This window comes from Chryseobacterium sp. ISL-6 (assembly GCF_018613715.1).
GTDB classification, from domain to species: domain Bacteria; phylum Bacteroidota; class Bacteroidia; order Flavobacteriales; family Weeksellaceae; genus Chryseobacterium; species Chryseobacterium paludis.
Map to the genome: position 1 here is coordinate 345,516 of NZ_JAGGPT010000007.1, position 57,671 is coordinate 403,186.

The following is a 57,671-nucleotide window of genomic DNA, read 5'->3' on the forward strand; positions in this document are numbered from 1 at the left end:
AAAATATTACACTGGAGTGATCCCGACAGCAAATATTTATTTTAAAGTTCCTTCAAGTTGGACAAACGGAAGTTGCGCAATGATCGATATGGTAAATCCTAATTCAGTTAACGGTTTTGTCATTGATAATATCTGGCCTGGATTTCCAATGATCAACACAGGATGCGAAGGCTGGTATAAGCTCATAAGAAATTTCGAAAATGCCAATGTAAGTTTCAATAATTGCACTCCATTTTCAAATATCCCTACCAGTATCAGCACCAATGTAATTCCAGTGGGAAGTACGATATATTACGATTTTACCAATGGCGAAATTAGCAATCCTCCTTCGTGTCTCTTTTTAAATACCGATGAAACCAAAGAAAAGAATATTACGCTGGTAAAAGTTTACCCAAATCCGGTTTTTGATGTTTTAAAAATCAACAGCATTAAAGATTTTAAAGACTATGAAATTATAGATACCAGTGGAAAAGTGATATCTAAACATCAGATTTCTACCAACGAAATCTCTATCAGTCATTTAACCTCAGGAAATTATTTTATAAAATTAAAAGATCAGCAAGGAAATGTCATTTTCTTAAAATTCATCAAAAAATAAAATAAAAATCCGTCAGTTAAAAACTAACGGATTTTATTCTGATATGGCTATATTCTATGGCTTAATCACCATCTGAGAACATAGAGTTTGCCAGAGAGGTAATAAGAGAAAGGGCAATACTGAAAATAAGTGCCCACCAGAAACCGTCTACTACCATACTGTCTATGAAATAATCAGCAAGCAGGATGATTAATGCATTAATTACCAAAGCAAACAATCCTAACGTAATGATTGTTAATGGAAGTCCCAAAAGACTTAAAACTGGTTTTACGATCAGGTTTAAAAGACCTAAAACAATGGCGAAAATAATCGCAGTTGAAAAACCTTCAAAATGTACTCCCGGTAAAATTTTTGTTAAAAGGAACGCAACGATTGCAGTTACCAGTAATCGGATAATTAAGTTCATATGATTATTTTTAATAGTTCCTAAATACTTATCAAAACTCATTCCATATAGTTCTCTCAGGACTATTGATAAAAGCTTTTGTAATTAAAATTAAAAAATATATGCTCTAATATTTCTGTTTTCAATGATATAGGGAAAACATCTATTTTTTAAAAATGGGTATTTCCCCTTTTATTTTATAGGATTGAAATCTGGAACTTTACTTCAATGAAATACTAAAAACACTGAACCAACAAAAATTATTAACCCAATCATTTAAAATTTCACATCATGGAAGCTCCAGAACCAACCAATCTTGCCAAAGGCACACGAGTGAGTGCAGGCGAAGCCAGTCTTTGGCATATTCACGAAGAACATATAAAATATGGCTCTATTCAGGAAACAAGAGTTAATTTACGTGGCAGGACTCTTATAAAAATAATGGAAAAGCTAGCTGAAAACGCTGGAATTAATGGTCCTTATATTCGGTCTCAAAGACAGATTGAAACTTATCAGGAATGTATCGATTATATTAATGAACATTATGATTAATCAATTTTTAAAATGATGAAATTGCCTAAGGAATACTTAGGCAATTTGTTTAAATCAACACCTACACGCTTATATTAGCAAAAGTTTATTTTCCAGAAAGTATAAAGGCTCTATAGATCAGTTCAGTATTCATTACAATCGTTTGTTCCGGGGATGATTAGGAGTGTTATAATTTAGCACACAAAATAAATATTCCTTTTTCATATCTACAGAGTATGCGGTTTACAAAAAAGAAAACCTCGAGGACGAATGGGATATGGGGCATGTTTAATCCTGTTGGAAATAATGCTTACCTGTGGTTCTCTGTTCAGGCTTATTCTTTCTAGGATTCCAGATTATTTAAGTCTCATCATAGTAACCAATGAAGTGGCTACATGACTTTCAGAATTCTCACTCTCATCAATTGCATAGATTTCTGTTCTTATAACACTTATCTTACCTCCACCTTTTACTACATAAGATTTTGAAACCAATGCATCACCCATCGCCGGTCGTAAATAATTAACTTTAAGCTCTATTGTTACCACGTAGCAATCTTCTTTATAATTACTCACTGCAGCATAGCCAGAAGAGACATCTACTAAAGAAGCAATCATTGCTCCATTGAACATTCCCGCTTTCCTGGTCATCATTTCCATCTTCGGAATTTTAATGGACACAAAATCAGTTTCCACTTCAAGAAGTTCTGCTTTATAGAATTTTAATGTTTCGGAACGGTTGAAACTATCTGTTATAAGTTGCCTTTTTTCTGGTGTCATGGATTGAAATATGATTCTGACAAAGGTAAGGAAAGGATTGAACTTTTAATTGTATTTTCAACCACAAAAGGCATAAAAGCTTATAAACACCTAAGTTATTTTAAATTTAATATGCTGTATAAGAAATACACTCAAGTTGTAAAAATCAAAGATTTTTTGTTAATGTCCAATCCATTTTTATCAAAGATAAAAATCCTTGCGCCCTAAAAAACATACGCACAATAAAAAAATTGTGTCCTGGCGTTTAACGAAAAATTTTATTTTGAGGTTTCTTCACCTTCGGTTCTCAATGACTAGGCATCGTAGTAGTGTGTTAATTTAATTGTACCGTGAAGTCATCAGATAATGAAAGAACGCCTTCTGTTATGGTATTAGGATGACTGCTGAAACCTTTTAATTTTGAAGTTTTTCCTTTTAAAATAAGATCGAGAAGTTGTTTTTCAGACAGTTTTTTTCCAAAAAGTTCAAATGGTATTTTAAACCCACAGTTCTTAAAATTAGAACAGCCCACAGCTGTATTTCCTTTAAACAGATTATGTTCTTTACATTTCGGGCATTTTGTTTCCTCCCAGGATTGAAGTTCTTTTTTTACAGCAGGCTCTCTTTTCTTTTTTTCCACCACTACCTCTTCTTCCTGTAAGGTGATCACCTTTCCTTTTCCGTCGACCACTTTTTTTGTCAATTCGGAAACCATCTGAATCAACTCTTCTTTAAAATGATTGGCTTCATATTCCCCGCTTTCAATTTTACGAAGTTTTAATTCCCATTCTCCCGTTAACTCCGGGCTTTTAAGAAGCTCATCCTCGATAGTATCAATCAATTGAATTCCCGTTTGGGTAGCATACAGATTTTTTCTTTTCTTTTCAATATATTTTCTTTTGAAAAGAGTTTCTATAATATTCGCTCGTGTTGAAGGTCTTCCGATACCATTATTTTTCAACAATTCGCGAAGTTCTTCATCTTCGACTTGTTTTCCGGCAGTTTCCATAGCTCTTAGAAGCGTTGCTTCCGTATAAGGTTTTGGCGGCGAAGTCTTTCCCTGATGGATCATAGGATCGTGGGGGCCTGTTTCTCCAACAGTGAATTCAGGAATGGTCTGCTCTTCCTCTTTATCTTTTTCTTTATCAGTAGGTTCTTCTTTTGCATCTTTAGCATACACGGCTCTCCAGCCAGGTTCAAGAATCTGCCTTCCACTTGTTTTAAAAGGAATTGTTCCCACTTTTCCCTCTACCAAAGTGTTTGAAATTTTACATTCAGGATAAAAAACAGAAATAAAGCGTTTAGCAATAAGATCATAAACTAATTTTTCCTCTCTGCTTAAATTTTGTGAAGGTGGAACTTCAGTTGGAATGATCGCATGGTGATCGGTCACTTTTGCATCATCAAAAACTGCTTTAGATTTTGGAATCGGCTGCTCTAATAATGGAGAAATAAGCTCCTGATAAAAATACATTTTCTTAAGAATACCTTCTATTTTCGGATAAAGGCTTTCCGATAAGTAGGTAGTATCCACACGAGGATACGTCACATGTTTTTTCTCGTAAAGACTTTGAATATATTTTAGGGTGCTATCTGCAGAATACCCATATTTTTTATTGGCTTCCACTTGGAGTCCTGTCAAATCGAAAAGTCGTGGATTCTTCTCTTTTCCTTCTTTAATCTCAAAAGAAACGATCTCAAAAGGATTAACTTTAAGATACTCCAGACCTTTTTCAGCACGGTCTAACGTTTTTAATCTATCGATCGCCGCATTGAAAATAACATCACGGTATTTGGTTTTTAGTTCCCAGTATTCTTCGGTGTTAAAACTGTCGATTTCTTTCTGACGCTGAACCAACATTGCCAAAGTTGGTGTCTGCACTCTTCCTATGGAAAGAACAACTTTATTATTGCCAAATTTCTTGGTAAAAAGTCGGGTTGCATTGATTCCCAATAACCAATCCCCTATTGCTCTTGCATTTCCTGCTAAATAAAGATTCTTATAGTCATCAGCAGGTTTTAATTTTTCAAAACCTTCTTTAATAGCTTCTTCGGTAAGCGACGAAATCCATAAACGTTGAATGGGCTTATTGCATTTAGCCTTCTGTAATACCCAACGCTGGATTAATTCTCCTTCCTGCCCGGCATCACCGCAGTTAATCACCTCATCACATTCTTCAACCAGCCTTTCTATTACTTTAAACTGATTTTCAACCCCCTTATTGGGGATTAGTTTTATCCCAAATTGACTAGGGATAATGGGTAATAAAAACAGATTCCAGGATTTGAATTGTGGTCCATAATCGTGGGGCTCCTTAAGGGTACAAAGATGTCCGAATGTCCATGTTACACAATAGCCGTTTCCTTCCATATAGCCTTGTTTAGGTGTGGTAGCACCTAATACTTTGGCAATATCTCTGGCAACACTGGGTTTCTCGGCAATACAAAGCTTCATGAATATTCGGGATTATTGAAAGGGCTGCAAAATTCGGGATTTTTTTTGGATTTTCCGGAAAAAGTTATGAGCGGAGTTTATTGAAAAGCAAGTAAGCCTTGACAAATAAAGATTCATAATCATTTTATCATAAGGATAATGTACCTGATCAATTTGTATCTAAATATTGTCAATTAAATTTTGTAGTTTTGGTTAAGAAGTTTTTTATGGATCTTTTACAAGATAAAAATGACAGCTTCACTCACAGTGAGATTGGTAAACAGGCATTTTGGTATGACTTCATTGTCTCCTTAAAATATCGCTGGCATAGGCGCATAGCTTTGCTTCTTCTTTTTGGACTTCTATTCCTAACTTCAAAAGAGAAAGAATATATTGGATCCTTAGATATCTATTTAAATATAGCCTTTGTCCTTTATCTTTTAATTTTAATTTACCTGAATGTCTATGTTCTGATCCCAAAACTATTAACCAAAAGTAAAATATTCCTATACATTCTCAGTCTCATTGCACTGGCTGTTTTTACTTTCACTTTAGTGATGATTTTTGATCAGGTATTTTATGAATATAGGATTACAAAGAATGGGAAAACAACCTTCTCTTTTGTGAGTCTTCTTCATTTTACTCTTTCCTTTAATATTATACTTGCCTCTACTACAGCCATAAAACTCTTTCAAAATTGGCTGAGGACCCGGGAGAATTTTTATAAAATGCGGGAAATTAATTTTCAAAATGAACTGGCTCTTCTAAAGAATCAGATTTCTCCCCACTTCTTATTTAATACCCTAAATAACGCCAATATCTTAATTGAAGATGATCCAAAGCTGGCCTCATCATTAATTTTAAATCTTTCTGAGTTACTTCGGTATCAGATTTATGACTGTTCCGAAGAATCTATTATTCTAAGTTCGGATATCCACTTTTTTGAAAACTTCCTTTTTATAGAATCTTCGCGAAGAGATGACTTTGAGTATGAAATTTTGGTAACCGGAGAAAAACATGATATTTTAATTCCCCCATTACTTTTTATTCCCTTTATAGAAAATGCTGTAAAACACAACAACAGTTATCAAAAGGCATTTATAAAAGTTCATTTTCATTTAGAAAACAATATTTTGCATTTTACCTGTGTGAACTCTAAAAGATCTGATGAATCAACTGTATATAAAGGAGGAATAGGACTTACTAATATCAAAAAAAGACTTGATCTACTTTATCCTGGTAAGCATCAACTTATTATTGACAATAAACCTTCATCATTTTTTGTAGATTTAATTTTAGAACTATGAACTGTATAATTATCGACGATGAACCTATTGCAAGGCAGGGAATGTCAAAATTCATTAATAAAGTCCCTGAGCTCATCCTTAAAGGTATCTTTAAAAATACTGATGAAGCTAAATCATTTTTGGATGCTCACGATGTTAATCTCATTTTCTTAGATATACAAATGCCCGGTATTAATGGAGTTGAATTTGCCAAAACACTTTCTAAAAACACTCTGGTGATCTTTACCACAGCACATATTAAGTATGCTTTAGATAGTTATGAAGTAGATGCTATTGATTATCTGGTAAAGCCAATCCGTGAAGAACGTTTTTTTAAAGCTGTAAATAAAGCTTTGGAGTATAATTATTTTTTATCAGACTCTTATGAAAAGGGGCAATACAAAGCTTCCGGAGAAAATAGTATCCTGATACGGGCAGACCGACGGGATTACAAAATTCTTTTTGGTGATATTCTTTATATCGAAGGGATGAAAGACTATGTAATTATAAATCTTAGTTCAGGAAAACTTATTACCGCGATGAATCTTAAGACAGCACTTTCTAAAATTCCAGAAAATTTATTTGTGCGGATCAGTAAATCCTATATCGTTAATGTTTCACATATTACAGCAGTAGCCAACCATGCTGTATTTATTAACGATATAGAATTACCTCTTGGAATAAGCTATAGAAAATATTTTATGGAATTTTATAAGGGAAAATCCTGATTTTTACAGCTCAATTCATAAGTGATCAGAATATGATATATTCTTTTTGTTTTTCCCGATATTCTTTTTGATATTGTTTCACCGTTTTTCCTGTACCATCGTGTCTCCATCCCGGTGGATAAAAGAGATATTTTACCCGATTCTTAAAAGAAATTCCAGGCTGAGTAATATCTTTTCCTATTCTTCTCCATTCATAAAAAAGGACGGTTCGGGGATCTTTAGATTTTATTTTCGGATATATTCCATACTTTACAGGTACTTCAGGATCTTCTTTTTCAAATGTTCCAAAAATCTTATCCCAGATGATCAACCCCATTCCCATATTACGATCCAGATATTTGATATTACACGCATGGTGAACGCGATGATGAGAAGGTGTAACCAAAATATATTCTAAAAACCCCATACTCTTAATCGTCTGGGTATGAATAAACGTACCATAGATCTGGATTAAAGAATAAGCCAGCATCACATGCCATGGATTGAATCCTAAAAATGCTAAGGGAGAAAAAAACATATACCTGTACAAAGGCTGAAATACCGGACTTCTAAAACCTGTAGTAATATTAAAATAATCCGAGTTATGATGTGTTATATGTACCGCCCAAAAGACACGGGAATGATGGTCTACATAATGATGGACATAATACGCAAAATCCTGGGCAAGAAACACTGCAATCCAGTACCATATTCCAAATTCCCAATCGAAAATCCGATGCTCATAAAAGAATAGCATAACAAACATTGAAAAGCCTTTCATTATGATATCCAACCCATAGTTTAACAGAGCAAAAAAGACATTAGTAGCGACGTCTTTGGTTTCGTAAAGCTTTTCTTTATTGAAATGGCTATAACCCATTTCAATAAAAATAACTACAATAAAGACAGGAACGGTCCATTGCCAAATAACTTCCTGTCCATGGTCTCCAAAAGTTTTATTAAAATCAAACATTTTTTTCTGCGAAGCTATAGAGTATGAACATTGGAAGTTTTTTTTTTAGATGAAAGTCACTTTTTTTTATACATCTAATATACTTACAATCACCTTAATAATTGATACAAAAAAAAATAAAAATGTACTATTTTTATTTTTTTTTGCAGGTCATTCTCCTTTTTAATCTTTCAACCATACATCATTATATTGCTCAGGATGACGTTTGAACTGAGCAAAAACATAAGGACATAAAGGAACTATTTTAAGATCATTTTCTCGTGCATAAGAAACAAGTCTTTCCAGTAGTATTTTCGCAAAACCTTTTCCTTCGTGCTCAGGATTTACTTCTGTATGATAAACAGTTAATTTTTGTCCAATCACCGAAATATCCATTTTCCCCACTTTTTGATCATCAGAAAATAACTGAACTTCTCCTCTATTGTGCGTATTGATAACAACTTCTGTTCTTTCCATTTTTATTTTTTTTAAACTAATTTTTAATAAAATAAAGATATCATGTTTAACAACAACAATAAATATCCTATGATAATTTCTACCTCCTTCTTTTTACCAGTTTTTCAAAGCCTTATCTATCTTATACAATAACAAATCCCTTTTAAACTTAAAGTTTAAAAGGGATTATCTTTTGAATTTCTAATACATTATATTAGAATCAAGATTACAATTGTGGAGTATTGATTACGATAAGTTCCAAATCTCCTTCTTTTAAAAGTGTTCCGTTACCTACTCGCATTGAGTCTACTTTGAAACTTGAATAATAGATATTTGGTAATTTAAACCAAAGATAAATATGAGAATCTGTACCAACATATTGACCAGCTATAATAGCTGTGCTTGCAGCCACATAAGTCTTATTGTTCATCAATGCTCCGGAGGGCTGGTAACAATATCCTACCCAGGTTACATCAATAATGTCACCATTCTGATAATTATACCCGGATGCCCGGATGTGAAACATCTTACTATCCGTATTTGTTCTATAAGGCATTTTCACATGGAAAATCTTATCGGTATTGTACTCGGTAGTAAAAAACTTAAGAATTCCTTCTCTTGTACTTCCTACATCTTCTGATCTTACAAATTCAGGATTATCGAGATGTACATAGCTGTCAAGAAGATCTCCAAACTGCTCTTCTGTAGGCCTTCTACCTGCCTGAAAATATTCTTTTAATCGTGTAATTATTTTTTTTGCCATGATGACTAATTGATTAGAGTTTTTAATTGTTCTATTTCTTTATTTTGAGAAATCATGTAAAGCGTAAGTTCTTCAATTTTTTGAAGTAGCTTCATCTGAAAGTCCCCAATTTTAACACCATCTTTGATCATTGTTTCACCGGATGGAATTTCCGGCAGATGTTTATTTTCTTTAATATAAGATTCCAATTCTTGTAAATCAGGCATGTGGTAATCAGTTCTGATTGGAGAATAATTATCATAATACTTCTGAAAAACATAATCTGCTGGAACATTCATATCAACAATAACATCTTCAACATGAATTTTTCCTTTTACAGTAAGTTTCTGATCAGGATTCATTGTTCCTATTCCTACATTTCCAGCATCTCTATTTAGGATGACATCATTTCCAAGTGGATTAATATGAAGTGGGGTTGATGCATGACTCTGTATCCAAGTATATTGTCCACTACATCCGAATCTCAAATTTACCTGAGATACATCTCCTAGTATTAAAGTTCCTTCCTGATCCGGATCACTCAATTCTGAAACAACATTCATTTTTCCATAAGGATTCATTGTTCCTATTCCTATATTCCCCTTAGGATGTACACATAGTCTTACAGCAGCATTGGTAACAAAATTAATTGCTCCAAAAGTATCACTCAACCCATTATTTACAATATTAAAATCACTATAGGTACCATATCTGAACCCTGAACCGGTATATCCAGAATTGACTTCCAAATCAGCACTTGAATGATATTTGATGGTTAACTTATTACTTCCACCTGCAGCTTCATTTCTATCAAATAAACCTGAAATGTAATTATTGTCGCCCTGTCCAACTGGAGCTTTCACATGGAGCTTTGTTTCAGGCAATGATGTTCCTATTCCCAAATTATCATTATAATGGATATAATGTGTTCTCTGCCCTATAAGAGTATTAGTGTAGATATTAGAAAGTTTCACCTCACTAAAATCCTGCGTATCGAAAGGGCAATGATAAGTAATTCTGATATCATATATATTCCCTGAATGATGAGTGTGATAAATAGTTATTTTATATTGATTAATATTAGCATCCCAGACTATATCTCCAATATAAATATGATTAATAATAGGACCTCCCGCCTCCACTATTCTTGAGGTAGGCGTATACCACACTGCATTATCCGGATTAGATCCCACCTGAAACAGTTTTTTGATATTTCCGACCGTATTCGTGTACATCCATGTTCCCACAATTTCTATTTCAAGAGACCCTGACATTCCTCTGTTTCCCAAAAGAATATCCACAGCCTGATCAAATACATCGTTAGGAAAGTCAACATCTAGTCTTTTTTTTATGTAATTCTTAGGAAACAGTTGTGAATCTTCCAAATTGGCAAAGCTATCCATTACGTCACCAAATTGTGCTTCTGTAGGTCTCTTCCCTGATTTAAAATATTCTTTTAATTCTGTTATTGTCTTTTTTGCCATGATTAATCTGTTTTTAAAACATCAATCTCCTTTTTAATTGAGATCATGTATAATGTTAATTCTTCTATTTTCTGCAGTAGTTTGATTTGGAAGTCTCCTACTGAAAGTCCATTATCCATCATCTCTTTTGCAGAAGGAATTTCTGGGAGGTGACTTTTTTCGGAGATGAATTTTTCAAGATCACCAATCTCCCTTAAATTATAATCGGATGCAAAGACATGATCCGCAGTAGGTGTCGCAGTAATCACTACATCCTTTGCTTCAATTTTACCATATAGAGCCATATTACCTGCATCTGATAAAAACAATCTTGGTCCAGATGATCCATCTGTAGAATAATTCCAGAACTGCAATCCATTACCATAACCTCCTGTCATATTGTAGATTGCCCATTTATTAGCCGTACCAAATGCTGTTTTGGTTGGATTTTGTAAGAGAAGAGCACCTCCTTCATTACTACTAACTTGTGATGCTATAACTCCCTGCACATCTAGTTTCTGCTGTGGATTATCAGTACCGATTCCGACATTTCCATTCGGGATTATTCTCATAAGTTCTGACATCGCAACAGGAGAATCCTGGGCAACCTTTTGATAACTGGAAGACAAAAATCGAATACCATCGTTACCAGCAGTTACAGCGGTCTTATAGCTAGGATAAGATCCACTACTTGACAGCCAGCCAAAAGCTGTTGTATTATCTGCTTTTGCACCATAACTCATATAGGTTTCCGCATTACTTCTTAATGATCCCCAATTATTGACGGAACCATCTTCATAACGGATAGAAAACGCATTGACTCCTGTTGTGCCATCAGTATTGCCCACCAAAATATTTCCCCAGACATCTAGTTTAGATCTTGGATTACCTGTTCCAATTCCTACATTTCCATCTGTGTTAACCTTCAATCCTATTTTAGCACTTTCAGATGAAAAAAGATTTCCAACCCATAAATCCCATTCATTTGTCATGGGTTGGCGGTCTACATTCTCAGTAGTATTTCCTCGGTTGTCTAAAACATTCCATGCCTGATTTTTATTAATAGATCTGACTTTAACAACTAACTGCATTTTTTGTTCTGAAACACCTAGTGTCTTCAGGGCTCTGATTCGAAATTTTGATAGCCCTCCATTAACATCTACGGTAAAGCATACATTTGTACTTCTATCAACATAATTATTCTTATTTACAGCCCCACACTCTCTCCAAATATTTTGATTATAATGTGAAGTTGCTGCAATATGAGTAGCCGCTGAAGCAATATTTCCTCTGGTATATGCAATAGATATTTCATAAAACCCTGATGCATTAGCAGCTACAGATTCAAATCCGACAAATTCTATATAATCTCCAATTTGATAGTTCTCAGGGAATTCAAGCTTAACATTATACTCAGATATTTTTAAATTTCGAATGCTCTCATCATCCAAATGCACATAGCTATCGATCAAATCCCCAAACTGGCTTTCTGTTGGTCTCTTTCCTACTTTAAAATATTCTTTTAAGGCTGCTATTGTTTTTTTTGCCATAATTTTGTTTTTTCATGATCAGTCCCTCCTCCCACATGGTTGGGAGGAACTGACTCATTTTTATTAATTATAATTAAGGGTTAGTTAGGGCTAACGATAAATGTTTGCTCGATGATCATTCCATCAGTTCCATCGGAAGAAATTCCACCAATGTTTGTTGAAGAATCCGGACTGTACAGGGTAATAATTCTGTCATCCTTACTAAACATACCTGAGGTATTTTCCGCAACAACTTTAAAATGGTAGTAAATAGGATTCCCGTCTGCATCTTTTACTGTAAGCGGATCCAATCCTATTTTTTCTAATCGCAAGAAAATCGTATGATCATTAATATCAAATATTTCTTTAGGAATCCAGGCATCAGTATTTGTCTGGGGATCGTTTTCAAAAAGAAATAACTGCACTTTTGAAGTATCATTTGGAACAATATTCATTCTTGCCACTTCTTTCCAATTCCCTTGATTACTCATTTGATAAAGGTGATATCTACCTTTATAGCATTGTTCATTCCAGCTCAGCAGACCTGAAGTAACCACATTTCCGGTAATCGGATTAGATTCAAATTTCAATTCCGGTGATTCTGGTAAAACATTTTCTGTAATAGTTGTAATCATCAATTTTGAGGCTTCAGAAGGTGCATATTCTGTTACAATTACATCAGATTGATTGTTTCCATTATAATTTGCTTCTGCATATTCTACTTCAGCTTCTACCGTTACACGATAGTACAACGGATCACTGAACGGAACTTGAGGTAAATCTGAAAAACCATCTTCTAAAACCCATGTCTCATGATCCAACATTCCTGCCGCTTCAAGGTCAAGTTCTTTAACCAGCTCCATTGTTCTTACAGAGACAGCATCCTGCATATTAAGAGCACGGTATAGTTTTGCTTTCTTAATATTGTAGATTTTGTTGTACGAATTGATTGTCACTTCCATTTTTGGTAAAACATTCTGTTCTTTATTTTCCAGAACAGGGATCACACTTTTAATTTCAGGAGTTCGCAATGGGAATGAATTAACCATTCTTACCGGGCCAACAGCAGGACTTAATTCTCCCTGAACCAATTGAGCGTTGGTTTCCTTTACAGCATAGAAATAAACACTTGTAGAGGCACCATCTAATGTGAAATCGACAAATAGTGTTTTATTGGTTCCCAAAACTTTCATCATTGGAGCCATATCGAACTCTGGACTGGTGGGATTCAGGAAAGTTCCATTTTTATCTCTAATTGACTGAGCTTTTGGAATGGGTTGATAAGTTCCTCCTTTAATATGCTGATACAGAATTGGAATCTCTGTAAGAGGAACAAATGAATTCTGAATCGTTTCCCTTACAAAATCATAGAATGTTAATTTCCCAAATCTTCCATTTGCATCCGGATGAATAATTTCATGCAGCATATCCTGAATATGATGATACTCCAAGGGGCTAATACTATCGTTATAGTAGCCGTTATGCTGAACAATGAATTCGTTGATACTTCTAAACAATGCTTTATTATTAGGAATAGGAAAACCATATCCATTATACTCTCTGAACTTGCTTGTTGAAGGATCAAGTGTCGCATTCGCCAGTTCCAATAATCTGGCATTGAAAAATTCATCATTATTATGGATGCGTATATCTTCTATAGAGTCCGCTGTTGGAGTAGCATTATACCCTTCTGTATATTCATACAACGAACTTAATAGAATATCATCATTGCTGCGAAGATACATTACACTAAATGGCCTGTGTCCAAAACTAGTTGTAAACGCATATGATGAACGTCCAAAATAATCTGGTCTTGTAGCATATTTTGCACCCAATGGTTGCTCTGGAGTTTTAGGAGCTTCAATTCTTCTTCCAAACATCATGGTAGGAATGGAAATTCTCGATTTATAATCATTGTAGGTGAGATCAATGCTCCGAGCCCCGAAAATACTGTACTTTTCCAATACATCAGGATCCTGAGGAATTACAAAATCTTTCGTCAGTCGGCATGGTGCATTATAATAAAGGTATGCTCTGTATCCTGGATAGAAATTTACCTCTTCTGTTCTTGAAAAATTATCCGGCTGTAAAGGATCAGTTGCAAAAGATTCATCCAAAGCAAATAATCTTAAATCTCCGGTTCCTATATTATCAATACGAATTACTTTAAGTGTTCTCAGTTCCTTTCCCTGCTGACCGGCGACGGAAACACGTACACTTCCTCTATACCATTGTACACTGTCCGCATTGGCAATCATTGAATGTTGAGGATGGTGACTCAATGTATATCCCGGGAAATTAAGTTCATATAATCCTGAAAAAGGGGCACCATTAGTCTCTGCTCTTTTGATATTGGCATGTTTTTTTATTCCTCTGAATTTTCTGAAATAGGTGTTATAGGTTATATCTGGAGCTACTCCTGATTCGACTGTAATTTCTTCAGTATAAATAGGCCAATTGTCTCCAATTTTAATTTTCAGAGGGTGTGGATTTGATGTTCCCCAGGTTGTCGTATTTTGCATATTTTCCACAACCATAAAGGATTCATCTACATTGGGTACTACAAAATTAGCAGGATCAAAAACCACTGGTGTATTTTGTCCAAAAGCATTTCCAACCTGTTTTTTATAAATATGAAAGATCGGAAAGTCGGGATCGCTACCTGAAACGATATTATCAATAATATAATCGTCAGCTCCTACTTTAAAAATACCACCAATATAATTTTGAAACTCTCCGACAGGAATCGTAGGGTTTAAAACCTGTGCAGGACTTGTAGCCGTAGCTGTACTGCTTAATTGTAACCCTTTTGTTTTAACTACAGAAACCAATGGATTTCCAGAAAGATCCGTTATCGTATCTACTACTCCAAACACCTGGTTAGGGATTTCAGGGCGATAAAATACTTCTATCTGATCAGCAAATAATTCTTCATTATCAGGTAGCGGATTAAAGGTAGACAGATCTACACCATTTATAGCTTTTTGATAAGAAATCATATCTTGTGATGCATCATATTCCATGGTAAGTCTCACCAAAGTTTTATCATTGGCCAAATTCTGTGCATACATATCTTGCTCATTCTGAGAAGTAAGCAATAATGGCAGCTCTTCCTGAATTAAAAAAGCATTAACACTGGAAGGCGGCAATAAAGTATTTGCAGGTCTTATCTTTGACTCCACTTGCCATACTTTCTCTGATAATTTTGATCTTGAGAACCAATTGACCCCGTAGGAACCATATACATGTTTTCCTGATCTTGTTTCTTTATGTACATAAGCTGGATTTCCAAAATCCGGAAGCCCAATAGCTACAGTTTCATTATATGATTCGTTACCATCTGAAAATACATTTCTAAAATTAGGATCGTTTGGTAATTCAGGAAGCCTCCATTCTGTTTCATCACTTGATCTATATTCGATACCCACATGAACAGGATAGGTAAACTTAGACATATCAAATTCCTGATTGGTATAATAAAATGGACTGTCAGCAGGTTCATCCGGAGTCATTTCTTCCGTCATTAAGCTTAAATATCTTCCCGTACCATCATGGGTATATCCATCAGAATCAGTAAGACCGCTCATTGTAGTTCCTGCAGTAGGATCGGCTGATACCATTCCTGGAACCGGTTCTTTTAAAATAACCGGTAAACACAAACGTTGATCATCCAATGATGTAGGTAATGTAATCGAAATATGATTAAGCTCATTAGCGCCCTGCCCGTTGCCTAAATCTGCAAGCGTAACATAATAAGCGGCATAGATATATTGATCGTTATTATAAATCTGATCGCTCATATCCAGGCATCCCAAGCCTAACATTCTTGCAGTATGATAATCAAGCCCCGCCATTTGAAGATTATTAAAGTGAGAAAACTCCAAAGGGTTAGGATCACTCTGATCATCATTCAGGTAGTAATAATCAAGAGCTAAAGGGTTAGCAGCATTATTACTTAGTTCCAGATATCTCTTAACAGAATGTTTAATCGTATTTTCAGGATCATCCAATTCATTCCATCTTCTCTGATAATTTTTGATATTTACAAATTCATTATCATTATATCTTGGCCAGACAGCATGTATAGGATGATGATCCGGATCCGGATCCAGTCTGTATTTTAGTACTTCATCATCATCCAAGGAAAGTCCAAACTTTCCAATTTCTTCCCAATTACTCTTAAAGACCACATCTTCATAAAATTCAAAATCAACTTTTGTAATAATTGTATTGGTAGGTAAAAATCGAACACTTCTTCCATTTTCAGCAAATATTTTTTCCGAAAAATCGACAATATTCTTTCTGAATGTAACATTCTTTGGTAATCCCAATAGGTCAGTTTCTACAGAGAGAATTTCTGTTTTTGCTTTCCCATCTGATTGTGGAGTAAGTTGCGTAGAGAAAAATAATTTTTCTCTACATTCAACTTCAATGATATTACTTCCATACTGTTCCAAAAACTCTTGTGGATTTGAAAATGGATCGACTGTATTTCTTACTTCGTGATATTTACTGATATTTCGGAAATACACATAAAACATTCCCACTTCACGACCCCCATACAACCATAGACCTTCTGAGTCAACGACTGTTGTGGGAGAGTCTGTAAGGTAAAGACTTCTGACTTGAGGATTGTAAGACGTTCTGAATATTCTTACGAAATCATCCTCTTTATTAAAACCTTTTGGAACACCTGAATAGTTACCTCCTTTTGGCAGGTGTTCTGCAGCTGGACCTTTCAGTGTCCATCTTAAATGAATTCCCGGAGTACTGTCTTCTCCCTTGGATCCGGCAGCTTGCACATATAGACAATTCGATTGTAAAAGAACATTAGTAGTAGGAAGTGATCCTGCAGCCCTATTTGTATTATTATTTATATTGAAAGACATGTTTATTCGTTTATTTTAATATTTTTAGCAACAATTGTTTTGGAAATGTCATATTTATCCCCGTTCCAAACTTTATAAATGAATTGGAAATTCATTTCATTTTCTACAATAGAATTCCCCGTATTCATGATAAGAGCCTGGGCGTAATCTTTTGAATAGATCATACTGTAATTACTATCTGGAAGAAGTTTTCCTGAACTATTCGGTTTTACGACTTCAATCATTCCTTGGTTTTTCGGATCATTAAGATCTACTGTTGATCCTTTTACCCTATTAATATTTTCAATTGGAATCTTAGGATGATTGAACGGCTCTGGATTTCTCACAAGAATGGCAATAACTTTTCCTGTTGCCGGATCAATAATTTTATTAAATTCAGTAGTAGGAGCATCTTCCTGTGGAGTAACCCCAAACAATCCCTGAACAATCCTGTCAAACGGATGTTGATATTGCATTGCAATTGCCTGACTTAAAGGATTCGTACATACATTTTTCGGATCGGTATTAATGATATCCCAGGCAGCATTAATCTTATCTGCAGTCAAAGATTTTTCAATACTGTAAACAGCTGGTTTCTTTTTATCAAGCCCATTTTCATCCTTATAATCAATAAGATAACTGCTTACCTGCGCTTCAAAATCCTTATATCGAGAAGTCTGGAAAACAAACTTGTGAACTTCTTTAGCATAATCCTGCTTAATTTGTTCTGTTATATTAGCAAGATCAATTGTGTCGGTTCCCCAATAGAAATTCAGAACCTGAGCTGTATAAAGTTTTTGAGGCTTTAATTTCTTAGGAGTTGCAATTCGGTAGGTAGATTTTGGCTTAACCATTGTTATAATTCCTGTACAGTTAACTCCACTGTTTAGCAAATTAAAATACTGATTCATCACAGGAGGAATTGCTGGGTTATCATCATTTGCCCATTCTTCAAACGTTTGAGGAATATCAACCGGTGAAGTGACAATATCCTGATAAGTAGCATCTAAAATCGGCGGATTTATGATCGAAATTCCTTCTACAGGATCTTTGATAATGATTTTCATAGCACCACCTAACTTTTCCATATCCCCATATTTCTCCCATCCGCCTAATAGTTTAGAAACATAACTTGATGTAAAGTATAAGGATATTTTTGTCGTTTCATCATCATAGAACAGCGGTTTTGCGCTAACTATATTTCCGTCTGCATTTGGATAAGAACGTTGATAGTCAATATAAGCTCTTAATGAGGTGTGAGGATATTGATCAGGATGCGGAGTCTGATGATCTATAACAGTTCCATTGGTATCACGGATTTCCCCGGTAGTATCTTCTAAAATAACATCAGCACCATTCTGATCTTTAAGTTTAATTTCACCATAAGTAGCATCTTTATCTAAATGGAAGAATCCCAGAGGTCCACCCGTACGGAATGTATAAGCATAACTGTATTCTTTAGCATTCAATCCATTATCAACAGTATCTTTTAGCTTAAACCTTACATAGTAAGACGTATCAGGTCTCCAGATCGGCTGAACTGATTTTGTAAGGGCAGTAACTGCAGCCTGAGCATCCTGAGTAATAGCGTCCTGAGTAGGAATATCTACATTATAAGCATAATCTTCTACAGACATCCATTTAATCTCATGAAACAATGTAAAGCATTTCTTCTGATCAACACAATTCCCTAGATCTTTTAAAATTGAAATAATCTCTCTACAAGCATTATCAAATAATGTTTTAAAGAAAGAGTAATCATTCCAACCCCCTTTAATAATAGTCTCAATCGTTACGATCTGTCTTCTTAAAATCTCATTAAGATACTCGTATCCCGGATTTTCTTTGATAAATATATAGTACGCATTCAACAATGGAGAATTGCTCACTACAGGATCAGCGCTAAATTCACCAAATTCCTGAGCAGAAAGATTAGTAGCTAAATTGCATAACTTCTGATCTACACAAAGATTCATCCTTTGTAACAGATTATTGATCTGTTTTAATTTGGTCTTTAAAATCTCAAAACGAGCTATGATCTCAGGATTATTATCCGGATTACCATTGATATATTCTTTTAAATCCAATAAGTACTTATTGTATTGTTCTACGTTTATGATCAGTAGATCTGATGGAATACCCGATGATTGTAGAATATCTAAAATATAATCATATGTTCCTGATTCTATATTTTCATTGATCATTCGAACATAGTTATACTCTTTAACTCCAGGAGAAGGGTTTTTCCTATCAAAAGGCAAGATGAAATTATTGTTGTAATATTTTACCAGTTCAGGATATATCTTACAAACAATTTCGTACTTCTCTTTTCTTGTTCCTTCACATCCTTGTGATTGTAATTGAGCCAGTTGATATTCAAGTTCAGCATATAATGCAGGATCACTTGGTAGCACTGGATCTACTATTCCACCATTATCCAAGGCAATCTGATATCCCTGATCCATTAATACCGCCATCTGTTGCAAAACAAGATCAATCTGTGCATTGTCTGTCACATCAGGAGTAATAACAATTTTTGTAATACCATTCGTAGGTATGTTATCAGGAGAAATCGGATTTTGAAGTTCATCCTTAGAATAATATTTATCCTGTACATCATATTGTACTACGGACTGTGTATTCGTAAGATCAACAAGCGGACTGTAATAAGCTACCGTTACCCCTGTACTGTAGGTACTTAATTTCAATGAAACCTCTTTCGACGGATTTGGCAACATAATCGTAAGCGAAGAATGGTTCTTAAACAGTAATGATTGGTTAAAACCATATAGGTTTATTTCATCAGAAACCTGAGCATGATCTCCCTGCATTACAGGATTTCCATTTGAATCTACTGTATATTGAACATCACCCGATATTTGATAAGAAGCTCCTTCACTTTGGAAGAAATTAGACGTTGAAGCATAATAAAGCGTATTCAACGGCTTTTCTAAGAAATCAGAAACTGAGCTTTCAATATGTTGTCCTTCACAGAATAATGTAGAAGCCAAAACTCCATATTGTTCCGGAATAAACCATCCGGGATTTCCCTGTTCAGTATAAGAGAATGGAGTCATTCCCAATAATCTGATTGCATTATATTGATTATCTTTTTTCTGCCACTGTCCTACTTTCAGGTTATTTAACTCTGGATTATTTGGTTCCATCGCTTTAAAAGGATCATAAGGTACCCAGCCTGAAGTCCCATCGTTACCTAAGATTTCAATTTTCTCTAATGAATACTGATGCTTTACCTGTCTTAGTTCCAGACCTTTCATTACTTTATCAGGTGGAATAAGATCTACTGAATTACCTGCAGCACTGGTATAGCCCCCGATAACACTGTTTGTAACAGTGTTTGGACGTAATCCTTTTGTTGTTTTGATATCAATATAGGTATCCAAAGGCACTACATTCTTAATCGAATTAAAGGCTGGTATTGTATCCGGACTTACCTGTTGTAGATCAAACGTCTCATTCGTCAACATACTCACTCCTTTTACAAGACTATCCGTCTGATCCTGAATTTCTGTAAACGGATTCACAGGATCTCTTTCCACTGTTTTATTGAATTCCCATTTAAGCTCAACTTTAACACTGAAACTGATTTTAAAGAACAGGATCTTTAATTTAAATGCAACACTAAATGCACCATAAATTAAGAATGGCTTCGGTGATTCTACGGCGAGAAGGATTGTAACCGCTGCATAAATACGGATGATCTTCACATCAATATCAATCGCTAATCCTGCTTCGAAATAAGCACCCATCTGAGGTTTTTGGAAACTGATCTTTCCTCCAAGTTCAAGGTAAGCAAGTACAAAGATCTTAACCGGACCGAATTTTCTGTCGAATCTGAATTCTCCTCTAGCTCCCGCTTCAATTCCTTTTCCGGAAATCATTAAGAATGCCTTCAGAGTAAATAGATCTTTCAATAGTTTCGCCTGAATCGGATTTTGTTTTGTTCCGAAATTAATGTACCAGGCTGAAGGATTATTAAAGAAGAAACCAGCCTGAATTTCTGCGTACAATTTGATGATATCACCTGATTCTTCAGGGAATTTATAATCCGCTCCGAATCCGAACTCCAATGAATTGTCTCCAAAAATAAAGAAAGCAAAGAATGGTGGATCGTCCTGGTAAGTCACCCTACTGGAAAGAAGTTTCATTCTCGCATCCACCATAACCATGGATGGAAGTGATAATAATAACATGGCGTTAGCAGAAATAATATTTCCGTTAGCCATCGTATCTCCAAGCAATGCTCCTACTCCTAAAGAGAATGGAAAGCTATATTGTTCTGTCTGATCCGGGCGACTGAATTTTTTAACCCCAACTCCCCTAGCTGGAGCCGTGTAATATTCATACCAGGTATTCTCAGAAGTCATATTGATTGCTTTCTTTTCTGCAACATACCGGTAACCAAGCAAACCACGGAAACCATAGATGGATACAGGTCCTAACGCAATCGGGTTCGGAAGCTCAATATTGGCATCGATCAGAAATGCAGGATATTTCGGCGCTAAACGCATATCTACTCCACCTGTAATTCGGGGGTTTTTCACCTTAAGGCTCACTCCCCCCTGATATTCCTGGAATTCCCCAGGCTCAGGAATAGACAACCAACCTTTGATTGAAACCGTCGGATCACTAGAATTAGCCGGAATCACCATATCCACGTGGATCGTTTGGATATGAAGATATGAATCATGCAGTTTATTTTGAGTCACATCATCATCAATTGTATAGTAGTACTTAATTCCGTCTCCACGGGCATCAATTCCTGCAACTCCAATACTTACTCCACCATCGAAACCGAAGTAGTTGTATTTACGGGTTACTCCATTTTTCACTCTTTCATGAGAGCCAAAGTGAATTGCTGTTACGGAAACCTCTACAGGACCAATTGGAATTTTAATCGGTTTTGGAAGCGTCATATTCCCTCCATTCACTCTGAAATCAATACTACCATCGCTATAAATTCGTAAGGTAGAAATACTTAAAGTCTGACCTTTTAGCAACTCTCCGAATGTTCCTAAAAACTCTACATCTGCGGATGCTCCAATAAAAAACTTGCCATCCTCTTTCCCCAGTTCAACTGAGCTTAAATGCAACTTAAATACATTCCCTAGCTGTATAGGAAAAGGAGGTATAGTAGAGGCTGATAGACGAAAATCTCCGTCTGCTTCAATATGTCCGTCAACTTCAATTTGTACTTCCTGACCTCCGAAAACAGGTACATCATCAGGGTATTTGAATTTAGGAATTCTTAAACCACCCTTTATATTGGAAGACACAATTGAGTTCTGGTTTAATGTAACATCAAATGATTTGAAACCTACTTGGAATCCGTTTTCCCCTCCAAGTCTTTTCCAAAGCATATCACTGTTTCCTCTCAAAGTAGACAGGTAATTTTGGTAGTTCTCTGCCTTATCAAAAAATAAAGGATCAGTTTGTCCTAGTGGCGTTAAAGATAATGGAAAGTGGAAAGGGAATGGTGCATCTGAAGAAGCATTCATATCTCCTAAAACATCCTTAAGCTTTTGGTAATCATCGATGACAACTTTAACAATTTCTCCTTGTGTATTCTTATCATATACAAGGATTGGATAATTAAATACAAACTTATCATTATAGTACTCAAAGCTTGTTCCCTGACTAGCCACCGGAACAGATTCTAACATAATCGTTCCTGAAACTCCACCTGTTCCTACTAGTAAATCATATCCTCCCAACCTTAGTGTTGTGGTTGAAGTAGTTGGGGGGTTACTTTCATCATAGAACCACTTTGGTGGTAATGTTATTGAAATAGCCCTTGCGTAAACTCCTGTAAAATCTGGAGAATATCCATATGCGTCAGCTTCAGGGATATTTTTTGTTTTACTTAGATCCAATTTTAAGCTCTCAAGCTGAACTAATAAACCTGTATTCCCAATTTCAGAATAAGGATTACTTAATGTTCCTGCAATATCTAAATCATATCCTACTCCAGAAATAGTGTCTGCATACAATACCGCTTTAGCAAAATCGAAATATGTTTTTGCATTTTGGTTGGGATCTGGCATTAACTCACCATTTGAATTGGTTATCCAAGGTTTTAAAATATTCCTTGGAAATTCAATTGAGGCAGATGTTTCAAGTGTAATTAGTGCCTTCGGCTTTATAAGATTTAAAATATATTCTTCTATATCTCCTGGAAGAATATTTTTAAAAAATCTTTGTAAATTAGATTTTGTTTGAGATAAGTTTCCATTTTCCAATATGTATGTACTAAACACAGCAATCATCGCCCCCTCTTCATATAAAGAGTTTAAAGAGTCCGCAAGATCTTTAAGCATATTATAAGACAATGTTGGAGATGGTATTGATAACCCTAATGAAGAATTAATATCGTTTACAAACTGCTGAATTGAGTTGCCATTTGAATTAATAAAAATATTAATTGCCTCGTTAATAACCTTTTCATCTGTAAGGTTAAGACTTTTCATGGCTACTTTAAAAATTTCCTTAGGTGAAAACGAAAAGTTATCCAAATTAAATTGCGAAATATAAGCTAAAATAGGCCAGTTATATTGTACTGTTACCGGAAAAGAAGAAATGTTATTATTCTGAAAATCTCTATTAAGTATAAATTTAAGGCCATATATCAAATCAAACTGAATTCTTTCTTTTGAAACTATATTTAAACTATGAAATGCACTATCTCCTAGTAAGCTAGAACTTGTTTGATAATCTTTATAGTATACACTTTTAAAAATATTTTGTGAAAGATTTTTCACAAAGCCTAATTCACTTGGTATACTGTCTAGAGTAATTAGGCTGGATAATTGAGGATAATATGGTTGTGATGTTGGTATTGGCATAATTATTTTTTTAATTAGTCTTTAGTCTCCTTAGTATTAATTCATTGAAGTCTTTTATAAACTGTTCTTCACCATCTATACTTCGAGGATAGTTATTAATATCTATTAGTATTTTTCCTGTATGATCGTCCAAAAGCATTAATATTGGCTTTATCCTATTGTTATTATAATGAGATCTTATTAGCCATGTTTTTCCTACATATTGTTGATAACTTTCTCCAGAATTTAATCCATCACTTTTTATAAAAATAAGATTTGTAGAATCTTCAATTTTTAAATAATTCTTTATTATATTTTGGATATCTTTTTCTTGAAGATTGTACGTACTATCAATTTGAAAAATTTCCTTTCGTTTATCCAAATATTCTCCCCACTTAGAAGGAAAATTAGGATCAGAGTCAAATGATTTAGAAACAATTTCACGTGTTTCATCAGAAACCAAAACTAACAAGTGGTGATCTTTTTCTTTTATATAAAACTCCCAATAATTACCGTAAGGAGTTACATATTTATATATAGAAACCGCTTTCTCTATAAAGTTTTTAATTGTATTTTTATTAATATTATTCTTATCAAGAATATTAATAAAATCTTCAAACTTTAATTTGAATAAGTTATCTCCTATGTTTTCAATTTTTAATGGCTTTTTATTTCTTTGAAGAGGAAAAATTAGCTGGTCTATATTATAAGTTGAATATTTATAAACTAATTGTTTTTTTCTAAGATTCCCCTTTTTATCAAAAGAATTCTCAATCGTCCATGTTGGAAATATGATCTTTACACAAGAATTATCTTTAGGAAACACACGAGCATTTTCATGTACAATAAATAATTTATTTTTTTCATCAAATTGTCCTACTAAACCATTATATTTATTATTAAAAAAAGCAACTGTATCTTTTATATTAATTTTGTTAGGTTCAATTGAAAGACCAATTTTTTTATCGTAAGAACTATAATAACTCTCTATTTTTTCATTACAGCTTTCATTATTGGATGTCTGACAAAAAAATATTTGCGACAAAAAAGAACATACTATTACATAAGACTTCATATATTTTTAATTTTTTAATGTGTTACGTCTGGCAATAATCCACTGCCAAAAAAATGTACCTTGTATAAATTGGTTTAACATAAATTCATCATTATGATAATCCATTAAATTATTAGTAAGAGTTTGTTTTAAAGATATTAAAGCTTTTTTATCAATTTCATAACCAGTAAATGTGTGTTCCACACCAATTGCATGAAAAAATTCATGTGCAATCGCTGTTCTAGTATTATCTAGTATTGGATCGAAAATTAATGCTATTTTCTTTTCTTCAATAGTAGAACCTCCAATTCTTGATAGAACTGTATCCCCCCTACATGGATCAATCATTAAAAATATTTTAACATATCCATGATATTGTGTTTTAAAATCACTCAGATATTCAAAAATAGTTTTTCCATTTATCTTATCTTCCGTATTTACGGTTTTATCCGAATAAAGATAGTCCGTTATTGAAACATTTAAAGAATCAGTATATTTTTCAATCTTTATATTTGCATGACTACTAAATATTCCTAAATTCTCATCATCAAAAGGGTGAAGATTGCGTATTCCTGCATCTGTTTTAACATTTATAAAAACAGTTTTTTGTTTTTGTGTTAGCTTAGAATCGTTTGGCAATATATACAATTTACCAGCTAATAAACCATCTGCTTCAGCCGTAATAATTGAAGTTTTTTCTAATGGTTTAATATTTTCAATTTCAAGAGTAAGCCATTTAAAGCTATTAACATTAGCAGAATTGATCGAAATATATTTTCGCCCTTTTTCATCGCTTTTTACTATTGGTACAACTGATCCATTATCAATTTTTAACATTTTAAAATATCCTATATCAAAATATAATCTTAAAGCAGTTGGTTTCTTAAAACAACTTACTTTTAAATTAATTTTAAATTTAGTAATTACATTTACACCAGTTATATTAGGAATGCTTAGCCAACTTGGTGCATAATCTTTATCATAATCTGCAGCTGTTATCGCAGCCAATTTCCAATTTGTTGGAATAATTTTATATAATCCTTTTGCTTTTATATATAAATGTGGTTTTAATAAAAAACCAGAAGAACTATTAGGATCACTAGAGTCACCTTCTCCTATCAATGAAAATAAACTCTTATCATAAATTTCATATATTGGATCTGGATCTGGCGTGATTTGACTATCACCCTTCCTTAGCCAATCGAACCCGTATAAAACATTTTTATCTGAATATCTTGTATCTAAAGCATTTGAGCCTGTATAAGTATATAATCTCATCCAATTATTTTCAGGCCTAAAATCTACCGTAGTATTAGCAAATTCATCATAATATTCAAAACTATCAGTATAGTCTTTAGTAAAAAAGAACATTTCATCGATTGTATACAAATAAATTTTCTTATCAGGTGAAGGAGTCGTAGTTAGGACAACATTTCCTTGTTCATCATCATATTTTATTTGTATCTCATATTTTCCAAAACTTTTGGGATCCACTGACTCATTAGCCCCAAAATCAATAAACAAATTTGTATTATAGAGATTTGAGCCTGTTGGAAAAACTCTAGATATTAAATCAGCATAATTTTTTTGAGTAATACCTAAAATAAAATAATCTAATGTAAAAATATTAGCATCACTACGAAACACTAATGACTTAATTTTTTCACTACCATCATTAAATTCGCCTCTCCAAATTTCTCCATCCTCAACTCCCATTACATTCTTACAAAAGTCTTTTGAAGTTTTCTTTTCAATTGCAGTATTATAATAACCGGCACTTAGATATGGTGGATATTTTAATTCATAAAAAGAATCAGCTGGTATGTTGGACGCCTTTGGAAGTAACATATAGGTTCTTAACTGTTTTAAATTTGAAGGATCTGTTTTATCAATTATTCCTTTCATATTATAAACACCTAAGTCAATTCCTTTTTCAATAATAATAGGTCTTAAATGGCTAATCCAGCTTATTTTATTACTTGGAGTAAAGTCAGCATCTTCAAAAATCGTTTCAAGGTTTATAGGACCAAAAAAATCGTTGAGAACATTGCCTGATTTTTCAAAAAAATCTATATAAATAAGTTGGGATACGTTATTATCTATTACATAATCGTTAAATAAGAATTTAAAATATTGTGGACTTTGTAACAAATAACCTGATCTTGGTTCATATTGAAGAAGGGTATTAGGTTTTATCTCTTGTAATAAGATGTTGCTAGAGATATGCGAAGGTAATCCTCCTGAAAAATATAATCCATAAATTCCAACATCACTTGTTTTTACTATTAGAGGCCAGTTATGTTCATTTTTGAAAAGCTCATTTCCCCAACTAGTAGAATTATTAATGTTATTTGATCTATAGATATTCTTTTCTGTGTCGGGTTTATAAAATTTATATGACCTATTTCTATCACTTTTTATATAAATATATATTTTATTCTTATTAATAAACTTTGAAACAAAATTGTTATATATATCAGATGGAATTTTATAAGGAGTACTTATATTTCCATTTTTTAAGTTTACAATTCCATCTTTTTCATTGGTTATGTGTAAACCATAAAATGATGCAGGATCAATGAACTTATAAATATTTTCTTTAAATATTTTAGAATTAATATTATTATTTTTTTTTCCTCCAAAAATTTTAATCTCTGGATTATTTGGATTAGAAGGGTGATCCTGGTCAGCTTTTAAAATACACGAAGTAGCTGTTGCGAAATCTAAATTAAAATCTAATCCTGTATCCGATTTTGTTTGGGAGAACTCTCCTTCATCAAGAACTATTTCAAATCCACCAAAACCATTAATAAAATTTCCAATATGTGTTCCTCCTTTTACTTCTAATAAATTATACCCGTCTTTAATAAAGAATTTTTTTATAATTTCAGAAGCTGGATCTGTTGAAACATTTAGATATCCTATTTTATCAACAGTTAAGTTTTCATTTGTTCCATTAAATTCAGTGTAAGAATCCCAAACATTAGTTAAGAAGCTTAGAATAGTTGGATCATTTAGCTGCCTACTTCCATTAACATCTTTGAAAAGATCACTTGCGTTAATGCCCCTATAAACAAAATATTTAATTTTGAGTCCCACACCTATGTCCTTTTTAGGTTTTAATATGATATTTACTTTATCAATGGTTTCTCCATATTTAGCAAAAAATAAAAAACCATCGGCTACTGCATAAGCTGGTAAATTTCCAGCAACACCTGTTGTTATCTGGAACTCATTTTGGTTTATTGATCCAAATGCTTTATTATTTATAAAAGATGAACTAGTAAAAAAATAAGAATCAGGTGATTTTGCATTTATTGACATTGTTATAAACTTTAAAAATTAAAAAATAGCTTAAAATCAATAAATTTCTAATCATGAAATTTATCAATCTTTGTTTTCGTATTAACATATTTCGATTAGTATTTTAAATTCTTGTAAGAAGGGTAAACTACATTATATTCTATAAGAATTGATTGGTTATTAAATTGATTCATAATTGATTTAGTGTTTTGATTGTTAAATATATTAATTTACTTCATAGAAAAGTGAATAAAAACAAAGAGAAAAAGGATTTATTATTAATCCATTAAATGATAATTGAATTTCATTGCATTTTAAAAACAGACTTACCTCTTTATATCACTTATTTCGTTATCTGGAACAAAAGTATCCCTGCTCAACGACAAAACCTGACGTGTTATTTTTAAAATCATAAAATTTAATTATCTGATGAACTCGATGAATTTATAGTAGCGCTACTACCCTTCTTCTCTGTTTTTATTCCCTTAATTCTAAAGCAAAACTATCCCTGCAAAGCGACAAAACTCGACGTATTAAAATTTTATTTAAGTATTTGAAAGTATTCTCAGGGAGTTTTAGAAGAGTTGGAAGAATAGTAAGTGCAACAGAGTAAATAACACACTAATAATCAATCAAATAATCATCAAAAAAAATTAATTTCATAAAAAGTCTACTTTTTTAGTGGACTAATAGAAATATATGTTTTATATTTGCACTCGTATTCAGGAAATAAAAAAATGAAACCGGAATTTAAACATACAGACTCAGCGAATAAACAGATGATCAATAATATGATGATGCAATGCTGTATGCCTGTATTCCGATATTACTGTGGTTAACCTTACTATTATTATGACATATTTTATAAGGCCTTACCACGTTGTAAGGCCTTTTTTATTTACATGAACAACATAAAAAAAATATACAATGAGTACGACTAGCTCTAAAAATAATTGGTTAATCCCAATAGCGTTTACCAATATTTATGTAATCTGGGGGATTACTTTTTTAGCTATTTCTTTTGGATTAAAAGGATTTCCACCTTTTATCTTATCAGGTTTTAGATTTTTAGTCGCTGGAATCCTGATGTTGGGTTATCTGCTGATTAAAGGAGAAAAAGCCAATTCATTAATTAACTGGCGTAAAAACGGTATTACAGGAATTCTTATTCTAACCGGAGGAACAGGTCTTGTTGCCTGGGGTGAACAGTATATCACCGCTTCTGAAGCTGCCATTACCATCGCTACCGGACCATTTTGGTTTATTGCCATTGATAAAAAAAACTGGAAATACTATTTCTCAGATAAATTCATTCCTATTGGATTGATCATAGGTTTTATAGGACTGATTTTATTCTTGAAAGGAAGTGTCAACTCCAATACCCATCTTGCTATAAATGGTTCCGTTCGCATTACTGCATTTATTGTGTTGGCATTAAGTTCAGTGGCCTGGGTTTTAGGTTCTTTATATTCAAAGAAAAATCCTTCCAGCCATTCTACATTGATGAATATTGCTCAGCAGCTGATCATTGCAGGGATTGCTTCTTTCATTATTGCCTATTTTAGAAATGAATGGAATAACTTTTCTATAACGTCGGTTCCATTACCTGCATGGCTAGGGGTATTATTCCTTATTTTCTTCGGATCTATTATCGCTTACCTTTCCTATATCTGGCTATTATCTGTAAAACCGGCAGCGTTAGTAAGTACCCATACCTACATCAATCCTATTGTGACTGTATTTGCGGGCTGGATCATTGCTAATCAAACGATCAACGGGAATCAGTTATTTGGTTTATCCATTATATTAACGGGTGTTCTTCTTACCAATATTACCAAATATTTTAAACTCTCAAAACGATCAAAAGTAAAGATCAGAAGGGCAGTGAGATTTGCTAAGAAAAACAACAGACCCTACCAACCCATATAAATTTTAAGTAATTAAACTATAATGATAGAAATCAAAAACATTTCAAAAACCTTTCATCAAAAGAAACAGTCTTTTAAGGCTCTGGATGATGTCAGCCTGAACATTGAACAAGGCGATATTGTCGGGATCATCGGATTCTCAGGAGCTGGAAAAAGTACTTTAATACGAACCGTGAATTTGTTGGAAAGACCTGATCAGGGAAAGATCATCATCAACGGTAAAGATTTTACCCAGCTAAAGCCTAAACAACTGGCCCATGAGCGTAAAAAAATCGGGATGATCTTTCAGCATTTTAACCTGCTTTCTTCAAGAACAGTTTTTGAAAATGTAGCACTGCCATTGGAACTGGATCACATCAACAGATCAGAAATCCAAAGAAAAGTCAATGAACTTTTGAAAATTGTAGGACTGGAAGATAAAGCCAATGACTACCCAAAAAGCCTTTCAGGAGGGCAAAAGCAAAGAGTAGCGATTGCAAGAGCATTAGCCAATGATCCTTACCTCCTGCTTTGTGATGAAGCAACGAGTGCATTGGATCCTGCTACCACACAATCGATCTTACAATTATTACGTGACATCAATCAGCGCTTAGGGATTACCATTTTATTGATCACGCACGAAATGGATGTGATCAAGGCGATCTGTAATCATGTCGCTGTTATTGATAAAGGAAAGCTCCTTACCAAAGGAACCTTACAGGAAATTATTTCGGATAAAGAACATCCAATTATTAAACAATTTATAAACCCAGGCATCATGACAATACCTCAAGAGCTTAATAAAAAGCTACAAAAAGAGCCAAAAGACGGTCTGTTTCCACTTGTGGAAATAGAACTCAATGAGCACATTACGGTTGAAAAGCTGCTTTCAAAAATATATGATGAATATAAAATCCCTTACAAACTGCTGAAAGCCGATGTAGAATATTTAGGGGATTCCAACTTTGGAAAATTGCTATTGCAATTACAGGGAGAATCAGAAGAAAACCAAAAAGCGATCTATTATTTAAATCAAAATAAAATTCAAAATACAGTAAAAGGTTATGCTTAGTGATACGGTAATTTCTCTTTTATCAAAGGGAATTTGGGAAACAGTTTATATGACATTTGTTTCCGGTTTTTTTGGTTTCGTTTTAGGCCTTCCTGTAGGTATTCTCTTATTTCTAACAAGAAAAGGGCAGCTTCTGGAGAATATAATTTATAACAGGATTTTATCTATTTTGGTTAATATCTTCCGTTCTATTCCATTCATCATTTTAATTGTATGGATGATTCCTTTCACCAGGGCTTTGGTTGGAACTTCAATCGGTGTTAACGCTGCTTTGGTTCCGTTGAGTATTGGTGCAGCCCCATTTATTGCAAGACTGGTTGAAAACAGTCTTCTGGAAATTCCAAACGGATTGATTGAAACGGCAAGAGCTTTAGGTGCTACTCCACTTCAGATCATCATAAAAGTTTTGCTTCCTGAAGCACTTCCTTCACTGGTCAACAATGCAACAATTACTTTGATCACACTTGTCGGTTATTCTGCAATGGGTGGTGCTGTTGGCGCTGGTGGATTGGGGCAAATCGGTTATCAGTACGGATATATCGGTTATGACGCTGTGATCATGAATCTGGTATTGGGACTTTTAGTCGCTCTGGTTTTTATCATTCAGTTTTCTGGCGACCGGCTGGCAAAGAAGTTTGATCACCGATAAGTTGAATGGGTTGGAGGGTTTGAGGATAAACAAGTTAATTTCAACCAACATAACTATAACCTACTCAATAAAGCGATTTTGCAGGTTCGCGATTTTGTGATTCTGCCTTTAAATAAAATAAATAATATATATAATGAAAAAAGTAAAAATTTTAGGACTTTTAGCAGCAGGTTTGCTGGTATTTAATGCATGTAACTCATCGAAAAAAGATGATCCCAATTATATAAAAGTGGGTATTACGGCAGGCCCTGAACAGCAGATTGCTGAAACGGCTAAAAAAGTTGCTAAAGAAAAATACAATCTTGAAGTTGAGCTGGTTGCTTTCAATGATTACGTCGTTCCCAATGAAGCACTGAACAATGGTGATATTGATGCGAATGCTTTTCAACATGTTCCTTATCTAAACGAACAATCGAAACAGAGAGGCTATAAATTAGCAGTGGTAGGAAATACGTTTGTGTATCCTATTGTGGCGTATTCAAAAAAAATCAAAAACATCAGTCAGCTTCAGAATGGAAGTACTGTTGTTATTCCCAATGATCCAACTAATGGCGGTCGTTCCCTTCTCCTATTGCAGGAAAATGGTTTATTAAAATTAAAGGATGGTATCGGTTTACTGCCTAAGGTCACTGATATTGTTAGTAATCCAAAACAATTGAAAATTGTAGAAATCGAAGCCCCGCAGTTACCAAGAGTTTTAGATGATAAAGAAGTGGTTATTGCCATCATCAATAATAATTTTGCAGCACAGGCCGGATTGGATGAGACGAAATTTGGAATTTTTAAAGAAGATAAAGATTCTCCATATGTGAATGTTGTGGTAGCAAGACACGACAATAAAGATGCTGAAAAAGTGAAAAATTTTTTAAAAGCTTATCAATCTGATGAGGTGGTGAGGAAAGCCGAAGAAGTTTTTAAAGGTGGTGCGGTGAAAGGATGGTAGCAATTTGATTTAGTGTACCAATGTAGCAGTATAACAGTGTAACAATGGTTATAATGCTTCAATTGTAAATTGCACTAAAAACTCTATTGCGTTATTTCGAGTGAAATATTTTGGAACAAAGTGGAAAAGGATTTTGTATCGAGAAGCTTTTTGTACCATATCCACAAACTTCTCGATCCACTTCATTTCATTACGCTACTCGAAATGCCGAAACTTGTTATAAGGTAAGAATTTAAAAATGTAACAGTGTAACAATGATCAAATGGTTAATACCAATTGATTTTGTTACACTTTATTTTTTTAACGCATTTTTTTTAAAAAAGTAATAATATTCAAATTTTACTTTAGAAACCTTTTGGCACAGATTATTTCACTTCGATAGGATAAAAAAAGAATTGGTTAAATATGACCATTTATTAATAAAATTTATTATCCCAATTTGAGATAATAAATAAATTTACTATTTTTGTTACGAATCAATAAAAAGGTTTTTATGTTAAAGAAAACTGCCATAGTAAGTTTATTCACTCTTATTTCAATTTCTTCGATGGCTCAAAATACTACTCTTCCGGTCTATTTAGACGAAACTAAACCTGTTGAACAGCGTGTTCAGGATGCACTTTCCAGAATGACGCTGGAGGAAAAGGTAGCAATGCTTCACGCACAGTCAAAATTCAGCTCGCCGGGTGTTCCAAGATTGGGGATTCCTGAATTCTGGACAACTGACGGACCTCATGGGGTGCGTCCGGAGGTAATGTGGGACGAATGGAATCAGGCTGGCTGGACCAATGACTCTATAATTGCTTACCCTGCCTTAACAGCATTGTCAGCGACGTGGAACAAAAAAATGTCATGGAACTATGGTAAAGCTTTAGGAGAAGAAGCACGATACAGAAAAAAAGACATTCTTCTGGGACCTGGAGTTAATATTTACAGAACTCCACTGAATGGAAGAAATTTCGAATATATGGGTGAAGACCCTTATCTGACTTCAAAAATGGTTGTTCCCTACATCAAGGGAGTGCAATCTAATGGAGTGGCAACCAGTGTAAAACACTTTGCTTTAAACAATCAGGAGATGTTCCGTCATACCAGTAATGTGACCGTAGATGACAGAACACTTTATGAAATCTACCTACCTGCTTTTAAAGCAGCAGTTACAGAGGGTGATTCATGGACGATCATGGGTGCTTATGACATGTATAAAAACCAATATGCAAGCCAGAACCAATATCTTTTAAACGATATTTTAAAAGGTGAATGGAAATACAAAGGAGTGGTTGTTTCTGACTGGGGAGCTGTAAATAATACAGAACAGGCTATTCATAATGGATTGGATCTTGAATTCGGAAGCTGGACCAATGGGTTATCAGCAGGAACAAAGAATGCGTATGACAATTATTATTTAGCAAAACCTTATCTGGATTTAATTAAATCCGGAAAAGTAGGAACTAAGGAATTGGATGATAAAGTAACAAGACTTTTAAATCTAGCCTATAAAACAACAATGAACCGAAATAAACCTTTCGGGAATATCGCGTCTGATGAGCATCAGGCTGTAGCAAAAGAAATTGGTGAAGAAGGAATTGTTTTATTAAAAAATCAAGGTAATGTATTACCAATCGACCTCACTAAAACTAAAAAGATCGCTGTTATTGGAGAAAATGCAATCAAGATCATGACTGTTGGTGGTGGCTCATCTTCATTAAAAGTGAAATACGAAACATTACCATTAGACGGAATCAAGAAAAGGTTTGGGAAACAGGCTGATGTACAATATGCAAGAGGTTATGTAGGAGATATCGGCGGCGAATACAACGGGGTAAAATCAGGACAGGATTTGAAAGACACCCGCTCTGAGGCTGAATTAATCAATGAAGCTGTAGAACTGGCTAAGAAATCTGATGTTGTCATTTTCGTAGGTGGATTAAACAAAAGTGACTTTCAGGATAGCGAAGGAAACGACCGTAAGAGCTATGGGCTTCCATACAATCAGGATCATGTAATTTCTGCATTGGCAAAGGCGAATAAAAATCTTGCTGTAGTTTTAGTTTCAGGAAATGCTGTGGCAATGCCGTGGATCAAAGAAGTACCAACGATCGTTCAATCCTGGTATCTGGGTTCCGAAGCAGGAAATTCTATTGCCTCTATTTTAGCAGGTGATGCGAACCCTTCAGGAAAATTACCATTTACATTCCCGGTTAAACTAGAAGACAATTCAGCCCATCAGTTAGGAGAATATCCCGGACAAAAGGATGAATTCGCTGCAGGAAAAGGAAAAGATCAGAAAAATCCGATCAATATAACCTATAATGAAGGGATCTTTGTAGGATACCGTTGGCATGATACCAAAAATATCAAACCTTTATTCAGCTTCGGACACGGATTAAGTTATACGACTTTCGAGTTTGGAAAAGCCAAAGCAGATAAAACAACGATGTCTCAGGATGACAAAATCACGTTTACAGTAACCGTAAAAAATACTGGAAAGAAAGCAGGTGCTGAGGTTGCTCAATTGTATATCAGTGATCTGAAATCTTCTGTTCCACGTCCAACAAAAGAATTGAAAGGTTTTGAAAAAGTATTTTTAAATCCTGGAGAACAGAAAGAAGTAAGCATTACCATCGATAAAACAGCTTTAAGCTATTTTGATGTTAACAAACATGATTGGGTAGCTGAACCTGGAGACTTTGAAGCATTAATCGGAAATTCTTCCGATGCCATTAAAACAAAAGTGAAATTCACTTTAAAATAAATAATTTTTTCATCATTTGTGTTTTTTGACCTCCCGAAAGGGAGGTTTTCTTTTTTATATATCCTCATTAATTCATATACCTGTTTAAAAAAGTGCAAAAGCCAACTTCATGAGTTGGCTTAAAATATTTTATTACATCATACTAATTCCAAGTATAAAGACCGCAAATATTATTAGCATATTCAAAGTAATCCACTCCAGAAGAGCTATTCCATGTTTCTTTACCTTCAACTTCAAACACTAACTTCTTTTCATTATAATTATTTTGAATCATTTTAGCTAATTCAAGATCATAAGTCTTATTGATCTTGATCAATGTTCTACTTTTTGGATATTTGCATTTACTTTTATGAGAAACAAAGACTCCTTTCTTATTATTATACTCAAAACTAATTATATACCATGATTGTGTAGAATCAATGTTTACCACTTTCCCAGTAATTCTATCAGTTGAAATAGAATAGATTTGTCTATTTGACTTACAACTAATTGTTGTAAGTATAAAGCCAAGCAGTATTATATGACTGAAGTTCTTGAATATCATACTTTTTAAAATATCATTTTTGTTTTCTATTTATATACAAACCACACATATTTACGCAATCAACATAATAAAGTACTCCTTTCATATCGGAATTCCATATTTCTTTTCCATCAATATGCTGACTCATAAATTCTCTTTCAGTTTTGCCGTAAACAATTTCTTTAACTAAAACGAAATTATATTTTTTGCCAACTTCTATTTTGCCTAAATAATCTTTCCTACTATTACATTCTTTGAATACAGGAACAACAATTTTATTTTTTTTGTTTTCTAAATGAAGAATATAATTCCAGGATGTAGAATCTATTTTTTTAACATAAGTTTTCATAACATCATAATTATTGGTCCTTTGAGAACTACAGCTAATCGTAAATAGAAGAATAAACAATGTTATTAATTTCATTTTTTAGAAAATTTCTATAGGTGCTTAAGTAATTTCCATATGGTTACCTTACCTCTTATTTCTTTATTATTGTCATCACTTACCAAGAATATTTATCTCTCTTTAGATCCCATAAATCATTAATTTCATTTTCCTCTAAAAAATTTTCAAAAGCACTCCATCCTTTTTTTCTTATTAATTCTGTTTCTTCCTGATAAATTGGTATGATAAGAGGAAAAATTACAGCTTTATCTTCTACTTGCAATTGCGATAAGTTATCATCAAAATAAAAAGGTAAAGTAAAATATAATGAATTCATTTTTGTCTCTGAAGTCATGGCAAAATCAAATGACAGAACATCACCACGGAATACTCCTTTTTTATTATCAATCAGATACTCTGCAAAACTCGTCAAAAAAGAAGCTATTTCATTTCCATCATATTTTGCCATACAGACAAAAATAAATTCATAGTAATAATCTACAAAATATCGACTCATTCCCAATGTTGAGTATGTTCTAATATCTTCAAATGGAATACTATCATATATTGAAATTGTTATATTATACTTTTTATCAATAATATCTGCTCCTCTAGATATTGTACCTAGATGTTTTTCTAAATGTTCTACTACTATCATTTAAATAATCTAATGACTTTTTTTACCTATTACTGGTAATATTGGTCTAAATCTTATCTGAATCACATTTAAATTTAGTCGTTGCATTCATCTTCTATATTTGATTACTTTTCAAAATATTCATCCAAATACTTAACACTTTCCGGATCGTTTAAATCACAATCTACTATAATAACTTTCTTATTTTCTAAGTTTTTCAGATTATCAAATATCTTCTTCAGATTATCCATTAAAAATGCAAATGAACTTGGAAGAAAAGCAATATTACTAATAACAATATTATTCATTGTTCCATCTACTAATATTTTCAGTAAGACAACGTGTAGCTTACCTAACATATCCTCCACCCTAATATCAATTCCGGTTAATTCAAAAAAAATATTGATTAAATAATTCCTTTCTTTCTTCTTTATTTTATTATATAAAACACCTATTTTTGCCGCAGAAGGATAGCCAAAGTGTATAAAAATATATTCATTTTTATTATTTAAAAATTGTAATTCTTTTACACTTATTATTGATATTTCATTCATTACTTTGATAATCCTGTGAGATTAATTTTCTTTTTTTACTTGCTATGTTTCTTCATTAATTTCCTCACTTAAATTCCTGCAAAAATAATTATTCTTCTCTACTATTAAACAAAAAAATGCCCGGATTATTCCGGACATTACAAAGGCAAATTACAAGGAAAAAATTAAATATATTGTTTTACTTCTTCAAAATAATGGATCACTCCTACATCAGGTAAATCCTGTTTTTCATCATTATAAAAGCTGTTTATAGTCTCTGTATTTTCAAGAAAAGAATTACTAAACAATGCATACGAGGGTTGTTTTGCAAAATCATTCTTTAATAACTGATGTGCTTCTACAACCGGTACACCATATAGTTTTCTAAAATTCCCAATTTTATATTGTGAAAATTTTCCATAGTGGACAATAAACTTTAAAGACAGATCAATAGAAATACTTAAAGCTTCATTAAGCTCTGCTACTTTTCTGGTAAAAGCATTCTGCATTTTTCTCAGCATATTGGAAACCTTCTTAAAAGATGGATTTTTATCATATCTAAAAAATAAAATCGCATCCCCTTCAATCTCGGAAATCTCAAAATACTGATTATTCACATCGATCAGGATAGATAATAATTGTCTTACAATATACTCTCCTGTATATAGTTTTGTATTAAATACAAATTCGGTAAATCCATTGAAATCCGGAATCAGTATTATACCCTCTTGTATATTTGCATCCATGATGTTTAGTTTAAAAACCTGTTATATCTAAAGACGCAACAGGTTTTATTTTACTTTATTGCCATCCTCCCCCTACTGATCGGTAAAGAGAAGTAATAGCGTTCAGACGTTGTGCTTTCAGGGAAGCCAGATCCAGTTCTGCCTGAAGTTTATTGGTTTGTGCTAAAATCACTTCCACATAAGTCGCTGAATTATATTTAAATAAAATATCCGCTTTCTTTACCGCTTCATTCGACTTCAGTACCAATCCTTCAGCAATCTTTTGCTGTTCTTCCAATTTCTGAATCTGTACCAAGGCATCCGAAACCTCCCCGACTGCTTTTAAAACAGATTGCTTAAAATTGATTTCTGCCTGTTCAGATAATACTTTATACTGTTCATACTGTGTTTTTAGCTGTTTCCCATTTAAGATAGGTTGTGCAATCGCTCCGGCAGCCATTCCGAAAAGAGACCCCGGAATACTGAACCATTTGCTTGCCTGAAAAGCATTAATTCCACCTTGAGCAGTGATATTCAGAGAAGGATACATGCTCATTTTAGCCACATGAATAGCAGCAACGCTTTTTCTAACCTCCAACTCAGCGGTTTTAATATCCGGTCTGTAGCTTAGAAGCTCAGAAGGAATTCCCGCCACTATTTGATCCGGTGACTGAACCGTATTCAGGCTTTCCTTTCTCGCAATTTTATCAGGCATCGAACCTGTCAAAAGACTCAAAGCATTTTCCTGTGTTGCAATAGAACTTTCAATAGCTGGAATGGTTTTTAAGATCTGATCTTTTACAATTTCCTGTTGTTGTACAGCTAAAGCAGTGGTTAATCCTACCTCCTGTTGTTTGGTTAAAAACTTCAGCGTGGTATCGGAATAGGTCAAGTTGGATTTTGTAATTTCCAGTTGGGTATCCAGCATCAATAAATTATAATACCCTTGAACAACTGCGGCAACCAATCCTGTTCTCACGGCTTTTGCCGCTTCCTGGGTTTTAAGATATTCGGTTAAAGCCTGTTCCTTTCTTCCTTTAATCTTTCCCCAGATATCCGCTTCCCAGGAAATATTCACAGAACTCGTATAATCTTCTGTATATCTTCTTCCCATAAACTGTCCTGCCATCATTCCGTTCATACTGTTATCTGATGGACGGCTGATGCTCGCATTGGCAATGGTTGCACTTACTGTTGGCACATTAGCCCATTTACTTTGATTATACGCTAAAGAAGCAAATTCGATCTGTTTCAAAGCGACCTGAAGGTCATTATTCTGTGCAATCGCTTTATCAATAAGGCCTATCAAAACAGGATCTTTGAAAAAATCTTTGTAGCTGATCTTCGCGATATTTTCGTTCTGATCACCAGCTATAATTGTATCATTTCTAAAAGCTTCAGGCATTTTGATCTCAGGCCGTTCATATTTCTGAACTTTACAGGAAACAGCCAACCCTGAAACCAATGCTATATATGCTATATTTTTAATTGAATTCATTTTTAAATATCATTTGAATTAATATTCCCAATCTGATTCCGTAATCACTTTTCCACTGATTCTCTCATGCAAAGCCTGGAATACCACAAAAAGAACCGGAACAACGAAAATCCCTAAGATAGTTCCGAAAACCATCCCCGAAATAGCCGCATAACCAATAGAATGGTTTCCTAATGCAGAAGGTCCTACTACAAAAATCAATGGAATTAATCCCGTGATAAATGCTAAAGAGGTCATTAAGATCGGGCGTAAACGTGCTTTAGCACCTTCTACTGCTGAAGCGATCAGACTCTTCCCTGCTCTACGGCGCTGAATAGCAAATTCTACGATAAGGATCCCATTTTTCGCCAACAACCCAATCAGCATCACTAAAGCGATCTGAACATAAATATTATTGGACAGATCTGCCAGAGTAATTCCTACAAATACACCTGATAAACCTACCGGAATAGCGATCAGTACAGCAAATGGTAAAATATAACTTTCATACTGTGCTGATAACAGGAAGAAAACAAATATGATACATAATCCGAAGATCATTATCGATTGAGAACTTGATGTTGCTTCTTCACGGCTCATTCCTTTATAATCATAGGTATATCCAGGAGGTAATACCTGTTTGCTCACTTCTTCAACGGCTGCCATTGCTTGTCCGGAACTGTATCCCGGAGCCGCCATTACGGTTAAATTAGAAGAATTAAACAAATTGAAACGGTCTACTACTTCTGCTCCTGTCACCTGTTTCAGACTAACCAAAGTATTCACAGGAACCATCTGATTCAGGTTATTCTTAACAAAAATTCCATTCAGGGATTCTTTATCCTGTCTTGTTTCAGGAGTTGCCTGCACCAATACCCTGTAATATTTTCCAAACCGGTTGAAATCTGAAGACTGAATGCTTCCGTAATAACCCTGCATTACTCCTAATACATCAGAAACGGTCACTCCAAGTTGTGCTGCTTTCACCTCATCCACCAATACTTCATATTGTGGATAGGATACATCAAATGTCGTATATGCCAAAGCTACTTCTGGTCTCTGCATCAAAGCACCCATCATTCCGTAAGAGATATTCCCTAAATTCTGAAGTTCACCATTTGTACGGTCTTGAAGCACCAACTCCATTCCACTGGTATTACCAAATCCATCTACCGTCGGCGTATTGATCACTAAGAAATTGGCTCTTTTATCCTGAGACAAAGTTCCCTGGACCTGACCGATAATATCATTGATATTATTCACCTTCCCTCTTTCACCGCCTTTTTTCAGTTTAACGAAAATAGATCCTGCAGAAGATGACATCGAACCACTGAATAAATTCAGACCATCTACTGATATTACTTTGTCTACAGCTGGATTTTTCAGCAACAGATCTTCCGTATCTGAAATAATTTTTGAAGTTCTGTCCTTAGAAGCTCCCGGAGCCAGATTCGCCGTCACAATAATAAAACTCTGATCTTCATCAGGAATAAATCCTTTGGGCGTAGTCATGGACATCCATGTGAATAATCCACCGAAAGCCACAATGATCAATAAGGCAATCCATTTTCTTTTTAAAAGGAACAGAATTGCTTTTCCATATCGGAAAGTAAGTTTGTTAAAACTCGCATTAAACCCTGCAAAGAAACGTTCTTTGAAGTTCATTTTTTCATGCGTTTCCGGATGGTGCTGCTTTAAAAATATAGCACATAAAGCCGGACTTAAAGTCAATGCATTGACTGCTGAGATAACAATAGCAATGGCTAACGTTAATGCAAACTGCTGATAAAATAATCCAGTAGAACCACTCATAAAGGCTACCGGAACAAATACCGCTGACATGATCAGGGTAATTGAAATAATCGCTCCCGTGATCTCACTCATCGCCGACATCGTAGCGGCTCTTGGATTCAGTTTTTTATGTTCCATTTTAGCATGCACCGCTTCCACGACGACAATTGCATCATCCACTACAATTCCAATCGCCAGTACCAACGCAAACAAGGTCAGAATATTAATCGAGAATCCGAATACATTCATAAAGAAGAACGTTCCTACGATAGAAACCGGAACGGCAATCGCCGGAATCAAGGTTGAACGGAAATCCTGTAAGAAAATATACACCACAATAAATACCAGGATAAAGGCTTCAATCAGGGTATGAATTACCTGCTCGATCGACTGATCCAAAGCTTCTTTTGTAGCATAGGGCATTTCATAATCCATTCCTTCAGGAAATGATTTTTCGAGCTCTTTCATTCTCTCCTGAAGGGCGATCTGTACTTCATTCGCATTAGATCCTGCCATCTGAAAGATCGCCATCGTAACGGAAGGTTTTTTATTGAAATTAGAAGATACATTATAACTGTAGGCTCCAAATTCCACTTTTGCCACATCTTTTAATTTTAAAACAGAACCATCGCTCAATGCTTTGATCGTAATATTTTCATATTGCTCCGGCTCCGTAAATTTTCCTTTATACCGAAGGACATATTCCATCGCTTCCTTACTTCTTTCCCCAAATCTTCCTGGAGCTGCCTCTAAGTTTTGAGACTGAATAGCCCTCGAAACATCAGACGGTGTAAGGTTATAGGAGGTCAGTTTATTCGGATCCAGCCACACCCGCATCGAATAATCTTTATTTCCATACACCATTGCATCTCCTACTCCTTTTACCCTTTTTAAATCCGGTACAATATTGATCTTGGCATAGTTCTCAAGGAAAAGATCATCCATCTTACCATCTTTACTGGTTAAAGAAACCATCGCAATCATACTGTTCTGTCTTTTGAGAGTCGTAATACCTGCCTGTATAACTTCCGCAGGAAGCTGATTGGTTACCTGTGCTACCCTGTTCTGAACATTGATCGCTGCCTGATCCGGATCGGTACCCAGTTTGAAAATAACCGTGATGCTTAACGTACCGTCATTACTCGCCGTAGAGGTAATATAATCCATATTTTCTACTCCATTGATGGCATTTTCTAATGGCGGAGCCACAGATCTAGCGATCGTTTCAGCGTTCGCACCAGGATAAACCGCAGACACCATTACGGTAGGTGGTGCAATATCTGGAAATTTTGTAATCGGCAGATTGATCATACCGACGATACCCAGTATAACCAACAGCACTGAAATAACTGTTGCCAATACGGGCCTTTTTATAATCTTTTTTAACATGATTTTTTCTTACGATTTTTTCGGTTGAGCGTTTTGTTTTTGAGCTACAACGGGAGTTCCCGGCTGTAATCTGTCGAAGCCGGTAACGATGTACTGATCTCCGGCTTTCAGCCCCTTGGATACGATAAAATTAGTTCCGGCCTTCCCACTCACTTCAATAGGAAGCTGAACTGCTTTTCCATCTTTAATGGTAAATACAAAAATTTTGTCCTGAATCGATCTTGTGGAAGCGATAGGAAGCAAAACAACATTAGCATAAAACTGATCCAACACCACCTTTCCGGTATTTCCGCTTCTCAGTAAATTATTAGGATTGTTGAATTTCGCTCTTAATGTAATAGACCCTGTTGTTTTATTAAACTGACCTTCCACTGCATCAATTCTCCCTGTTTCAGCATATTTCTCCCCTCCTGAAAGAAGTAAAGAGACCGCTGGGGTATTTTTAATGATCTCATCAATACTACTCCCTACATTTTGTTTTTGAAACTGATTAAAATCGTTTTCACTTAAACTAAAATAGGTGTACACCTGATGAATATCCGACAATAAGGTCATCGGATCCTGGTTGGTAGGCGTCAGCAAACTTCCCAAACGGTAATTAAATCTTCCGATGTATCCACTTACAGGCGCTTTAATCGTAGAAAAATTAAGATTGATCTTTGCCGATTCTATCGAAGAGAGGGATTGGCTTACTGCTCCTCTGGCTGCATTATAGGAAGCTTCTGCTTCTTTCACCTGGATATCAGAAACCATTTTATTTCTGAATAATTCTTTCTTACGGTCTACATCTATTTTAGTGGTCGCAAGATTGGCTTGTGCCGTAATTAATGCTGCCTGAGCACTTTTCAATTGTTCACGGAAGATCTGGTCTTCAATTTTAAACAAAGGCTGACCCGCTCTTACGTAATCTCCTTCATCTACAAATATTTTGGTTAGATATCCTGTTACCTGAGGTCTTATTTCAACATTCGAGACACCTTCCACAGAAGCTGCATATTCTCTGGAGAAAGAAGCGTCACCTTGTTTTACCGTTTCTACCGGAAGTTCCGGGGCTTGTTGCTGATAAGATTGATTTTGATTTTTCTTACATCCTGTCAAAACGACAAGGGATAAGAAGAGTATAGTTGATTTCTGAATAAAAAATCTCTGCATAGTACTATTTCCTTTAAATTTCACCGAGCAAAATTCGCTCTAAAAAAATTCAAGGGAAATATTTAAAAAACTTCTTAATTTGTCAAAAAGACATCTAATTTTTAATATACATGAGATATATCATCCTTTTTTTCTTAGAAATCAAAGAATATATGCATCGAAACTTAATTTATATTTGAGAGGTTGAGAATTACATCATTTAATACAAGTCATCCTTTTTATACTCGAGAGGAGATTTTCCAACATGTTTTTTAAAAAACTTACTGAAAGACGCCTGGTCAGAAAATCTAAGCTGTGATGCTACCTCATTTACATTAGAATTGGAGTTTTTTAATAATAGCCTGGCCTCCACTTCCAATACCTTATGGATGATTTCACGTGGTGATTTAAACATCGTTTTATTAATCACCTTGGTTAGATATTTACGACTGATACAAAGTTTATCTGCATAAAACTGTACATTGTGCTCTTCTTTAAAATGCTCGCGTACCAAAATAAAAAAACTGGTGGTAATTTCATCTTCACGGTATGTGACAGGATTTATTTTTTCCGTTTTCTTAAAGTGATTATCTACCTCATAAATGACCAATGAAAAGTGATGCCAAATCATTTCATTAAAGTAATGATCATTTTTTTCAGCATTGTTTAAAACCTTAAGCTCATCTAAATGAAATTCAAGCCTGCGGAAAAGGTCAGGCTCATTCTTGATCAAGTTGGTATCTTTTGAAAGGCTCCTCAAGATATCATTTGACCGATAATTAAATCCGGCATCGGAAATAAAATCCAAAGAAAAGAAAATGTACTTTCCAACATAATCATCAGAGATTTCTTCTATCCAAAATGTTTCAGACATTGGACAAAATATAATATCTCCTTTTGAAGTGGTATACCGCTGATCATCAATCCTGAATCGTTCATATCCGTTAGTCACTAAAATCAAGCAGAAATAATCTGCACGGTTCGGAACATTCAACTCAATATTATAGTTGCTTCCATCAATTGTCATGACCACGAACTCTTTAACTCTAAGATCAAACTCTACGTCTTTAAGAAGTTTTTCAAAAGTAAAGGTGGAAACAAATTCAGCAGTTTCAGTATTGCTCTTTCGGGACATTTTGACGAAATATTTACACGAAATTAAGGAATAATTTTTAGTTTTTTGTTGCGGGTGGCGAGTTGCAGGTTCCCGAGTTGCGAGTTCTTCCCTCTAACCTCTCATCTCTAAATTCTAACTTCCAATTAAAAGTAGTATAATATCAAAAACTATATCTACATTTATCCTTCAATTCAAAGGATCTCATGAAAACATCGGCAACATTTCTTTTTTCTTTCCTTTTCCTTCTTTCAAATTTTTTAACCGCTCAACAGCAGCAATATATTTTCTTTTTACATAATAAATTTTTGGAAGGACATTCTTTAACAGAGAAGCATCCAAAATATGGAGTCGCAGAATATAAACCCATTCTCTTCAAATTGAAAGATAAAAATACAGTTGTCATATCTGAGAAAAGAGCTGACCATACCGATCCTGAAATCTATGCCCGAAAGATAGTAGCTCAGATTGACAGTTTAAAAACCAAAGGCGTTCCTTCAAAAAACATAAGTATTGTTGGAACTTCTCAGGGGGGTTATATTGCCCAATATGTTTCGTATTATGCTAAAAATCCAGATCTTAAATTTATCATTATCGGAGCAAGCTTCAAAGATGACTCCTTAAATGAAGATCCCGATTTCAAATTGTATGGTAAGATATTATCCATTACCGAAAAATCAGATGATGGCCATGTAGCATTATCGACTCAGAAAAGATTTCAGAATTCTCAGATAAAAGCATTCAAGGAAATTGAAGTCAGTACTGGCATGAACCATGGTTTTTTATTCAAAGCATTAGATGTATGGCTTGTCCCAACGAAAGAATGGGTTCAGAAGAAGTTTTAATATGTTGCGGGTTCCCAGTTATTAGGAATATGCGTCCGGTAACTTTCAACTTTTCACTTTCAATTTTCAATTTTCAACAAATCTCTTCTGCGCCGCCTTCATTCCGAAGAAGAACATCAGGATCACTGAAATTCCCAGAAATGCGAATGAATATTTCCATGAAGGATCCCAATCATGTAATTTCCCAAATATAGCGGGTCCAAAAGCTGCGATCAGGTATCCTACAGATTGTGCCATTCCTGAAATCTTAATGGCATTGGCACTTGATTTTGTTCGTAAAGAGAAAAACAATATCGATAAACTGAATGACAGACCATTGGATAATCCTAATAAAATAGCCGTCGCATAGATCCATTGTGATTTTAATAAAGCAAACATGACAATACTTGCCAACATCAGAATGCATAGAAAAACGATCATCGCCCTTTGATCTTTCATTTTATTGGCAATGATTGGACCTACGAAAGTAATGGGAATCATGGAAATCTGGATGACAAACAATACCCATCCCGGAGCATTCCCGTTCATTCCATAATCACCAAGAACTGCAGGTAACCAGGAAATTAGAGAATAGTACACCAAAGACTGCAATCCCATAAAAATACTGATGTTCCATGCCTGTGCAGATTTAAACATATTAAAATCTGATTTAGCTAATGAACTATTGCTTTGATTCGTTTTATTTCTATTCAGCAAGAGTTCTAAAACCACCACCAATAAGGATAAAAGAGCAATCACCAACCAGATCCCCAAAGAACCACGCCATCCATAACCCGTCCATTCTCCAAGGCTTACACTATATCCTGAAGCTAAAGCAGCGGTAAGATTCATGGAAACCGCAAAAATACCCGTCATCACACCGATCTGTTTTGGAAAATTATTTTTGATGTATCCTGGTGTAATTACATTTCCAACGCAAATACCCAATCCTATGAACACGGATCCAGTAAACAAGGTCCAGACCGATCCGAATACCCGTAAAAACAATCCAAAACTCAGAATTACCAAGGCATATAACAAAAACCTATTGATACTTAAACGATGGGAAAACCGGCTTACTAAAACGGAACAACTCGCAAACATCAGCAACGGAATAGAAGTCAGCATACTGCTTTGAAAATTATCTAAATGCAAAGATTGGCTGATCTGACTCAGTACCGGTCCCACAGAAGTAATCGGTGAACGAAGGTTACTTGAAACCAGAATAACAACCAAAACATTGATAAACAATAGTATATATGAAGCTTCTTTTCTTGTCTCGTTTTTCATGATATTGTATAAAAATTGATACCACAAATGTACTTATGTTATTTTGTATACATTTGCCATAATATTAATCTAAAACGACATGAATTCTTCTAAAACCATCTTGAATGTTGATGAGGTCACAAAACCTTACTTTGTTTGGTTTGAAGATAATTGGAGGCATGATGACGTTCTTCATCTTCATCCGAAAAAAGGACAGCTGGTGTATGTAGAAAGTGGATTCCAGTATTTAACTGTAGAGGGAAAGATCTATCTTTTGCCTCAAAACCATGCTGCCTGGATTCCTCCTAATGCTTTGCATAAAACCAATTCCCATTCTGAAAGAATACGATTGATGATCATGTTTTTTGATGCTGATAAAGAAGATTCATTTTATCATCAGGTTAATGTATTTTCTGTTCCTCCCGTCCTTAAGGAAATGATAAAATATGCTGAAAAGTGGTCCATCAATAAAGAGGAGAATGCGGACGAAAATATATTTTTACAAGCCCTGTATAATGAATTACCAAACTTCGTCGCCGATTCTATCCAACTGCACATCAGTCTTCCAAAAGATAAGCGGTTAACACAGGCTATTGATTACCTGAATGCCCACTACACAGAAGATCTTAAAATGGAAGAATTAAGTGACATGGCTTCCTTATCGCTCCGATCTCTGGAAAGGATCTTTAAGAAGGAAACAGGACTCACCCTAATCAAGTATCAGCAAATGCTTCGCATCATCAAAAGCCTCGAACTCCTGAGTTCCAAAGAATGGACGATTTCAGAAATTGCTTATCAGGTAGGTTACAAAAGCCTACAGGCCTTTACCAATAGCTTTCAATCGGTTATGCAATACAGACCCAGTGATTTTTCAAAAACCCTTTGATCAGACTTCGTCTTTAGAGATCCATTTTTCTACTTTTGGCGCCTGATAATTTTTCATCTTTTTTAAAAGAGAATCGATCTGATCATCTACGATCAACATTTTCTGATTAGCTTCTTTAAGGAAACCTTTCTCCACCATGGTTTGACTCATTTTTAAAAGATCATCATAAAACCCATTGATATTGAGTAGAGCAATTGGTTTTTGGTGTAGTCCCAATTGTGCCCAGGTCATCATTTCAAAAAGCTCTTCCAAAGTTCCATATCCACCAGGTAACGCAATAACTCCATCTGATAATTCATTCATTTTGGTTTTGCGTTCATGCATGGTTTCTACAAGGATCAGATCAGTTAAGCTTTTATGCGCAATTTCTTTTCCTTGTAGAAAATGAGGAAGTATACCGATCGCTTCACCCCCATTTTCCATTACTCCATTGGCAATAGTTCCCATCAGGCCTGTCTTTGATCCACCATATACCAAACCTATTTGTTCATCAGCCAATCGCTTTCCTAATAGGTAAGCTTGCTCTTCATAGATAGAATCAGTTCCAAAACTTGATCCACAAAATACAGTTAATCTCTTTATCATTTTTATTTGAATATTTCTGATAGCCGCATTTTACGAAACGGCAACCTGGGTTCTTTTTACTTTCAATTCTTTGAAGATCAAATATACTAATATTCCGATCGCAGATACTGCATAACCCGCCAGTATAATAATACTTAAACTCCCTACAGCCTGTTCTGATGGATAGATCTGACTCATTAAAGTCATAAACGATAAACCAATCCCGGCACCCAAAAAGTAGTTGGTACTCGTTAAACTTGATGCGACTCCATAATGTGATGCCTCAACATCACGAATCCCCAAAATTGATAAACTCGTGAAACAAAATGTCATGCCTACTCCTGAAATACACGCAGCACCTAATAAAACGATCGTTAATGGGTGACCAAAGTAAATAGATATCAGCAACGCTAAAGCACCAGCCAGCATAAAGGACCATCCTAAAATTCCCATTTTAGCCGGATTCAGTTTTTTTGAAACTGATGGTAAAATAAATTTAGCCACTAATGCAGACATTACACTGAAAGGAACCAACATCAATCCCGCCGAAGCAGCACTGTGATTCATATCTTTCTGAAGCATTAACGAGATCAGAAATAAAAATCCTATGAAAAAGGCTCCTAATGCAAAGAAGGCAAGGTTAGCAGACATTAATGATCTGTGCCTGAATAACTGAAGATCAATTAAAGGCTGAGCTACTGTTTTTAAGCGGTAGAATACAGCACTTAAAAGTACAATGGCTACTACAATTGATCCGATTACTAAAAATGGCTGTTCTTTAATCTGTGTCAGTTCATGAGCTCCATACGTCAAGCTTAGTAAGCCGAGAACTAATAGTATCCCTGAAATCGCATCTGTTTTCTGAACACTTTCCGATTTTTCATCTGCCGGTAAATATCGATATGCAAAAATAAGGGTCAACAAAAGAATAGGTACATTAATGAGGAAAACCCAGTGCCAGCTTAAGTAGGTACTGATAATTCCTCCTATTGACAATCCACTCCCCGATCCGATTGCAGCAAAAGAACTGAAAACACCCAATGCTTTATTGCGTTCGTGATTTTCGGTAAATGTATTCGTCACAATAGATAGCGCTGAAGGCATAATAAATGCCGCTCCCAATCCTTGTAAGGCTCTGAATACAGCCAACATTTCAAAATTGGTGGAAAGACCTGCTCCTAAAGAAGTCAGCATAAAGATTAATCCTCCTAAAATGAACATTTTTTTTCTTCCGATCTGATCTGAAAGTTTCCCGCCAATAATCAGGAAACCACCAAAAAATAAAACATATAGTGTCTGTAACCATTGAACGGTTTCAGCTCCAATATGGAATTGCTCCTGAATAGATGGGATGGTTAGGTTAATAATGGCAATATCCAGCGCTTCAACAAAAGTTCCGATTGATGCCAATATTAATATTAAATTCCTCCTTGTTCCCATAGTATTCAAATTTCCTGCAAAATTAAAATATTTAGAACGTATGTAAAAATTTAACCTTAAATTTGGAACATAAATTACTTTTTAAAACAAATAAAAGAACAAATGTACTTTTAAGTTAATTTTAAAATAAAAAAACAGAACAAATGCAACCGGAAAATTACACACTGGACGAGAAAGACCTTTCTATTCTGCGTTTATTACAGAAAGATGCGAAGCTAAGTGTTCGTGATATTTCGACCAGGATTAATTTAAGCCCTACTCCCACTCATGAGCGAATTAAGCGTATGGAGAAATCCGGAGTGATCAAAGAATACACCGCTGTCTTAGACCGCAAAAAGGTCAATAAAGGAATGATGGTGGTATGTATGATCGCTTTAAAAGCTCACAATAAAAAAGAAGCGACCTTATTTATTGAAGAAGTAAGCAAGCTAAAAGAAGTCGTTGAATTCTACAACATCAGCGGCGATTTCGATTTTATGCTTAAAATTCTGGCTCCCAATATGGATGAGTTTCACGATTTCTTTGTGAATAAGCTTTCAGAGATTGAAGGGATTGGGCAGACGAAAAGTATTTTTGTGATGAATAGTATTAAGGAAAGTTCCCAGATTTTATAATGGTTAAACGCGAAGACGCAAAGTTTCTTCATGTATGATGCTTTTAAGGCGCAAGGTCTTCATCTGTGATAAAAATGATACTTTCATTGCGAGGAGCGAAACAATCTCTTGCCAATTGAGGTCTTTATAACAGGAGATTGCTTCACCTACGGTTCGCAATGACAAAACTTTAAGCATTATATTTCAATGTAAGTATAGAAAAAATAGGGTTTCGTATAAAAACCAGATGGTAATTCAACAGCACCTCTTACTTTAGTGCTATCAAAAAATTTCATAAGTCAATTTTACAGAATATCTGGCTCCTCAACACTGATTAAAGCTAATCAACAGACCCAAAATACGTTTGATTAGATAGCATTACTTACCCCCTTTATGTTTTTATTCAGATGTATGAAGATGCCAGATCTTCTTTTTTTGGGAACGAAATTAACATTAACTTTAAACCCAATTAAAATTACAACCTCTCACTTCTGAATATTACATGAATCTCTCTTTCTTAACAACAGCGATAGAAAAATGGAAAAATCTTGAAAAACCATACTACTTGCTTGTTGCCCTTATTTTTGTCCTGTTGTTTAATGTACTTTTCTTTTATGTATTAGACCTACTCAAAGTTCCAGAAAATGAATTAGGATTTCAGAAGTTTAAAAAATTAAGTAATATTGAATTATTCCTTTTAACCGTATTAGTTGCACCGGTTATTGAAACTTTGGCCTTCCAATATCTTCCAATACAAATTACAGAATGGTTAGCTAAGAAAGCAAGTCTCTTTAACGTAAAAACAGTCACGCTACTTTCTATTTCAATCTCTACGGGTTTATTCTCAGCAGCACATTATGAACATAGCTTCTATTATGCGTTAGCAACGATACCTGGTGGCATTCTTCTGGCTTATACTTATATCAACTTTCAGAAAAGAGATCGGACCGGTTTATCAACAACGATTCTTTTTCATGCGCTTTATAACCTTGCTACTTTTTTGATTAATTTTTGATCCAATAAAGTACTAATAAGGGTTACAAATGGTTAAATGCAAAGACGCAAATTTTCTTTTAAAATCATTTTATTTTTAAGGCGCAAGGATCTTATCTACGATGAGATTTAAAAAATCTGAGTAATCTGTGGGAAATAAAACAAACACAAAAAAGAGATTCCTCCTTCATCATAATGACATGGTGTTGAAAACTGCAATTGTAAGAACAGTCCATTGTATCATCAATAAAAATTCCATTAAATCTTCGGGTTATGGGGAAATTAATCACTGCCATTTTACATTTTAAGAAACTTTTAATCTTAACTATTCTGATGTTCGGTTAGGAATTGCTAAATTCAGGTTGTCAATTAAAACAGAATATTATGCCTTGGAATCCCGATGTTTACAATCAATTTAAAGATATCCGTTTTAAACCTTTTTACGATCTTGCTGATCTGATCACCGCAGACTCACCTATGAAAGCTGTTGATTTGGGTTGTGGAACGGGAGAACAAACCGCTATTCTTACAGAAAAATTTCCCCAAGCCGAATTTACGGGTATTGATTCTTCCCCTGAAATGTTGGAAAAATCTAAAACACTCGAAAATGATCGTCTTCATTTTAGATTATCCACTACAGAAGAAATGCTTGCTAGTGATGAAAATTGGAATCTCATTTTCAGCAATGCTGCTTTACAATGGTCTGATGATCATAAGACTCTGTTTCCTCAACTGATTTCCAAACTGAAAAAGGATGGTCAGTTCGCTGTTCAAATGCCCTATCAGCCAGGAAATACATTAAATAAAATTTTATTTGAACTCGCTGATGAAGAGCCGTTTAAAACCCAATTAACTCATTGGAACCGCCCTTCTGCCGTGCTAACTATTGATGAATATGCACAGATTTTATTTGAAAATGGTATTGAAGAGCTAAATCTTTTCCAAAAGGTCTATCCTATTATCGCTGAAGATCATGAGACTTTATTTAAATTCATTTCGGGTTCCGCTTTAATTCCTTATTTGGAAAGGCTTAATGAAGATCAGCAAAAGGAATTTACCTCTGAGTTTAAAAAACGTATTGCTATAGGTTTTCCTAGACTTCCTGCTATTTATGCATTTAAGAGAATTTTAATGTATGGAAGAAAAAAATAAAGGTCTTCATCTAAGAAAGGCCACTTTAACGGACTTAATGACCATTATAGAAATGCTTGCGGATGATATATTGGGTCAGAGCCGGGAAGAAGTTTCTGTTCCCCTGGATGAGCGGTACGTTTCTGCTTTTAAAGCCATTGATCAGGATCCCAATCAGGACTTGGTCGTGCTAGTGAATGACCACGATGAGGTCTTAGGAACTTTACAGCTTACTTATCTTCAATATCTGAATCATAAAGGCAGCAAGCGGGCATTGATAGAATCCGTGCGGATTCATTCTTCTCAGCGAGGAAAGGGACTGGGACAAAAAATGTTTCAGCTGGCAATTGAGCGTGCTAAGGAAAAAGGGGCAACGATCCTTCAATTGGCTTCTGATAAAAAAAGGGTCGAAGCATTGAGGTTTTATGAAAAGCTAGGATTTACAGCTTCTCATGAAGGTTTTAAAATGAAAATATAATGGTAAATCCAAACCAAGAAATTTCTCGTATATAGATTGAAAGGTCTTATCAGCTGTAAAAATCTATGCAGAAAATAGTAAAATAATAAAAATTTGATGCAAGATTTCTGTTTTATAGGATTTATTATATAGAATAATGAGCTTAGACTTGTTTTGGTACGGGCTTTGAACAAAAGAAAATATTACAATAATACAGGGCTAAAAACCGATACCAACAACAAACAATTACGATATAATGAAAAAAATATTAGCAATAGCAGTTTTAACATTAGGAATATACAGTGTTACCAGCTGTACAGCAAAACAGGCAACTTCTTCAACAGATATGGAAAAGAATGATTCGATAACCGCGACCGGAAAGGTTACCAAGATCGAAAACGGAAAAGATGGGTATATGGCGACCATTCAGGATACGAATGGTAAAGAATATGTAGCTACCATCAGCATCGTTAATCTTCAAAAAAGCGGAAGTACATTCAAACGTTATGAAGTAGGAGATACCGTTACTGTTCAGGGTCCTTCATGGAAAGATGATCAGGGAAAGATCTATATCAAAGCTGAACAATTGAAATAATCTAATAGAAAAGCAACCATTTTTTAATAATTCTCTAAGATGATATCCTTCACGTGTTATGAAGGATATTTTTTTGGTTATCCATTAATATTTTACAAATGATAGTATCATTTGATATTATCAGAAATTAAAAATACGGTTATCATCTATTTTCTTCTATTTCTGATCTACCTTTTTAAAATGCACTCCCTCTTTTTGCAGATCCATAACGACATCGGATATTTTCCCTTCATTGTCTATTGTGAAGTTCAACTCAAATTCGGGGTTCATTTGCTGGGGAATTTCATTTATTAATTTGCAGACAAAAGCATTGTATTGCATAGGTTCCAATCTGAACTTAAATGCCGGGAAAACCACAAACAACTGATCACCCTCTTTTACTATTTCAAAAGTTCCATATCCCAGATTCGTAAATTTTCCGGTATAATCACTCAAATTAAACATTGGCTTTTTATTCTGATCGATTGGTTTGATTGTTTTTTCCGGTTTTTTAATATCATAAATTTCCTTTGTATACGCATAAGGTTTTTGCCCATCCAAGCCCAACATCCTGTTTGATATCATACTGGTAAGGGTGTATGGGAGATCAGAATTCTGTTGATTGCTCAATACAATAATTCCAATTTTCTCTACTGGAAATAATACGGCATTAGAAGAAAATCCCGATACCGCGCCACCATGATGTACTTTATAATGCCCTCTGTACATATTGACATTCCAGCCGTATCCATATCCGAATAAATAACTGTTTTGTTCTGCAGTAGCTGGTGGACGGCCATTAAATATTGCTTTAATGCTCATCGCCTCCTTTACATAATTCTCAGAAAGGATCTTCTGTTGTTGAAAAGTTCCGTTATTCAGCCACATTCTCATCCAGTTGGCCATATCATTAGCCGTACTGTTTACCGCTGCTCCTGGCTGATCATTGTGAGGTCTTTGATAGAGTATCTTTTCCGTACTGCCTTTATATACTCCGTAAGGCAATGAATAATCATCAGACTTCACCATCTCCTCTATGGTAGTAGAAGAATGATCCATTTGTAACGGTTTAAAGACCCTATTTTTAATCAGATTCTCCCAGGTTTCACCACTCACCTGCTCGGCAATCGTTCCCAAAATGATATAACCCAGATTACTGTAGATCCAGCTGTCTTTAACTTCCCCACCCGGCTTTAGATAAGGTAAGCGTTTCATCAGATCTATTCTTTTGTTTTCAGGAAAAAGAATGTAAGATCCATCGGCTCTTCCAATTCCGCTTTTATGACTTAATAAATCCCCTACCGTCATCATAGCATTCATTCTGTCATTATAAAACTGAAGATTCGGAATGTACAATGCAGGTTTGGAATCTACTGAAAGTTTATTTTCATCCTGAAGAGATCCTATGAGTATCGAAGTAAAAGACTTTGTAATACTGCCGATCGGAAACACTGTATTAACAGTCACCGGAAGTTTTTTCTCTAAATCCCTGAAACCAAATCCCTGGGAATAAATCACTTTATCATCCTTAACAATTGCCACAGACAAACCGACTCCCTTATAATCTGCTATGATATTATTAATTTCCTGATCTAAACCTTTCAGATTGGGCTGAGCTTTTTGACCATTTATAAATGTCCCCGTCATGCAGATAGTCAGCAAGAAAATTTTGAAGTGATTCATGGTGTTGAATTAGATGGCTGGAATTTAGCAATTTATTGAATCCTTCACAAGATCTGGCTTATCAAAAGCTTAAAAGTCAATTTAATAACTTCAGCGTATCGTATTTAATTAAAAAAAATTAACCGCCAATCCTTTGTCCATAGGTTACCACAAATAATTAGATTTCATAAATAAACTATATAGATATTTATTATAATTCTTTATTTCCTTTATCCATTATACTTCTGATTATCAACAAGTAATACCATATCCCAATATTGTGATTAAATACAATTCCGATCATAATATTTCCTAACTTAGTGAAAACTAATCAACCATCAAAATTTCAAATTTATGAAAACATCACTATTAAGCATGAAAAGTGGCGTAGCAGCAGCTATGTTATTTTTAACGGGAATTGCCAATGCTCAAGTTTGGCAAACCACCGGAAATCCGGGGATTACACCTGCTAATTATGTTGGTACCGTAGACGGAAGAGCTCTTTATCTAAGGACCAATGGAGCATCCTCTGACCCTAACCAGGCGCTCCTGAACGAAGCAGGTTCTTTTATCGTGGAAACAACCAACAACACTAATGTTTCGAAAGCAAAAGGAAGTATTGTTGTAGGAATCTCTAATGTATTAGGAGCACAGGCTGCCAGTTCATTTGTTAGCGGATGGGCAAATAATCTTAGTAATGCAGGTGGAGCTAATGTTATAGGAGGCCAGGAAAATGTAGTAACCAACAACGCTGGAAAATCAGTTGCATTAGGATGGAAAAATACCATTAGAAATGCCAATCAGTTTGCACTGGGTGTTGGAATTGATCTTACAGAAGTATATTCCGGAGGATTTGGAATTGATCTGATAGCAACCGGAAACCGGTCTTTTGTAATCGGAGCAGGGACTGGCGGAGCTAAATTAACGAACAACGTTCCATTCTCGATTATGCTGGGAATGTCAGCCAACTCAACCATGCTGATCAAAGACCAGAGTGTAGGGGTTCGTACGAATGCGCCTACTGCTAATTTTCATACGGTTGGAACAGTTCGTCACCAGGATCTTCCTGTTGGGAGTGGACGTGCTTTAGTGGTAGATCCTAATGGAAATGTTATGGTATCCAATACCGCATTAAACAAAATGGGTGCTTCGGATGAAACGATCCAGAAATTAGAAGACCGCATTACAACTCTTGAAAATACCGTAGAAGAGCTCAAGCAACTTCTACTGAATAAAAATTCAATAACCGATATTTCTTTGTCTGATGTTCCGACCTTGGGGCAGAATGTTCCGAATCCGACAAAGAATGAAACAAGCATTCGTTATTATCTTCCAAAAGATGTAAAAACGGCATCGCTTGAAATTTATAGCATCTCGGGTCAGTTGGTGAAATCAGTTCCACTTCGTGAAAAGGGAAATGGCACGATCAGGCTTTCAGGTTCTGACCTTCAGTCCGGCACTTATGTATATAAAATGACTGCAGATGGAAAAGTGACCGATGCTAAAAAATTGATCATGCAGGATTAAATTCTTGATATATTATTTTTCAAAAAAGCGACTGGCGAATTATTCGTCAGTCGTTTTTTTTTAGTTTTGTAAATTCTTTAGATTCTCCTCAAAATACCTTCTTACTGCATCGTTTACATAGCGCTCACCTTCTATAAAATGATCTTCTCCCGGAAGTAAAATCAAGTCATATCTTTTTCCTGCTTTAGTCAGTGCATCGATCATCCGTATGGTTGTTGAAAGCGGTGCATTGATATCACTTGTCCCATGAATAAAAAGTAATTTCCCCTTCAGACGATCTGCCTGATTGGTATTGGTTCCAAATTCATAACCCTCCTTATTGTTTTCAGGTAAGTCCATATACGGTTCCATAATTTCGGCTCCTTCCGTTAATTCTCCGGGCGCTGATGCAATTCCTACTTTGTATAGATCAGGAGCTGCCAGCATCGCACGAATAGCGAAATAACCACCCCAGGAATGTCCATAAATACCAACCCGCTTCATATCCATAAAAGGGTATTTTTCTCCAAGCTGTCTAAATACAGCCACACGATCTGCGATTTCATATTGACCAATTTTTCCATAAATGGCATCCTGAAAAGCTTTACTCCTTTCAACGGTTCCCCGTGTGTCTATTACGATCGTAATATAGCCTAATTGTGCCAATGCCTGTGCCCAGTTGGAAAGTCCTGTAGTGGGTCCAAATCGATAAGGCACCACATTAACAAATGGTCCGGCATATATAAACTCGATCACCGGATATTTCTTCGCGGGATCAAAATCATAGGGCTTATACATAATTCCGTACAGGTCAGTCGTTCCGTCATCAGCTT

The 57,671-nt window shown here is 34.7% G+C and carries 43 protein-coding genes (2 of these 43 cut by a window edge); 17 read left to right on the forward strand and 26 right to left on the reverse strand.

The features are described from left to right. Nucleotides 1-598, forward strand: the 3' portion of a protein-coding gene (locus tag J7E44_RS17215; protein WP_214831647.1) for a T9SS type A sorting domain-containing protein. 269 nt of this gene lie to the left of the window's left edge; 598 of the gene's 867 nt are visible here — the last part of the coding sequence; its start codon lies beyond the left edge, outside the window; it ends in the stop codon at nt 596-598. A gap of 61 nt (nt 599-659) precedes the next feature. Here the strand turns inward: J7E44_RS17215 and J7E44_RS17220 are convergent, their stop codons facing one another. After that, on the reverse strand, nt 660-1,004 hold the full coding sequence (locus J7E44_RS17220) for a phage holin family protein (protein WP_214831648.1): 345 nt from the start codon (nt 1,002-1,004) through the stop codon (nt 660-662). 270 nt (nt 1,005-1,274) lie between these two features. Here J7E44_RS17220 and J7E44_RS17225 point away from each other — a divergent pair, with 270 nt between their 5' ends. Then, nucleotides 1,275-1,535, forward strand: coding sequence for a hypothetical protein (locus J7E44_RS17225; protein WP_214831649.1), 261 nt, complete (start codon nt 1,275-1,277; stop codon nt 1,533-1,535). 335 nt (nt 1,536-1,870) lie between these two features. Here the strand turns inward: J7E44_RS17225 and J7E44_RS17230 are convergent, their stop codons facing one another. Both J7E44_RS17230 and J7E44_RS17235 read right to left on the reverse strand, forming a co-directional pair. After that, a complete protein-coding gene (locus tag J7E44_RS17230; RefSeq protein WP_214831650.1) occupies nt 1,871-2,293 on the reverse strand; it encodes a PaaI family thioesterase in 423 nt (140 codons plus the stop codon). 313 nt (nt 2,294-2,606) lie between these two features. Continuing rightward, on the reverse strand, nt 2,607-4,727 hold the full coding sequence (locus J7E44_RS17235; protein ID WP_214831651.1) for a type IA DNA topoisomerase: 2,121 nt from the start codon (nt 4,725-4,727) through the stop codon (nt 2,607-2,609). A 206-nt stretch (nt 4,728-4,933) separates the two neighbouring features. Here J7E44_RS17235 and J7E44_RS17240 point away from each other — a divergent pair, with 206 nt between their 5' ends. After that, nucleotides 4,934-6,013 (forward strand): sensor histidine kinase, encoded by a 1,080-nt coding sequence (locus J7E44_RS17240; RefSeq protein WP_214831652.1) that lies wholly within the window; start codon nt 4,934-4,936, stop codon nt 6,011-6,013. After that, on the forward strand, nt 6,010-6,720 hold the full coding sequence (locus tag J7E44_RS17245) for a LytR/AlgR family response regulator transcription factor (protein WP_214831653.1): 711 nt from the start codon (nt 6,010-6,012) through the stop codon (nt 6,718-6,720). The genes J7E44_RS17240 and J7E44_RS17245 overlap by 4 nt, the downstream gene beginning before the upstream one ends. Before the next feature lie 25 nt (nt 6,721-6,745). On the opposite strand, the gene J7E44_RS17250 is transcribed toward J7E44_RS17245, so the two are convergent. The 9 genes from J7E44_RS17250 to J7E44_RS17290 all read right to left on the reverse strand — a co-directional run bounded on the left by J7E44_RS17250 (nt 6,746) and on the right by J7E44_RS17290 (nt 27,929). Further along, nucleotides 6,746-7,672 carry a sterol desaturase family protein gene (locus J7E44_RS17250; RefSeq protein WP_214831654.1) on the reverse strand — a complete coding sequence of 309 codons (927 nt, stop codon included), beginning with the start codon at nt 7,670-7,672 and terminating at the stop codon, nt 6,746-6,748. A 162-nt stretch (nt 7,673-7,834) separates the two neighbouring features. Next, nucleotides 7,835-8,128, reverse strand: coding sequence for a GNAT family N-acetyltransferase (locus tag J7E44_RS17255; protein ID WP_214831655.1), 294 nt, complete (start codon nt 8,126-8,128; stop codon nt 7,835-7,837). 205 nt (nt 8,129-8,333) lie between these two features. Then, the gene (locus tag J7E44_RS17260) at nt 8,334-8,870 is read right to left on the reverse strand and encodes a hypothetical protein (protein WP_214831656.1); all 537 of its coding nucleotides are present in this window, start codon (nt 8,868-8,870) and stop codon (nt 8,334-8,336) included. A gap of 5 nt (nt 8,871-8,875) precedes the next feature. Further along, nucleotides 8,876-10,333 carry a hypothetical protein gene (locus J7E44_RS17265; RefSeq protein ID WP_214831657.1) on the reverse strand — a complete coding sequence of 486 codons (1,458 nt, stop codon included), beginning with the start codon at nt 10,331-10,333 and terminating at the stop codon, nt 8,876-8,878. 2 nt (nt 10,334-10,335) lie between these two features. Next, nucleotides 10,336-11,862 (reverse strand): hypothetical protein, encoded by a 1,527-nt coding sequence (locus J7E44_RS17270; protein WP_214831658.1) that lies wholly within the window; start codon nt 11,860-11,862, stop codon nt 10,336-10,338. 80 nt (nt 11,863-11,942) lie between these two features. After that, on the reverse strand, nt 11,943-16,730 hold the full coding sequence (locus J7E44_RS17275; RefSeq protein WP_214831659.1) for a hypothetical protein: 4,788 nt from the start codon (nt 16,728-16,730) through the stop codon (nt 11,943-11,945). 2 nt (nt 16,731-16,732) lie between these two features. After that, on the reverse strand, nt 16,733-23,572 hold the full coding sequence (locus J7E44_RS17280) for a hypothetical protein (RefSeq protein WP_214831660.1): 6,840 nt from the start codon (nt 23,570-23,572) through the stop codon (nt 16,733-16,735). A 10-nt stretch (nt 23,573-23,582) separates the two neighbouring features. Continuing rightward, a complete protein-coding gene (locus J7E44_RS17285; protein ID WP_214831661.1) occupies nt 23,583-24,626 on the reverse strand; it encodes a hypothetical protein in 1,044 nt (347 codons plus the stop codon). A gap of 6 nt (nt 24,627-24,632) precedes the next feature. Further along, nucleotides 24,633-27,929: a hypothetical protein gene (locus J7E44_RS17290; RefSeq protein WP_214831662.1), complete on the reverse strand. Its 3,297-nt coding sequence runs from the start codon at nt 27,927-27,929 to the stop codon at nt 24,633-24,635. A 906-nt stretch (nt 27,930-28,835) separates the two neighbouring features. Between J7E44_RS17290 and J7E44_RS17295 the strand changes: the two genes are divergently transcribed. The 5 genes from J7E44_RS17295 to J7E44_RS17315 all read left to right on the forward strand — a co-directional run bounded on the left by J7E44_RS17295 (nt 28,836) and on the right by J7E44_RS17315 (nt 35,234). Next, a complete protein-coding gene (locus J7E44_RS17295) occupies nt 28,836-29,837 on the forward strand; it encodes an EamA family transporter (protein WP_214831663.1) in 1,002 nt (333 codons plus the stop codon). A gap of 21 nt (nt 29,838-29,858) precedes the next feature. Continuing rightward, nucleotides 29,859-30,887 carry a methionine ABC transporter ATP-binding protein gene (locus J7E44_RS17300; protein WP_214831664.1) on the forward strand — a complete coding sequence of 343 codons (1,029 nt, stop codon included), beginning with the start codon at nt 29,859-29,861 and terminating at the stop codon, nt 30,885-30,887. After that, a complete protein-coding gene (gene metI, locus J7E44_RS17305) occupies nt 30,880-31,536 on the forward strand; it encodes a methionine ABC transporter permease MetI (RefSeq protein ID WP_214831665.1) in 657 nt (218 codons plus the stop codon). Before J7E44_RS17300 ends, metI begins: the two co-directional genes overlap by 8 nt. Before the next feature lie 133 nt (nt 31,537-31,669). Continuing rightward, nucleotides 31,670-32,479: a methionine ABC transporter substrate-binding lipoprotein MetQ gene (gene metQ, locus J7E44_RS17310; RefSeq protein ID WP_214831666.1), complete on the forward strand. Its 810-nt coding sequence runs from the start codon at nt 31,670-31,672 to the stop codon at nt 32,477-32,479. Between the two features lie 493 nt (nt 32,480-32,972). After that, entirely contained in the window at nt 32,973-35,234 is a 2,262-nt protein-coding gene (locus J7E44_RS17315; protein WP_214831667.1) for a glycoside hydrolase family 3 C-terminal domain-containing protein, read from the forward strand. A 142-nt stretch (nt 35,235-35,376) separates the two neighbouring features. Here the strand turns inward: J7E44_RS17315 and J7E44_RS17320 are convergent, their stop codons facing one another. The 9 genes from J7E44_RS17320 to J7E44_RS17360 form a co-directional block, all read right to left on the reverse strand. After that, nucleotides 35,377-35,664 carry a hypothetical protein gene (locus tag J7E44_RS17320; RefSeq protein ID WP_214831668.1) on the reverse strand — a complete coding sequence of 96 codons (288 nt, stop codon included), beginning with the start codon at nt 35,662-35,664 and terminating at the stop codon, nt 35,377-35,379. 127 nt (nt 35,665-35,791) lie between these two features. Further along, nucleotides 35,792-36,106 (reverse strand): hypothetical protein, encoded by a 315-nt coding sequence (locus J7E44_RS17325; RefSeq protein WP_214831669.1) that lies wholly within the window; start codon nt 36,104-36,106, stop codon nt 35,792-35,794. A gap of 154 nt (nt 36,107-36,260) precedes the next feature. After that, the gene (locus J7E44_RS17330; RefSeq protein WP_214831670.1) at nt 36,261-36,800 is read right to left on the reverse strand and encodes a suppressor of fused domain protein; all 540 of its coding nucleotides are present in this window, start codon (nt 36,798-36,800) and stop codon (nt 36,261-36,263) included. A 104-nt stretch (nt 36,801-36,904) separates the two neighbouring features. Next, entirely contained in the window at nt 36,905-37,333 is a 429-nt protein-coding gene (locus J7E44_RS17335) for a hypothetical protein (RefSeq protein ID WP_214831671.1), read from the reverse strand. A 164-nt stretch (nt 37,334-37,497) separates the two neighbouring features. After that, nucleotides 37,498-38,058 carry a DUF2652 domain-containing protein gene (locus J7E44_RS17340; RefSeq protein ID WP_214831672.1) on the reverse strand — a complete coding sequence of 187 codons (561 nt, stop codon included), beginning with the start codon at nt 38,056-38,058 and terminating at the stop codon, nt 37,498-37,500. Nucleotides 38,059-38,113: 55 nt separating this feature from the next. Continuing rightward, nucleotides 38,114-39,535, reverse strand: coding sequence for an efflux transporter outer membrane subunit (locus tag J7E44_RS17345; RefSeq protein WP_214831673.1), 1,422 nt, complete (start codon nt 39,533-39,535; stop codon nt 38,114-38,116). A gap of 18 nt (nt 39,536-39,553) precedes the next feature. Next, nucleotides 39,554-42,694 (reverse strand): efflux RND transporter permease subunit, encoded by a 3,141-nt coding sequence (locus J7E44_RS17350; RefSeq protein ID WP_214831674.1) that lies wholly within the window; start codon nt 42,692-42,694, stop codon nt 39,554-39,556. A 9-nt stretch (nt 42,695-42,703) separates the two neighbouring features. Then, a complete protein-coding gene (locus J7E44_RS17355) occupies nt 42,704-43,846 on the reverse strand; it encodes an efflux RND transporter periplasmic adaptor subunit (RefSeq protein WP_214831675.1) in 1,143 nt (380 codons plus the stop codon). Nucleotides 43,847-44,045: 199 nt separating this feature from the next. After that, nucleotides 44,046-44,960: an AraC family transcriptional regulator gene (locus J7E44_RS17360; RefSeq protein ID WP_214831676.1), complete on the reverse strand. Its 915-nt coding sequence runs from the start codon at nt 44,958-44,960 to the stop codon at nt 44,046-44,048. Between the two features lie 185 nt (nt 44,961-45,145). Here J7E44_RS17360 and J7E44_RS17365 point away from each other — a divergent pair, with 185 nt between their 5' ends. Then, a complete protein-coding gene (locus tag J7E44_RS17365) occupies nt 45,146-45,784 on the forward strand; it encodes an alpha/beta hydrolase (RefSeq protein ID WP_214831677.1) in 639 nt (212 codons plus the stop codon). A gap of 66 nt (nt 45,785-45,850) precedes the next feature. Here the strand turns inward: J7E44_RS17365 and J7E44_RS17370 are convergent, their stop codons facing one another. Further along, the gene (locus tag J7E44_RS17370; protein ID WP_214831678.1) at nt 45,851-47,053 is read right to left on the reverse strand and encodes a CynX/NimT family MFS transporter; all 1,203 of its coding nucleotides are present in this window, start codon (nt 47,051-47,053) and stop codon (nt 45,851-45,853) included. Between the two features lie 79 nt (nt 47,054-47,132). Between J7E44_RS17370 and J7E44_RS17375 the strand changes: the two genes are divergently transcribed. Next, the gene (locus tag J7E44_RS17375; RefSeq protein ID WP_214831679.1) at nt 47,133-47,918 is read left to right on the forward strand and encodes a helix-turn-helix domain-containing protein; all 786 of its coding nucleotides are present in this window, start codon (nt 47,133-47,135) and stop codon (nt 47,916-47,918) included. Here J7E44_RS17375 and J7E44_RS17380 read toward each other — a convergent pair whose 3' ends face one another. Continuing rightward, nucleotides 47,919-48,503 (reverse strand): LOG family protein, encoded by a 585-nt coding sequence (locus J7E44_RS17380; RefSeq protein ID WP_214831680.1) that lies wholly within the window; start codon nt 48,501-48,503, stop codon nt 47,919-47,921. 30 nt (nt 48,504-48,533) lie between these two features. Further along, the gene (locus J7E44_RS17385) at nt 48,534-49,922 is read right to left on the reverse strand and encodes an MFS transporter (protein ID WP_214831681.1); all 1,389 of its coding nucleotides are present in this window, start codon (nt 49,920-49,922) and stop codon (nt 48,534-48,536) included. A gap of 143 nt (nt 49,923-50,065) precedes the next feature. Between J7E44_RS17385 and J7E44_RS17390 the strand changes: the two genes are divergently transcribed. The 5 genes from J7E44_RS17390 (at nt 50,066) to J7E44_RS17410 (ending at nt 53,691) form a co-directional block, all read left to right on the forward strand. Further along, nucleotides 50,066-50,536: an Lrp/AsnC family transcriptional regulator gene (locus J7E44_RS17390; protein ID WP_214831682.1), complete on the forward strand. Its 471-nt coding sequence runs from the start codon at nt 50,066-50,068 to the stop codon at nt 50,534-50,536. 481 nt (nt 50,537-51,017) lie between these two features. After that, nucleotides 51,018-51,530, forward strand: coding sequence for a CPBP family intramembrane glutamic endopeptidase (locus J7E44_RS17395; RefSeq protein WP_214831683.1), 513 nt, complete (start codon nt 51,018-51,020; stop codon nt 51,528-51,530). A gap of 362 nt (nt 51,531-51,892) precedes the next feature. Continuing rightward, the gene (locus tag J7E44_RS17400; RefSeq protein ID WP_214831684.1) at nt 51,893-52,660 is read left to right on the forward strand and encodes a methyltransferase domain-containing protein; all 768 of its coding nucleotides are present in this window, start codon (nt 51,893-51,895) and stop codon (nt 52,658-52,660) included. Then, the gene (locus J7E44_RS17405) at nt 52,644-53,117 is read left to right on the forward strand and encodes a GNAT family N-acetyltransferase (protein ID WP_214831685.1); all 474 of its coding nucleotides are present in this window, start codon (nt 52,644-52,646) and stop codon (nt 53,115-53,117) included. The genes J7E44_RS17400 and J7E44_RS17405 overlap by 17 nt, the downstream gene beginning before the upstream one ends. Nucleotides 53,118-53,352: 235 nt before the next feature. Further along, on the forward strand, nt 53,353-53,691 hold the full coding sequence (locus J7E44_RS17410; protein ID WP_214831686.1) for a hypothetical protein: 339 nt from the start codon (nt 53,353-53,355) through the stop codon (nt 53,689-53,691). 156 nt (nt 53,692-53,847) lie between these two features. On the opposite strand, the gene J7E44_RS17415 is transcribed toward J7E44_RS17410, so the two are convergent. Then, the gene (locus J7E44_RS17415) at nt 53,848-55,353 is read right to left on the reverse strand and encodes a serine hydrolase (protein ID WP_214831687.1); all 1,506 of its coding nucleotides are present in this window, start codon (nt 55,351-55,353) and stop codon (nt 53,848-53,850) included. 333 nt (nt 55,354-55,686) lie between these two features. Here J7E44_RS17415 and J7E44_RS17420 point away from each other — a divergent pair, with 333 nt between their 5' ends. Next, nucleotides 55,687-56,859 (forward strand): T9SS type A sorting domain-containing protein, encoded by a 1,173-nt coding sequence (locus J7E44_RS17420; RefSeq protein ID WP_214831688.1) that lies wholly within the window; start codon nt 55,687-55,689, stop codon nt 56,857-56,859. Between the two features lie 60 nt (nt 56,860-56,919). On the opposite strand, the gene J7E44_RS17425 is transcribed toward J7E44_RS17420, so the two are convergent. Beyond that, on the reverse strand, nt 56,920-57,671 hold the 3' portion of the coding sequence (locus J7E44_RS17425; protein WP_214831689.1) for a S9 family peptidase. The gene runs 1,462 nt beyond the window's last position; only the last 752 of its 2,214 coding nucleotides appear in the window; its start codon lies off the right edge, out of view; its stop codon occupies nt 56,920-56,922.

Excerpts from the sequence above, each read along its gene's own strand:
- J7E44_RS17220 (WP_214831648.1), bottom strand. The coding sequence starts at position 1,004 with ATGAACTTAATTATCCGATTACTGGTAACTGCAATCGTTGCGTTCCTT.
- J7E44_RS17225 (WP_214831649.1), top strand. The coding sequence starts at position 1,275 with ATGGAAGCTCCAGAACCAACCAATCTTGCCAAAGGCACACGAGTGAGT.
- J7E44_RS17230 (WP_214831650.1), bottom strand. The coding sequence starts at position 2,293 with ATGACACCAGAAAAAAGGCAACTTATAACAGATAGTTTCAACCGTTCC.
- J7E44_RS17235 (WP_214831651.1), bottom strand. The coding sequence starts at position 4,727 with ATGAAGCTTTGTATTGCCGAGAAACCCAGTGTTGCCAGAGATATTGCC.
- J7E44_RS17240 (WP_214831652.1), top strand. The coding sequence starts at position 4,934 with ATGGATCTTTTACAAGATAAAAATGACAGCTTCACTCACAGTGAGATT.
- J7E44_RS17245 (WP_214831653.1), top strand. The coding sequence starts at position 6,010 with ATGAACTGTATAATTATCGACGATGAACCTATTGCAAGGCAGGGAATG.
- J7E44_RS17250 (WP_214831654.1), bottom strand. The coding sequence starts at position 7,672 with ATGTTTGATTTTAATAAAACTTTTGGAGACCATGGACAGGAAGTTATT.
- J7E44_RS17255 (WP_214831655.1), bottom strand. The coding sequence starts at position 8,128 with ATGGAAAGAACAGAAGTTGTTATCAATACGCACAATAGAGGAGAAGTT.
- J7E44_RS17260 (WP_214831656.1), bottom strand. The coding sequence starts at position 8,870 with ATGGCAAAAAAAATAATTACACGATTAAAAGAATATTTTCAGGCAGGT.
- J7E44_RS17265 (WP_214831657.1), bottom strand. The coding sequence starts at position 10,333 with ATGGCAAAAAAGACAATAACAGAATTAAAAGAATATTTTAAATCAGGG.
- J7E44_RS17270 (WP_214831658.1), bottom strand. The coding sequence starts at position 11,862 with ATGGCAAAAAAAACAATAGCAGCCTTAAAAGAATATTTTAAAGTAGGA.
- J7E44_RS17275 (WP_214831659.1), bottom strand. The coding sequence starts at position 16,730 with ATGTCTTTCAATATAAATAATAATACAAATAGGGCTGCAGGATCACTT.
- J7E44_RS17280 (WP_214831660.1), bottom strand. The coding sequence starts at position 23,572 with ATGCCAATACCAACATCACAACCATATTATCCTCAATTATCCAGCCTA.
- J7E44_RS17285 (WP_214831661.1), bottom strand. The coding sequence starts at position 24,626 with ATGAAGTCTTATGTAATAGTATGTTCTTTTTTGTCGCAAATATTTTTT.
- J7E44_RS17290 (WP_214831662.1), bottom strand. The coding sequence starts at position 27,929 with ATGTCAATAAATGCAAAATCACCTGATTCTTATTTTTTTACTAGTTCA.
- J7E44_RS17295 (WP_214831663.1), top strand. The coding sequence starts at position 28,836 with ATGAGTACGACTAGCTCTAAAAATAATTGGTTAATCCCAATAGCGTTT.
- J7E44_RS17300 (WP_214831664.1), top strand. The coding sequence starts at position 29,859 with ATGATAGAAATCAAAAACATTTCAAAAACCTTTCATCAAAAGAAACAG.
- metI (WP_214831665.1), top strand. The coding sequence starts at position 30,880 with ATGCTTAGTGATACGGTAATTTCTCTTTTATCAAAGGGAATTTGGGAA.
- metQ (WP_214831666.1), top strand. The coding sequence starts at position 31,670 with ATGAAAAAAGTAAAAATTTTAGGACTTTTAGCAGCAGGTTTGCTGGTA.
- J7E44_RS17315 (WP_214831667.1), top strand. The coding sequence starts at position 32,973 with ATGTTAAAGAAAACTGCCATAGTAAGTTTATTCACTCTTATTTCAATT.
- J7E44_RS17325 (WP_214831669.1), bottom strand. The coding sequence starts at position 36,106 with ATGAAAACTTATGTTAAAAAAATAGATTCTACATCCTGGAATTATATT.
- J7E44_RS17330 (WP_214831670.1), bottom strand. The coding sequence starts at position 36,800 with ATGATAGTAGTAGAACATTTAGAAAAACATCTAGGTACAATATCTAGA.
- J7E44_RS17335 (WP_214831671.1), bottom strand. The coding sequence starts at position 37,333 with ATGAATGAAATATCAATAATAAGTGTAAAAGAATTACAATTTTTAAAT.
- J7E44_RS17340 (WP_214831672.1), bottom strand. The coding sequence starts at position 38,058 with ATGGATGCAAATATACAAGAGGGTATAATACTGATTCCGGATTTCAAT.
- J7E44_RS17345 (WP_214831673.1), bottom strand. The coding sequence starts at position 39,535 with ATGAATTCAATTAAAAATATAGCATATATAGCATTGGTTTCAGGGTTG.
- J7E44_RS17350 (WP_214831674.1), bottom strand. The coding sequence starts at position 42,694 with ATGTTAAAAAAGATTATAAAAAGGCCCGTATTGGCAACAGTTATTTCA.
- J7E44_RS17355 (WP_214831675.1), bottom strand. The coding sequence starts at position 43,846 with ATGCAGAGATTTTTTATTCAGAAATCAACTATACTCTTCTTATCCCTT.
- J7E44_RS17360 (WP_214831676.1), bottom strand. The coding sequence starts at position 44,960 with ATGTCCCGAAAGAGCAATACTGAAACTGCTGAATTTGTTTCCACCTTT.
- J7E44_RS17365 (WP_214831677.1), top strand. The coding sequence starts at position 45,146 with ATGAAAACATCGGCAACATTTCTTTTTTCTTTCCTTTTCCTTCTTTCA.
- J7E44_RS17370 (WP_214831678.1), bottom strand. The coding sequence starts at position 47,053 with ATGAAAAACGAGACAAGAAAAGAAGCTTCATATATACTATTGTTTATC.
- J7E44_RS17375 (WP_214831679.1), top strand. The coding sequence starts at position 47,133 with ATGAATTCTTCTAAAACCATCTTGAATGTTGATGAGGTCACAAAACCT.
- J7E44_RS17380 (WP_214831680.1), bottom strand. The coding sequence starts at position 48,503 with ATGATAAAGAGATTAACTGTATTTTGTGGATCAAGTTTTGGAACTGAT.
- J7E44_RS17385 (WP_214831681.1), bottom strand. The coding sequence starts at position 49,922 with ATGGGAACAAGGAGGAATTTAATATTAATATTGGCATCAATCGGAACT.
- J7E44_RS17390 (WP_214831682.1), top strand. The coding sequence starts at position 50,066 with ATGCAACCGGAAAATTACACACTGGACGAGAAAGACCTTTCTATTCTG.
- J7E44_RS17395 (WP_214831683.1), top strand. The coding sequence starts at position 51,018 with ATGAATCTCTCTTTCTTAACAACAGCGATAGAAAAATGGAAAAATCTT.
- J7E44_RS17400 (WP_214831684.1), top strand. The coding sequence starts at position 51,893 with ATGCCTTGGAATCCCGATGTTTACAATCAATTTAAAGATATCCGTTTT.
- J7E44_RS17405 (WP_214831685.1), top strand. The coding sequence starts at position 52,644 with ATGGAAGAAAAAAATAAAGGTCTTCATCTAAGAAAGGCCACTTTAACG.
- J7E44_RS17410 (WP_214831686.1), top strand. The coding sequence starts at position 53,353 with ATGAAAAAAATATTAGCAATAGCAGTTTTAACATTAGGAATATACAGT.
- J7E44_RS17415 (WP_214831687.1), bottom strand. The coding sequence starts at position 55,353 with ATGAATCACTTCAAAATTTTCTTGCTGACTATCTGCATGACGGGGACA.
- J7E44_RS17420 (WP_214831688.1), top strand. The coding sequence starts at position 55,687 with ATGAAAACATCACTATTAAGCATGAAAAGTGGCGTAGCAGCAGCTATG.